Origin of the sequence: Caballeronia sp. INML2 (genome assembly GCF_023631365.1) — a bacterium.
Lineage (GTDB): Bacteria > Pseudomonadota > Gammaproteobacteria > Burkholderiales > Burkholderiaceae > Caballeronia > Caballeronia turbans.
This window is the reverse complement of the sequence record NZ_JALQDH010000111.1, coordinates 1-55,061: the sequence shown is the minus strand read 5'-3', so window position 1 is coordinate 55,061 and position 55,061 is coordinate 1. Positions and strand designations below refer to the sequence as shown.

At 62.5% G+C, this 55,061-nt stretch carries 55 protein-coding genes, 1 tRNA gene and 2 pseudogenes; 20 read left to right on the top strand and 38 right to left on the bottom strand.

Annotated features, from left to right (window positions below; genetic code table 11):
• Nucleotides 1-75 precede the first annotated feature (75 nt).
• The 3 genes from NCT32_RS32755 to NCT32_RS32745 form a co-directional block, all read right to left on the bottom strand.
• Entirely contained in the window at nucleotides 76-1,191 is a 1,116-nt protein-coding gene (locus NCT32_RS32755; protein WP_061118423.1) for a PHB depolymerase family esterase, read from the bottom strand.
• 35 nt (nucleotides 1,192-1,226) lie between these two features.
• Entirely contained in the window at nucleotides 1,227-1,652 is a 426-nt protein-coding gene (locus tag NCT32_RS32750; RefSeq protein ID WP_061118547.1) for a hypothetical protein, read from the bottom strand.
• Between the two features lie 97 nt (nucleotides 1,653-1,749).
• A complete protein-coding gene (locus NCT32_RS32745; RefSeq protein ID WP_061118422.1) occupies nucleotides 1,750-2,658 on the bottom strand; it encodes a LysR family transcriptional regulator in 909 nt (302 codons plus the stop codon).
• A gap of 110 nt (nucleotides 2,659-2,768) precedes the next feature.
• On the opposite strand from NCT32_RS32745, the gene metE reads away from it, so the two are divergent.
• Nucleotides 2,769-5,060 (top strand): 5-methyltetrahydropteroyltriglutamate--homocysteine S-methyltransferase, encoded by a 2,292-nt coding sequence (gene metE, locus NCT32_RS32740; RefSeq protein WP_061118421.1) that lies wholly within the window; start codon nucleotides 2,769-2,771, stop codon nucleotides 5,058-5,060.
• A gap of 37 nt (nucleotides 5,061-5,097) precedes the next feature.
• Here the strand turns inward: metE and cobF are convergent, their stop codons facing one another.
• Nucleotides 5,098-5,868 (bottom strand): precorrin-6A synthase (deacetylating), encoded by a 771-nt coding sequence (gene cobF, locus NCT32_RS32735; protein ID WP_061118420.1) that lies wholly within the window; start codon nucleotides 5,866-5,868, stop codon nucleotides 5,098-5,100.
• Between the two features lie 146 nt (nucleotides 5,869-6,014).
• The gene (gene acnB, locus NCT32_RS32730; protein ID WP_061118419.1) at nucleotides 6,015-8,600 is read right to left on the bottom strand and encodes a bifunctional aconitate hydratase 2/2-methylisocitrate dehydratase; all 2,586 of its coding nucleotides are present in this window, start codon (nucleotides 8,598-8,600) and stop codon (nucleotides 6,015-6,017) included.
• 351 nt (nucleotides 8,601-8,951) lie between these two features.
• On the opposite strand from acnB, the gene NCT32_RS32725 reads away from it, so the two are divergent.
• The 5 genes from NCT32_RS32725 (at nucleotide 8,952) to NCT32_RS32705 (ending at nucleotide 11,030) form a co-directional block, all read left to right on the top strand.
• Nucleotides 8,952-9,395, top strand: a complete 444-nt coding sequence (locus tag NCT32_RS32725; RefSeq protein WP_061118546.1) for an Hsp20/alpha crystallin family protein — start codon at nucleotides 8,952-8,954, stop codon at nucleotides 9,393-9,395.
• Nucleotides 9,396-9,424: 29 nt separating this feature from the next.
• Nucleotides 9,425-9,832, top strand: a complete 408-nt coding sequence (locus NCT32_RS32720; RefSeq protein WP_061118545.1) for an Hsp20/alpha crystallin family protein — start codon at nucleotides 9,425-9,427, stop codon at nucleotides 9,830-9,832.
• Between the two features lie 101 nt (nucleotides 9,833-9,933).
• Nucleotides 9,934-10,497: an Hsp20/alpha crystallin family protein gene (locus NCT32_RS32715; protein WP_061118544.1), complete on the top strand. Its 564-nt coding sequence runs from the start codon at nucleotides 9,934-9,936 to the stop codon at nucleotides 10,495-10,497.
• A gap of 47 nt (nucleotides 10,498-10,544) precedes the next feature.
• A tRNA-Lys gene (locus NCT32_RS32710) sits at nucleotides 10,545-10,617 on the top strand.
• A 194-nt stretch (nucleotides 10,618-10,811) separates the two neighbouring features.
• Nucleotides 10,812-11,030 (top strand): hypothetical protein, encoded by a 219-nt coding sequence (locus NCT32_RS32705; RefSeq protein ID WP_250478312.1) that lies wholly within the window; start codon nucleotides 10,812-10,814, stop codon nucleotides 11,028-11,030.
• Between the two features lie 164 nt (nucleotides 11,031-11,194).
• On the opposite strand, the gene NCT32_RS32700 is transcribed toward NCT32_RS32705, so the two are convergent.
• Together NCT32_RS32700 and NCT32_RS32695 are read right to left on the bottom strand one after the other, a co-directional pair.
• Entirely contained in the window at nucleotides 11,195-11,662 is a 468-nt protein-coding gene (locus NCT32_RS32700) for a hypothetical protein (RefSeq protein WP_061118417.1), read from the bottom strand.
• Nucleotides 11,663-11,731: 69 nt separating this feature from the next.
• A complete protein-coding gene (locus tag NCT32_RS32695; RefSeq protein ID WP_061118416.1) occupies nucleotides 11,732-12,769 on the bottom strand; it encodes an SDR family oxidoreductase in 1,038 nt (345 codons plus the stop codon).
• A gap of 165 nt (nucleotides 12,770-12,934) precedes the next feature.
• On the opposite strand from NCT32_RS32695, the gene NCT32_RS32690 reads away from it, so the two are divergent.
• Nucleotides 12,935-13,189 (top strand): hypothetical protein, encoded by a 255-nt coding sequence (locus tag NCT32_RS32690; RefSeq protein ID WP_061118415.1) that lies wholly within the window; start codon nucleotides 12,935-12,937, stop codon nucleotides 13,187-13,189.
• Between the two features lie 68 nt (nucleotides 13,190-13,257).
• Nucleotides 13,258-13,461, top strand: coding sequence for a hypothetical protein (locus tag NCT32_RS32685; RefSeq protein WP_061118414.1), 204 nt, complete (start codon nucleotides 13,258-13,260; stop codon nucleotides 13,459-13,461).
• Between the two features lie 180 nt (nucleotides 13,462-13,641).
• Here the strand turns inward: NCT32_RS32685 and NCT32_RS32680 are convergent, their stop codons facing one another.
• The 3 genes from NCT32_RS32680 to tauA are packed head-to-tail and all read right to left on the bottom strand — an operon-like array spanning nucleotide 13,642 to nucleotide 16,491.
• On the bottom strand, nucleotides 13,642-14,547 hold the full coding sequence (locus NCT32_RS32680; protein ID WP_409241558.1) for an ABC transporter permease subunit: 906 nt from the start codon (nucleotides 14,545-14,547) through the stop codon (nucleotides 13,642-13,644).
• Nucleotides 14,540-15,358: a taurine ABC transporter ATP-binding protein gene (locus NCT32_RS32675; protein ID WP_061118413.1), complete on the bottom strand. Its 819-nt coding sequence runs from the start codon at nucleotides 15,356-15,358 to the stop codon at nucleotides 14,540-14,542. Before NCT32_RS32675 ends, NCT32_RS32680 begins: the two co-directional genes overlap by 8 nt.
• Nucleotides 15,359-15,414: 56 nt before the next feature.
• Nucleotides 15,415-16,491: a taurine ABC transporter substrate-binding protein gene (gene tauA / locus NCT32_RS32670; RefSeq protein ID WP_250491279.1), complete on the bottom strand. Its 1,077-nt coding sequence runs from the start codon at nucleotides 16,489-16,491 to the stop codon at nucleotides 15,415-15,417.
• 737 nt (nucleotides 16,492-17,228) lie between these two features.
• On the opposite strand from tauA, the gene NCT32_RS32665 reads away from it, so the two are divergent.
• Entirely contained in the window at nucleotides 17,229-18,575 is a 1,347-nt protein-coding gene (locus tag NCT32_RS32665) for a sigma 54-interacting transcriptional regulator (protein ID WP_061118541.1), read from the top strand.
• Here NCT32_RS32665 and NCT32_RS32660 read toward each other — a convergent pair.
• The 11 genes from NCT32_RS32660 to NCT32_RS32610 form a co-directional block, all read right to left on the bottom strand.
• Entirely contained in the window at nucleotides 18,569-19,330 is a 762-nt protein-coding gene (locus NCT32_RS32660; protein WP_061118412.1) for an amidohydrolase family protein, read from the bottom strand. The genes NCT32_RS32665 and NCT32_RS32660 overlap by 7 nt on opposite strands.
• Complete coding sequence (locus NCT32_RS32655) at nucleotides 19,327-20,088, bottom strand: hypothetical protein (protein ID WP_061118411.1); 762 nt, start codon at nucleotides 20,086-20,088, stop codon at nucleotides 19,327-19,329. Before NCT32_RS32655 ends, NCT32_RS32660 begins: the two co-directional genes overlap by 4 nt.
• Nucleotides 20,081-21,217 (bottom strand): hypothetical protein, encoded by a 1,137-nt coding sequence (locus NCT32_RS32650; protein WP_061118410.1) that lies wholly within the window; start codon nucleotides 21,215-21,217, stop codon nucleotides 20,081-20,083. The genes NCT32_RS32655 and NCT32_RS32650 overlap by 8 nt, the downstream gene beginning before the upstream one ends.
• A gap of 18 nt (nucleotides 21,218-21,235) precedes the next feature.
• Nucleotides 21,236-23,380, bottom strand: coding sequence for an 8-amino-7-oxononanoate synthase (locus NCT32_RS32645; protein ID WP_250491278.1), 2,145 nt, complete (start codon nucleotides 23,378-23,380; stop codon nucleotides 21,236-21,238).
• 20 nt (nucleotides 23,381-23,400) lie between these two features.
• Nucleotides 23,401-24,759, bottom strand: coding sequence for a hypothetical protein (locus NCT32_RS32640; RefSeq protein WP_061118409.1), 1,359 nt, complete (start codon nucleotides 24,757-24,759; stop codon nucleotides 23,401-23,403).
• Between the two features lie 19 nt (nucleotides 24,760-24,778).
• Complete coding sequence (locus NCT32_RS32635) at nucleotides 24,779-25,708, bottom strand: hypothetical protein (protein WP_061118408.1); 930 nt, start codon at nucleotides 25,706-25,708, stop codon at nucleotides 24,779-24,781.
• Between the two features lie 273 nt (nucleotides 25,709-25,981).
• A complete protein-coding gene (locus NCT32_RS32630) occupies nucleotides 25,982-26,728 on the bottom strand; it encodes an SDR family NAD(P)-dependent oxidoreductase (protein WP_061118407.1) in 747 nt (248 codons plus the stop codon).
• A 4-nt stretch (nucleotides 26,729-26,732) separates the two neighbouring features.
• The gene (locus NCT32_RS32625; RefSeq protein ID WP_061118406.1) at nucleotides 26,733-27,095 is read right to left on the bottom strand and encodes a hypothetical protein; all 363 of its coding nucleotides are present in this window, start codon (nucleotides 27,093-27,095) and stop codon (nucleotides 26,733-26,735) included.
• Nucleotides 27,096-27,251: 156 nt separating this feature from the next.
• Entirely contained in the window at nucleotides 27,252-28,157 is a 906-nt protein-coding gene (locus tag NCT32_RS32620; RefSeq protein WP_250491277.1) for a PHB depolymerase family esterase, read from the bottom strand.
• Nucleotides 28,158-28,484: 327 nt separating this feature from the next.
• A complete protein-coding gene (locus tag NCT32_RS32615; protein ID WP_143756338.1) occupies nucleotides 28,485-29,039 on the bottom strand; it encodes a phasin family protein in 555 nt (184 codons plus the stop codon).
• A gap of 213 nt (nucleotides 29,040-29,252) precedes the next feature.
• A complete protein-coding gene (locus NCT32_RS32610; protein ID WP_250478299.1) occupies nucleotides 29,253-30,782 on the bottom strand; it encodes an ATPase in 1,530 nt (509 codons plus the stop codon).
• 628 nt (nucleotides 30,783-31,410) lie between these two features.
• On the opposite strand from NCT32_RS32610, the gene NCT32_RS32605 reads away from it, so the two are divergent.
• Nucleotides 31,411-31,614, top strand: a complete 204-nt coding sequence (locus NCT32_RS32605) for a cold-shock protein (protein WP_061118402.1) — start codon at nucleotides 31,411-31,413, stop codon at nucleotides 31,612-31,614.
• Nucleotides 31,615-32,610: 996 nt separating this feature from the next.
• Nucleotides 32,611-33,345 (top strand): serine protease, encoded by a 735-nt coding sequence (locus NCT32_RS32595; RefSeq protein WP_061118539.1) that lies wholly within the window; start codon nucleotides 32,611-32,613, stop codon nucleotides 33,343-33,345.
• 42 nt (nucleotides 33,346-33,387) lie between these two features.
• On the opposite strand, the gene rpoD is transcribed toward NCT32_RS32595, so the two are convergent.
• A complete protein-coding gene (gene rpoD / locus NCT32_RS32590) occupies nucleotides 33,388-35,205 on the bottom strand; it encodes an RNA polymerase sigma factor RpoD (protein WP_061118538.1) in 1,818 nt (605 codons plus the stop codon).
• Between rpoD and NCT32_RS32585 the strand changes: the two genes are divergently transcribed.
• Entirely contained in the window at nucleotides 35,113-35,319 is a 207-nt protein-coding gene (locus NCT32_RS32585) for a hypothetical protein (RefSeq protein ID WP_250478398.1), read from the top strand. The genes rpoD and NCT32_RS32585 overlap by 93 nt on opposite strands.
• A gap of 58 nt (nucleotides 35,320-35,377) precedes the next feature.
• Here NCT32_RS32585 and NCT32_RS32580 read toward each other — a convergent pair whose 3' ends face one another.
• The gene (locus tag NCT32_RS32580) at nucleotides 35,378-35,593 is read right to left on the bottom strand and encodes a hypothetical protein (protein ID WP_061118401.1); all 216 of its coding nucleotides are present in this window, start codon (nucleotides 35,591-35,593) and stop codon (nucleotides 35,378-35,380) included.
• Nucleotides 35,594-35,690: 97 nt separating this feature from the next.
• Nucleotides 35,691-36,035: a hypothetical protein gene (locus tag NCT32_RS32575; RefSeq protein ID WP_250491276.1), complete on the bottom strand. Its 345-nt coding sequence runs from the start codon at nucleotides 36,033-36,035 to the stop codon at nucleotides 35,691-35,693.
• A gap of 397 nt (nucleotides 36,036-36,432) precedes the next feature.
• On the opposite strand from NCT32_RS32575, the gene NCT32_RS32570 reads away from it, so the two are divergent.
• Complete coding sequence (locus NCT32_RS32570) at nucleotides 36,433-36,711, top strand: hypothetical protein (protein ID WP_061118399.1); 279 nt, start codon at nucleotides 36,433-36,435, stop codon at nucleotides 36,709-36,711.
• A 121-nt stretch (nucleotides 36,712-36,832) separates the two neighbouring features.
• On the opposite strand, the gene NCT32_RS32565 is transcribed toward NCT32_RS32570, so the two are convergent.
• On the bottom strand, nucleotides 36,833-37,498 hold the full coding sequence (locus NCT32_RS32565) for a TetR/AcrR family transcriptional regulator (RefSeq protein ID WP_061118398.1): 666 nt from the start codon (nucleotides 37,496-37,498) through the stop codon (nucleotides 36,833-36,835).
• A 179-nt stretch (nucleotides 37,499-37,677) separates the two neighbouring features.
• Here NCT32_RS32565 and NCT32_RS32560 point away from each other — a divergent pair, with 179 nt between their 5' ends.
• The 3 genes and pseudogenes from NCT32_RS32560 to NCT32_RS32550 all read left to right on the top strand — a co-directional run bounded on the left by NCT32_RS32560 (nucleotide 37,678) and on the right by NCT32_RS32550 (nucleotide 41,867).
• Nucleotides 37,678-38,805 carry an HlyD family secretion protein gene (locus NCT32_RS32560; protein WP_061118397.1) on the top strand — a complete coding sequence of 376 codons (1,128 nt, stop codon included), beginning with the start codon at nucleotides 37,678-37,680 and terminating at the stop codon, nucleotides 38,803-38,805.
• Complete coding sequence (locus NCT32_RS32555; protein WP_061118396.1) at nucleotides 38,798-40,363, top strand: DHA2 family efflux MFS transporter permease subunit; 1,566 nt, start codon at nucleotides 38,798-38,800, stop codon at nucleotides 40,361-40,363. Before NCT32_RS32560 ends, NCT32_RS32555 begins: the two co-directional genes overlap by 8 nt.
• 19 nt (nucleotides 40,364-40,382) lie before the next feature.
• Nucleotides 40,383-41,867 (top strand): annotated as a pseudogene (locus tag NCT32_RS32550) (efflux transporter outer membrane subunit).
• Nucleotides 41,868-41,938: 71 nt separating this feature from the next.
• On the opposite strand, the gene NCT32_RS32545 reads toward NCT32_RS32550, so the two are convergent.
• The 7 genes from NCT32_RS32545 to NCT32_RS32515 all read right to left on the bottom strand — a co-directional run bounded on the left by NCT32_RS32545 (nucleotide 41,939) and on the right by NCT32_RS32515 (nucleotide 46,654).
• A complete protein-coding gene (locus tag NCT32_RS32545) occupies nucleotides 41,939-42,274 on the bottom strand; it encodes a hypothetical protein (protein ID WP_143756337.1) in 336 nt (111 codons plus the stop codon).
• A 59-nt stretch (nucleotides 42,275-42,333) separates the two neighbouring features.
• Entirely contained in the window at nucleotides 42,334-43,083 is a 750-nt protein-coding gene (locus NCT32_RS32540) for an IclR family transcriptional regulator (RefSeq protein WP_061118394.1), read from the bottom strand.
• Nucleotides 43,084-43,101: 18 nt separating this feature from the next.
• A complete protein-coding gene (locus tag NCT32_RS32535; protein WP_061118393.1) occupies nucleotides 43,102-43,854 on the bottom strand; it encodes an amino acid ABC transporter ATP-binding protein in 753 nt (250 codons plus the stop codon).
• Complete coding sequence (locus NCT32_RS32530; protein ID WP_061118392.1) at nucleotides 43,851-44,495, bottom strand: amino acid ABC transporter permease; 645 nt, start codon at nucleotides 44,493-44,495, stop codon at nucleotides 43,851-43,853. Before NCT32_RS32530 ends, NCT32_RS32535 begins: the two co-directional genes overlap by 4 nt.
• A 21-nt stretch (nucleotides 44,496-44,516) precedes the next feature.
• Nucleotides 44,517-45,233: an amino acid ABC transporter permease gene (locus NCT32_RS32525; RefSeq protein WP_061118391.1), complete on the bottom strand. Its 717-nt coding sequence runs from the start codon at nucleotides 45,231-45,233 to the stop codon at nucleotides 44,517-44,519.
• A gap of 51 nt (nucleotides 45,234-45,284) precedes the next feature.
• The gene (locus NCT32_RS32520) at nucleotides 45,285-46,127 is read right to left on the bottom strand and encodes a transporter substrate-binding domain-containing protein (protein ID WP_061118390.1); all 843 of its coding nucleotides are present in this window, start codon (nucleotides 46,125-46,127) and stop codon (nucleotides 45,285-45,287) included.
• 263 nt (nucleotides 46,128-46,390) lie between these two features.
• The gene (locus NCT32_RS32515) at nucleotides 46,391-46,654 is read right to left on the bottom strand and encodes a DUF4148 domain-containing protein (protein WP_061118389.1); all 264 of its coding nucleotides are present in this window, start codon (nucleotides 46,652-46,654) and stop codon (nucleotides 46,391-46,393) included.
• Between the two features lie 190 nt (nucleotides 46,655-46,844).
• Between NCT32_RS32515 and NCT32_RS32510 the strand changes: the two genes are divergently transcribed.
• Nucleotides 46,845-47,294, top strand: coding sequence for a YaiI/YqxD family protein (locus NCT32_RS32510; RefSeq protein ID WP_061118388.1), 450 nt, complete (start codon nucleotides 46,845-46,847; stop codon nucleotides 47,292-47,294).
• Nucleotides 47,295-47,463: 169 nt separating this feature from the next.
• Nucleotides 47,464-47,737: pseudogene (locus tag NCT32_RS32505) on the top strand (hypothetical protein); the annotation flags it as partial.
• Nucleotides 47,738-47,885: 148 nt separating this feature from the next.
• Here NCT32_RS32505 and NCT32_RS32500 read toward each other — a convergent pair.
• The 3 genes from NCT32_RS32500 to NCT32_RS32490 all read right to left on the bottom strand — a co-directional run bounded on the left by NCT32_RS32500 (nucleotide 47,886) and on the right by NCT32_RS32490 (nucleotide 50,722).
• The gene (locus NCT32_RS32500; RefSeq protein ID WP_061118387.1) at nucleotides 47,886-48,530 is read right to left on the bottom strand and encodes a DsbA family oxidoreductase; all 645 of its coding nucleotides are present in this window, start codon (nucleotides 48,528-48,530) and stop codon (nucleotides 47,886-47,888) included.
• A 169-nt stretch (nucleotides 48,531-48,699) separates the two neighbouring features.
• A complete protein-coding gene (locus NCT32_RS32495; protein WP_061118386.1) occupies nucleotides 48,700-50,079 on the bottom strand; it encodes a replication initiation protein in 1,380 nt (459 codons plus the stop codon).
• Between the two features lie 406 nt (nucleotides 50,080-50,485).
• Nucleotides 50,486-50,722, bottom strand: coding sequence for a hypothetical protein (locus NCT32_RS32490; RefSeq protein WP_143756336.1), 237 nt, complete (start codon nucleotides 50,720-50,722; stop codon nucleotides 50,486-50,488).
• 128 nt (nucleotides 50,723-50,850) lie between these two features.
• On the opposite strand from NCT32_RS32490, the gene NCT32_RS32485 reads away from it, so the two are divergent.
• Both NCT32_RS32485 and NCT32_RS32480 read left to right on the top strand, forming a co-directional pair.
• Nucleotides 50,851-52,059: a ParA family protein gene (locus NCT32_RS32485; RefSeq protein WP_061118385.1), complete on the top strand. Its 1,209-nt coding sequence runs from the start codon at nucleotides 50,851-50,853 to the stop codon at nucleotides 52,057-52,059.
• Nucleotides 52,056-53,027, top strand: a complete 972-nt coding sequence (locus tag NCT32_RS32480) for a ParB/RepB/Spo0J family partition protein (RefSeq protein ID WP_061118537.1) — start codon at nucleotides 52,056-52,058, stop codon at nucleotides 53,025-53,027. The genes NCT32_RS32485 and NCT32_RS32480 overlap by 4 nt, the downstream gene beginning before the upstream one ends.
• Before the next feature lie 743 nt (nucleotides 53,028-53,770).
• Here NCT32_RS32480 and NCT32_RS32475 read toward each other — a convergent pair.
• The 3 genes from NCT32_RS32475 to NCT32_RS32465 form a co-directional block, all read right to left on the bottom strand.
• Complete coding sequence (locus NCT32_RS32475) at nucleotides 53,771-54,061, bottom strand: hypothetical protein (protein ID WP_143756335.1); 291 nt, start codon at nucleotides 54,059-54,061, stop codon at nucleotides 53,771-53,773.
• A gap of 96 nt (nucleotides 54,062-54,157) precedes the next feature.
• Nucleotides 54,158-54,331, bottom strand: a complete 174-nt coding sequence (locus NCT32_RS32470; RefSeq protein ID WP_250491275.1) for a hypothetical protein — start codon at nucleotides 54,329-54,331, stop codon at nucleotides 54,158-54,160.
• 600 nt (nucleotides 54,332-54,931) lie between these two features.
• A partial coding sequence (locus tag NCT32_RS32465) for a DUF6429 family protein (RefSeq protein ID WP_250490995.1) occupies nucleotides 54,932-55,061 on the bottom strand: 130 nt, incomplete at its 5' end.

The window sequence follows — 55,061 nt, the reverse complement described above, 5'->3', positions numbered from 1 at the left end:
CCAATGCCAACATTCACTACCGTCGCGCCGGGTATCGACATTCGATCCCGGCTGCGGTGTCAGTGGTCCGTGCGCTCAATGACCGCGCGGATGAGCAAGGAAGAAGCGCATCATTTCCGCGCTGGCGTCCGGCCCGGACGGATCGGTATAAGAACCGCGCGGGCTGCCGCCCGACCATGCGTGCGGTGCGCCATGGATGGTCCAAAGCTCCGCAGGCACGCCGTCTGACGACTTCAGATGGGCGACCGTATGCTTGCGCGCGCTCGCCGCCCCGGCTGACGGCTGGCTGGCCGCGGAGGCGTTCACGCTGAATCCGCGAACGAGGTCCCGACCGTTGGCCGGATGCACGGTCGTATCCGCATCGCCGTGAAACACGATGAGCGGGCACTTGGGCGCGTCCGCCGCGCGCGACTGTGCGCGGCCTTTGCCGCCACGCATCGCGGCGAGCGCGGACGGCAAATCGTGCGCGCTCGCGACAGGAAGACCCGAATGCACGCCTGCCGCAGCGTATAGATCGGGATAGCGTTGCGCCATGATTGCCGCCATCGCCCCGCCTGCCGACAAGCCGGCGATATACACGCGCTTCGAATCCACGTTGTGGCTTGCCATCACCTCGCGCGTGATGCCAGCGATCAGCGAAGGCTCGCCGCTCTCGCGGTTTTGATCGGCGGGCTTGAACCAGTTCCAGCATTTCGACGGATTCGCGCCCTGCGGTTGAACCGGATAGACGACGATGCAATCGTGTCGCTCGGCCAGCGCGTTCATCTGCGTGCCGGCGGCGAAGTCGTCTGCATCCTGTGTGCAGCCGTGCAGCATGACGATGAGCGGCAGCGGCTCATTGCGATAACCGCTCGGCACGTAGAGCTTGTAATTGCGCTGGCCTGCGGCGCCGGAGTAGCTGCGCGTGCTGAAATGCCCGCGATCTTCGACTTCGGGCTTGCTTGTGTGCGGCCTGGCACGGCCGAACTTTTGCAGGATGTCGGCGATGTGCGACGCCCTTGATTCTTCCTTCGCGTCCCGCGCTGCGGGTGCTGCCGGTGCTGCGGACGCAGCCGGTGCTTCGGGCGCCGCGCTTGCCGGCGCGCCGCGCAAGGCGCGCTGAATCACCTCCGTCGCTGCGACGGGATCGCTCTCGCGAAAGTGCGCAAACGCTGCCTTCATCGAGTCCAGAAAACCTTCATTGAGTTTCATCTTATTTACCGTGTGTATGTTGTTCGATGCGGGCATTAGCGGATTCGATCCGCCAGCGCGGCCTTGACAGCCGCCGATGCATGCAATGCACCGCGCACCAGAATCGAGTCGATCGTTGCGAGGGCGAGTTCGGGCGATACGTCGTTGGCGATGCTGGCCAATCCGAGAACCTGGATATTGAGCCGCTCGTTCGCCGCGCGCACCGCTTCGAGATCCCGCCGGGAGAAGTACTGGAGGCCCAGCACCAGTTCGCGTCGCGTCACCGTTTCCTTGACGACCAGCGCGTGAACCGATAACTGGTTACGGATCGCCGTTCGGATCAGATCCGTCCGGTTCGAATAAAAGCCTTCTTCCACGAGCAGGTCGATCTGACCCAGGTCGACAGGACCTAGGTTGATCGTAATTTTTTCCGTTTCGCCGCCTCGGGAGCGTCCGGCGTCAAAACCTTCCTGTTTCGCCATATCCGTGATTTCCTTCCTTTTGCCATCCATATGGATGGTTATAGGCTGGTTAACGGGTGCGGTCAACTGTTATTTGCTCGTACCTTCGGGCTCACCGTCACGCGCGGACGCGCGACTGCGCCCAATCCGCCTCGCGCGCCAACGCGATGAATGCCGCCAGATAGTCGATAGACCGATCGGCCTCGCGCACGCCGAGGTAGATCTTTTTCGCGATGCCCTTCTTGCCGAGCTTGACCGGCGTGATCGGCATGCGGTCCGCATATTCTTCGGCGAGCCAGCGCGGCAACGCCGCCACGCCCCGCCCGCTTGCCACCATCTGCATCATGATGTCCGTGGTTTCGATCACCTTGTGACGTCTCGGCACCACATTCGCCGGCGTCAGAAACCGCGTGTAGATGTCCAGCCGATCCGTTTCGACCGGATAGGTGATGAGCACGTCGGACGCAAGCTGCTCAGGCATGACATAGTCCGCACAAGCCAGCGCATGGTTTTCGGCCACGACCAGCACCTGCTCATAATCGAATACGGGTGAGAATTTCAATCCGTCCTTCCTGAGCGGGTCGGGCGTGACGAGCACGTCGATGTCGAAGGCGAAAAGCGCGCCGATGCCGCCGAACTGAAACCGCTGCTTCACGTCCACATCGACATCGGGCCAGCGGGCGAGATAAGGCGACACGACCTTCAGCAGCCACTGATAACACGGATGACATTCCATCCCGATGCGCAACGTGCCGCGCTCGCCCTGCGCATACTGCTTCATGCGCACTTCGGCCTGCTCGAACTGCGGCAACATGCGGTTGGCAAGGCCCAGCAGATAATGCCCCGCCTGCGTGAGCCGCATGCTGCGGCCCTCGCGCGTCCAGACCGGCGTGCCCAGTTGCTGCTCCAGCTTCTTGACCGTGTGACTCAAAGCGGACTGCGTGAGATTCAGCACGTCGGCTGCGGCGGTCAGCGAGCCCTGCTTCTCGACTTCCCGCACGACCATCAGATGGCTGCGTTCCAGCATCGCCGCTCCATGAAGAAAGTTAATCGAAGTATGAAAACAATCCATTTTTATTCATACGTCAAAAATTCTATCATCGGCAACGATCTATTCTTTACGGACGACATCGCACGATGGTCACGACACATAACCTGGGATTCCCGCGCATTGGCGCGAAGCGTGAACTGAAGTTCGCACTCGAAAAATACTGGAAAGGCGAATCGTCGCGGGATGCGCTGAAGGCCGAAGGCGCCGGGCTCCGCGCGCGCCACTGGAAGGACCAGGCGCATCTGAACCATGTGCCCGTCGGCGACTTTGCGTTCTATGACCAGGTGCTCGATATGAGCTTCACGCTCGGCAACCTGCCGGCGCGCGTGCGTGGTTTTCACGGCGATGCGCTGGACAACGCGTTCCGCGTCGCGCGCGGCCGGTCGGCGCAGGACGCGCAAGACCACGCCGCATGTTGCGGCGGCGTCGCGGCTGGCGAGATGACCAAGTGGTTCGACACGAACTATCACTACATCGTGCCGGAGTTCGAAGCGGACACGCAGTTCCGGCTCGACGCGTCGCGCCTCATCGAGCAACTCGGCGAAGCGAGCGCTCAGGGCGTGAATCCGAAGCCCGTCATCATCGGCCCGGTGACGTATCTGTGGCTCGGCAAGGCGAAGGATGAAAGCGACAAGCTCGCGCTGCTGCCGCGTATTCTGCCGGTATATGCCGCGCTGCTCGATCACTTCGCGGCGCAAGGCGTCGACTGGGTGCAGATCGACGAACCGGCGCTCGTCACCGAACTGGATGCGAAATGGCGCGACGCGTTCGTCACCGCCTACGATGCGCTGTCGGCGCGACGTGTGCGTCTGTTGCTCGCAACGTACTTCGGGCAATTGCAGGACAACCTCCCGCTCGCATGCAAGCTGCCGGTCGACGGCGTGCATATCGATGCGATCAACGCGCGCGATGAGATCGATGAAGTCGTGAGGCACCTGCCCGAGACCGCGATCGTGTCCATTGGCGCGATCAACGGCCGCAACATCTGGAAGAGCGACCTCGATGCGACGCTCGATTGGCTGGAGCCTTTGCATCGGCAACTCGGTGAACGCCTCTGGATCGCGCCGTCGTGCTCCCTGCTGCATGTGCCGGTCGATCTGAACAGCGAAGTCACGCTCGACGCCGACATCAGATCATGGCTCGCCTTCGCGCTGCAAAAGCTCGATGAGTTGAACGTGCTGGCCCGCGCGCTGAACCACGGCCGCGACTCGGTCGCCGATGCGCTCGCGGCGAACGCCGCCGCGATCGAGCGCCGTCGAAAGTCGCCGCGCGTGAATAATCCCGCGGTCAAGGCCGCGATCGCGAAGATCGACGCAGCCCTCGGCAAGCGTCAGAGCGCCTACGAGCAGCGCGCGAAGAAGCAGGCAGCCATCCTCGGCCTGCCCGCCTTTCCCACGACGACCATCGGCTCGTTTCCGCAGACGGGCGAGATCCGCCGCGCGCGCAGCCGGTTCAAGGCGGGAGCACTCGATCACGCCGGCTACCAGGCCGCGATGGAGCGTGAGATCACGCGCGCCGTGAAGGAACAGGAAGCGCTCGGTCTCGATGTGCTCGTGCACGGCGAAGCCGAACGCAACGACATGGTCGAATACTTCGGCGAGCAGCTCGATGGCTACGGGTTCAGCCAGTTCGGCTGGGTGCAATCGTATGGCTCGCGCTGCGTGAAGCCGCCGATTCTCGTCGGCGACATCAGCCGACCGAAGGCGATGACCGTCGAGTGGATCGGGTACGCCGCATCGCAGACGAACAAGCCGATGAAGGGCATGCTCACCGGTCCGGTGACGATCCTAAACTGGTCCTTCGTGCGCGACGATCAACCGCGCTCGGTGTCGTGTCAGCAACTCGCGCTCGCGATTCGCGAGGAGGTGCTCGATCTCGAGAAGGCTGGCGTGCGCGTCATCCAGATCGACGAGGCCGCGCTGCGCGAAGGCCTGCCGCTGCGCCGCTCGCAGTGGAACGAGTACTTGCGCTGGGCGGTCGAGTCGTTTCGTATCACGGCCAACGGCGTGCGCGACGAGACGCAGATCCACACGCACATGTGCTATTCGGAGTTCAACGACATCATCGCGTCGATCGCGGAGATGGATGCCGATGTCATCACCATCGAAACATCGCGCTCCGACATGGAACTGCTCGACGCGTTCAATGACTTCGAATATCCGAACCAGATCGGGCCGGGCGTGTACGACATTCATTCGCCGAACATCCCGAGCGAGACGCACATCGTCGATCTGATGAAGAAGGCGGCGGAGCGCATCCCCGCCGAGCGCTTGTGGGTGAATCCCGATTGCGGCCTGAAGACGCGTCAGTGGGATGAAGTCATTCCCGCGCTGAAGAACATGGTCGCGGCCGCACGAAGCCTGCGGCAGGGCGCCTGATCGTCCGACGCGGAGCGAACTTCACTGCCGTTTTCGCTCAGTTTTTCGGCTGCGTTCGTCGCTTGAGGAGATACGTGTCCATGATCCAGCCGTTGCGTGCGCGTGCCTCGGCGCGCACGCGTTCGATGTCGTCCATCACTTCGCGCAGCCGGCCCGCTATGAGAATCTCGTCATCGGTGCCCACGTAGGCGCCCCAGAATATATCGAGATCCTCATCCGCGACCTGTCGAAACGCATTCTGCGCGTCGAGCATCACGACGACGCTATCGACATTCTTAGGAAAACCTTCGGCGATGCCTCTGCCGTTCGTGATCTCGACTGCGCGCCCGATCGTGTTGAGCGCGACACGATGTTTCGCCGCGAGCGCCTGAACGCTGCTGATGCCCGGAATGACCTCATACTCGAACCGATGCCGTCCGCTGCCGGCGATGGCTTCGACGATGCGCATCGTGCTGTCGTAGAGCGACGGGTCGCCCCAGACGAGAAATGCGCCGCATTCGCCGTCACGCAGTTCTTCCTCGATCAGGCACTCGAACACGACCTGCTTCTCGTGATTCAGCGTTTCGACTGCATCGACATAGCTCGCGACGTCCCGCTGACGCTCGGGGCTCGTTGCCTCGACGATGCGATAGTCCCGCTCCTTGACGTATCGCTCGATGATTTCCTTGCGCACCTGGACGAGCTTCGCCTTCGATACGCCCTTGTCCATCACGAAGAACACGTCGGCCCGGTTCATCGCATTGATCGCCTGAACGGTGACGTATTCCGGATCGCCTGCGCCAATTCCGATGATGAGGATTTTCTTCACTGATTGCTCCAGGTTGCCGTGTATCCGCAAGAACTCCAACGGTACTCATGTGATGCGAGGCGCGTCAATCTCCTCGTCCCGAAAAGAAAAACGGCGCCGCAGGCTTCAGCCCGCGGCGCCGTTGCGTGGCGCTATGAAAAGAACACTTACACGTTCACGGTGTCGGCCACTTCCTTGAAGTCCTCGATCTGATCGAAGTTCATGTACTTGTAGATTTTGTCGCCGTCCGCGCTGAGCACGCCCATGTCGGCCATGTACTCGTCCCTGGTCGGGATCTTGCCCAGGCGCGAGCAGATCGCCGCAAGTTCCGCCGAGCCGAGGTACACGTTCGTGTTCTTGCCCAGACGATTCGGGAAGTTACGGGTGGAGGTCGACATGACCGTCGCGCCTTCGCGCACCTGTGCCTGGTTGCCCATGCACAGCGAGCAGCCCGGCATTTCGGTACGCGCACCGGCGGTGCCGAAAACACCGTAGTGGCCTTCCTCGGTCAATTGCTTCTGGTCCATCTTGGTCGGCGGAGCCACCCACAGCTTGACCGGGATGTCGCGCTTGCCTTCCAGCAGCTTCGACGCGGCGCGGAAGTGACCGATGTTCGTCATGCACGAACCGATGAACACTTCGTCGATCTTGGCGCCGGCGACTTCCGACAGCGTCTTCACGTCGTCCGGATCGTTCGGGCAGGCCACGATCGGCTCATGGATATCGGCCAGATCGATCTCGATGACGGCTGCGTACTCGGCGTCGGCATCCGGCGAAAGCAGTTGCGGATCGGCCAGCCACTGCTCCATCGCGGTGATGCGGCGCTGCAGGCTGCGCGGGTCCTGGTAGCCCTGGGCGATCATCCACTTCAGCAGCGTGACGTTGCTGTTGAGATATTCGATGATCGGTTCCTTGTTCAGGTGCACCGTGCAACCGGCGGCCGAACGCTCGGCGGACGCATCCGACAATTCGAACGCTTGTTCGACCTTCAGCTCGGGCAGACCTTCGATTTCGAGGATGCGGCCCGAGAAGATGTTCTTCTTGCCCTGCTTCGCAACCGTCAACATGCCTTGCTTGATGGCGTACAGCGGAATGGCGTTGACGAGGTCGCGCAGGGTCACGCCCGGCTGCATCTTGCCCTTGAAGCGGACGAGCACCGATTCAGGCATGTCGAGCGGCATCGTGCCGGTGGCGGCCGCAAAGGCGACCAGGCCCGAACCGGCGGGGAAGCTGATGCCGATCGGAAAGCGGGTGTGGGAGTCGCCGCCCGTGCCCACGGTGTCGGGCAGCAGCATGCGGTTCAGCCACGAGTGGATCACGCCGTCGCCCGGACGCAGCGCGATGCCGCCACGGGTGCTGATGAAGTTCGGCAGCGTCTGGTGCGTCTTCACGTCCACCGGCTTCGGATAGGCGGCGGTGTGGCAGAAGGACTGCATGACGAGGTCGGCCGAAAAGCCCAGGCACGCCAGATCCTTGAGTTCGTCGCGCGTCATGGGGCCCGTGGTGTCCTGCGAGCCGACCGAGGTCATCTTCGGTTCGCAGTACGTGCCCGGCCGGACGCCCTGGCCTTCCGGCAGGCCGCAGGCGCGGCCGACCATCTTCTGGGCGAGCGAGAAGCCCCGGCCGCTGTCGGCGGGCTGCTGCGGCAGGCGGAACAGGGTCGATGCGGGCAGACCAAGCGCTTCTCGTGCCTTGGCCGTCAGTCCGCGACCGATGATCAGAGGAATGCGGCCGCCGGCGCGCACTTCGTCGAACAGGACTTCGGACTTGACCTGAAACTCCGCGATCACTTCGCCGTTCTTGAGCGCCTTGCCTTCGTACGGGCGCAGTTCGACCACGTCGCCCATTTCCATCTTCGACACGTCGAGCTCGATCGGCAGGGCGCCGGCGTCTTCCATCGTGTTGTAGAAGATCGGGGCGATCTTGCCGCCCAGACACACGCCGCCAAAGCGCTTGTTGGGAACGAAGGGAATGTCTTCACCGGTGAACCACAGCACCGAGTTGGTGGCCGACTTGCGCGAGGAGCCGGTACCCACCACGTCGCCCACGTATGCGACCAGATGGCCCTTTTCCTTCAGTGACTCGATGAACTTGACCGGGCCACGCTTGCCGTCTTCTTCCGGGGTGATGCCGGGACGGGCGTTCTTCAGCATGGCCAGCGCGTGCATCGGAATGTCCGGGCGGGTGGTCGCATCCGGGGCCGGCGACAGGTCGTCGGTGTTGGTTTCGCCCGTCACCTTGAAGACGGTGATGGTCAGGCTTTGCGGCACTTCCGGGCGGCTGGTGAACCACTCGGCGTCGGCCCAGCTTCGAATCACGGCGCGGGCGTTGGCGTTGCCCTTGTCGGCCAGTTCCTTGACGTCATGGAACTGATCGAACATCAGCAGGGTGTTCTTCAGCGCATCGGCGGCCACGACGCCCACTTCGGCATCGGACAGCAATTCGATCAGCGGCTGGATGTTGTAGCCGCCCAGCATCGTGCCGAGCAGCTCGGTGGCGCGGGCGCGCGAGATCAGCGCGCAGGCCGTTTGACCCTTGGCCACGGCGGCCAGGAAGCCCGCCTTCACACGGGCGGCTTCGTCCACGCCGGCGGGCACGCGGTGGGTAATCAGATCGACCAGGATCTGCTCTTCGCCGGCGGGCGGGTTCGTCAGCAATTCGACCAGTTCGGCGGTTTGCTGGGCGGTCAGCGGCAGAGGAGGAATGCCGAGCGCTGCGCGTGCGGCTACGTGAGCACGAAAATTTTCAAGCATGGGGGACCGTTGTATTGCGTTTCAGGGAAAGGCTTTCCAGACACACCGAGGCTGTTCCGGGCACCGCGTTCATCGCCATTCTAATTTAAGGTCGCGGACAACGTCAAACGTCTTATGTCTTATGTCTTATATAAGAGTTCGCAAGCGGCTTTGGACGGCAGTTGATTCCGTGCAAAAAATCGCCTTGCCCCCTTGAAATTTCCGCTCCCGAAACTATCTTGAATTTCGCTCGGACAGTCGCGCCGGCAGTCCGGCGCGCTGCGTGTTTCGATTTGTTTGCCTGCAGCACGGCAGACGGACTGGAGCGCGTAAGCCAGTTCGTTTCCTGCTGCTTAAAAGGAGGAAATGACCATGAGCGATCTCTTCTTCGGGACCGACCTTTTCAGTGAGTTCGACCGTCTGCAACGCCAGATGGCGAACGCCTTCGGCGGTTTCCCTTCCAGCATCCGTTCGGGGCGCTCCGGCGCCTTTCCGCAGGTCAACATCGGTTCGACCGACGATTCCATCGAGATCGTCGCGTTCGCGCCGGGTGTCGATCCGAAAAGCTTCGATGTATCCATCGACAAAGGGCTGCTGAGCATCAGCGGCGAGCGCGGGACTGCGCGACCGGAAGCAGCCGGCGACGACACGCGAACGTATGCGCAGGAACGGTTCGCCGGTGCCTTTCGGCGCGTCATTGAACTGCCGGACCATGCGGACCCCGACAAGGTCACGGCACAGTACATCAATGGCTGTCTGATTGTGAGCATCGGCAAGCGAGAGATGTCGAAGCCGCGGGCCATCACTGTTCAATGAAACTTGTCGCAGGATTGAGGACTGACATCATGAACGACACGACCGAACTTACCCGGAAAGACGAAACGGCGATGACCCGGCGCGAAGACGACTCGTCGCAACGCCGGATCACGCTGACGCCGCCCGTGGACATCTTCGAGGATAGCCAGGGCGTAACCCTGTGGGCCGATCTGCCCGGCGTTACAAAAGACCGGCTCGACGTGAAGGTCCACGATGGCAACCTGTTCATCGAGGCCGAGGCGGCGGTATCCACGCCCGCGGGTCTGCGCCTGCAACACGCCGAGGTTCGCCAGCCTCACTTTGCGCGGGCGTTCTCTCTTGGCGGCGACCTGGATGCATCGAAAATCGATGCAAGCCTGAAGGACGGCGTGCTGAAGCTGACGATCCCGCGACGGGATGAAGCTCGTCCGCGCCGGATCGAGGTACGGACGGACTGAAGGCGAAAGCAGGGGTAGCGGCAAGGGGATCATCGGTGGCGGCGCGTCAGCCGCCACCCTCCGATTCGGCTCGCTTGCCGTGCATCCTGAAGGAGGAAACGATGAACACCGATCCAAAAAAGTGGAATCCATTCAAGTTTCTTCGCGGGGCGGTGCACAAGTCCGAGGCGCAGAGCCCGGAAAGCCCGCCGGAAAACGAACAGTGGCGTGCCTCGTGGCCTGACTTTCCGCGGCTGTTCTCCCGCGAGCCGTGGCGCGCAGTGGAGGAGTTCCTTCATGACCCGTTCGCAGGTCGTGGCGCGTTCGAGCGATGGTTTGGCGACTTCAGTTCGTCGCGCTTCCAGCCGCGCATCGACGTGGTCGACGAAGGGAAAGTGCTGCGCGTCACCGCTGAAATGCCAGGGATGGAACGCGATGACGTCACTGTGAGCGTCGAGGACGGAGCGATCGTACTGCGCGGTGAGAAACGGCAGGACGTTCGCAGCGAGGAGGACGGCTGCTATCGGCTCGAACGAGCCTATGGACGCTTTATGCGCACGATCCCGATGCCGGAAGACGCCGACCCTGACCACGCTCTGGCCAAATTCGATAACGGTGTGCTGACGCTGACCGTGCCGAAAACGGAGCCGGCACGATCCGCGAGTCGGACTATTGATATTGGATGAGCGGAACGCGCGAAGTGGCGGGATGACGACCGATGTCGAGTGCGTCCGGGCCGTTAGCTCAGATGGTAGAGCAGCGGACTTTTAATCCGTTGGTCACTGGTTCGAATCCAGTACGGCCCACTCGGATCGGGTTTCGCTGTTTGCGTCGTCCTTCCGCGGCGATGCACCCGTGATCCCGCTCGATGCCGACCACGACCATGCGTGAAACCTGCCGTCGATTCCTTCGCATGAGCCGCGCCGGGTACGCATGATGCTTCTCTGCCTTCAAATGAGGGCTCATCGCTTCTCACCCGCCGTCTGACCAGGAGCGCACCATGAAGGCTTCCAACCGCATCAAAATATCGCTGATCATCGCATTGACGGCGTGCAGTTGTCTCACGGCGGGCTGCAACCGCAACCGCACGACCGTCACCACGGGCAACGCGGCCAGCGACACCGCGGCGGCTGCGCCAGCGTCGGGTGCATCCGGCCCGGCTGCGGCGAGCTTCCCTGCTACGGCCGCCAGCGACACGCCCTCGGGCGCCAGCCAGTAGCGCCTAGACACTGGGCCACGTCTAGCGATTGCTGATCAACGGACAGATCTCCAGCGCGCCAAGAGGCATCAACGAAAACCCGCCACAAGCGACGCACAAACGACCATGCGGCATGGACGCCCAACGCGCCACCGGAACAGCGGTCTCATCCGTCGAGGGGGAGGCTATGCCCGCTGCCGCAGCAACGCCGCGAGCGCGAAGCCCGCACCGAGCGCGACATAAGTCAGCCCCAGCGAGCCCTTCGACAGGTGGCTCTCGAAACCTGGCGTGAGACGCTTGGGCACGACGTGATAATCGACGACGTAGGCCACGACCGCAGTCGTTGCGGCTGCGTTCGCGATGCTCGTCCCCCCGGATCGCCGGTATCCGCGCTCGCACAGCGCTTCAAACAGCACGCCCCAGAAGACCGCGCTGCCCATATGAATCGCCGCGCCGAGGCCCGTGTACTTCGCGCTCGGCCTCCTTCGCCATGATGCGTCGCGCCACAAACAATGCGTGACGGCGTTCATCGCCGCGTACGGCCCGTGCCCCTTGTGCATCGCGCCGGCGGACGCGACCGCTGCCGACGCCAGCCCGGCAGCGGAGCCGGAACCTATCGCGCGGATGAGCAATTCCCGGATGTGCGTTTGCATGCCATGCCTCCCTATCTCTCGACCGGCTTTGCGCCGTGACGCTGCCGAATCAGCCTTCCCGACGCCGCTTCAGAACGCCGATATGCGATGCCCTTTGGCCTCGCGCACGTAGCGCCCCGCTGCCGCGACCAACATGACGCCCGCGATCCCGATGAGCGCCGCGCGCGGACCTGCGGCGAGCGTGTAGGCATCGGTGTAGAAGCTGCGTTCGCGCACCCTGCCATGACGTCCCGAACGTTCGCGCAGATCCGCGCCGCCGCGATCGAGCGCGTCGCCGTCGCGACGTGGCTCGTCGGTAAGTTGTGCCTTCACGCCGAGCTTGCTCAGTATGGCGTCGTAGACGCGCGGCGCCGAGCGCCCGAACCACGCCATGCCGCGCGATGCGCCGCCTGCATATATGTCGCGTGTCGGATGCACGGCCGCATGCAGAATCGCTCGCGCGACGACATCGGGCGCATAGACGGGCTGAGGCAGTTTGGGCTGCCGGTCGAGATGATTCCTGGCGTGCTCGACGAACAGCGTGTCGACGCCAGCGGGCTTGACGAGCGTCACCGATACGGGCGCGCCTTCATTGGCGAGTTCGATGCGCAGCGCATCGGTATAGCCTTTCACCGCATGCTTCGAGGCCACATATGCGCCCTGCAGCGGAACGGCGACATCCGACAATTCACTGCCCAGATTGATGAGCGCCCCGCCTTTCTCACGCAGATGTTGCACGGCGATCAGCGATCCGTTCACGACACCCCAGAAGTTGGTGTCGAAGAGCTTGCGTTGCTCGTCAAGCGGCACGTCGGCGCAACGTCCGTAAATCGACACGCCCGCATTGTTGATCCAGGTGTCGAATCCGCCGAAGCGCTGGATCGCGGCATCCGCGGCCGCCTGCAGTTGCGTCCGGTCGCCGACGTCCGCCACGGCATGCGCGACGCGGTCGTGAGCGTCCCGCGACAACTCTCGAACGAGTTCCGTGAGCGCTGTCTCATCACGCGAGACGAGCATCAGGCGAGCGCCGCGTGCAGCGGCAAGGCGCGCGGTGACGAGCCCTATCCCGCTTGTCGCGCCTGTAATGACGATGACCTGCTCGTCGAGCGATTTCAGTTTGATTCGCATGGCATACCCGCGTTTCGTTGAGGATTGCCTTGATTCAGCATGACGTGTGCCCCCTGACTGCCTGCGCCTGACAAACCCGCTTCCGCGCTGCAACACGCCGGGGACGTGGGCATATCCGTTGCTCGGAAGTACGACGCAATCCCATCCGACGCAAAGGAGCAGACGATGCAAAACGAACCATCCGATCCCGTCGAGCGCGCGGACGAACGCCGCAAAACGCTCGGCGAAGGCGATGTAAAAGAGAAACGCGACGGCACTATCGAGCAGCGAGAGCACGGCAACATCGACCCGAGCCTCGTGCCGAAGGGCAAGGAACATCCCGACGAGGGTCCGTACGCACCCGAACACGATCACGTCGATCCGGATCTCGAACCCGCGAGCCGCAGCGGCAGACCAGGCAAGTCCGACAATGAAGCCTAGGCTCACGACGAGCGCTTCGGACATCGCAGGACACACCGCCGATTCACATACGAACCACGGAGCACACGATGAACCGCGATCAAAAGGAAGGTATCAAGGAACAGATCAAAGGGTGGACAGACACGGTAATCGGAACCGTCACCGGCAATGAAGACCGCAAGGTAAAGGGCGATGTCGAGATCACCAATGGCGCGAATCGAAAGGATTATGGTGATCAGAAAGACAACATCGAGAAAGGCGTCGAGGACCCGGGAGAGCCGACCAATCAGTAACCTTCGTCGGGCCTCGACGACACGACGAGGTCGATGAGCCGGCGGCACAATCAATGCTTAAGCTGTCGCAGCGCACCGCGACGGCCATTAGCCACTGTACGAAACGGCCAGGCGCAATGCGCGAACCTGCAGGCGCTTGCGGGCGTAGCAAAGCAGCGCCCGCATTCGCCGGTACAGCACTCACACCCGCCCTTTCCACGGCACCATCGCCTTCTCCAGATACCGCATCAGCAGATCGAAGCACAGCGCGAAGAAGCCGATGACGATGATCCCCATGATCACGACATCGCTCGCCAGAAACTCCGCCGCGTTCAGCACCATGAAGCCGAGGCCGCGCGTCGATGCGACCATTTCCGCGGCGACGAGCGTCGTCCAGCCCACGCCGATGCCAATGCGCATTCCCGTAAAGATCTCCGGCAGCGCCGATTTGAGAATCACGTGGATGACGACCTGCGTGCGCGTCGCGCCCATCGAATAGGCCGCGTGAATCTGCTCGATCGAGACCGAGCGCACGCCCGCGCGCGCGGCAATGGCGAGCGGCGCGAAGATCGCGAGATAGATCAGAAAGACCTTCGAGAACTCGCCGATGCCGAACCAGATGATGATGAGCGGCAGATATGCGAGCGGCGGCAGCGGCCGATAGAACTCGATCGGCGGATCGAACACGCCGCGCGCATGCCGCGAGACGCCCATCATCACGCCGACCGGAATCGCCGTGGCGCAGGCGAGCGCGAACGCACTGAATACGCGCAACAGGCTCGCCGCGATATGTTCGGTGAGCGTCGAGTTGGCGAAACCTTCGCTCGCCACCGAGACGAACTTCGCAAACACCGCTTGCGGCGACGGCAGGAACAGCGGCTTGACCCAATGCATGCCGGTGATCAGAAACCAGCCGGCCACCAGCACGGCGACCGTGACGATGCTCATCGCAAGGCTGCTGCCGTAGCCCGGCACGCCGAAGGTGTCGCCCGGTTTCACCGGCTTCTTCTTCGACTGTCGCGCGGGTCTGCCGGGCGGTCGCCGCGATGCGCCGATCTCCCGTTCGATCGCGGCAGCGGGCACGGTCATCGATACGCGCTTATCCATGATGAATCTCCTCGGCAGCCTGATGCGCTGCGCGTTCGTCGCCGTAGATGATGCCGAGCACGCGCTCACGCATCTCGATGAAATCGGGACTCGACTTGATCGCGCGCGCATCGCGCGTGGCGAGGAAGCGGCGGTTGAAATCGAGATCGTAGCTATGCGTGATGCGGCCCGGACGCGGCGACATCACGATCAGGCGGCTCGCCAGAAAAAGCGCCTCCTCCACGCTGTGCGTGATGAAGAACAGCATCTTCTGCGTGCGCTGCCAGACATCGAGCAGCAGTTCCTGAATGGTCTCGCGCGTGAGGGCGTCGAGCGCGGCCATCGGCTCGTCCATCAGCAGCATCGCGGGATCGCAGGTCAGCGCACGGGCGATGCCCACACGCTGCTGCATTCCGCCCGACAACTGATAGATCATGTGCTTGTGGAAGTCCTGAAGGCCGACCAGCGCGAGGTTGCGCTTCGCGATCTCCTCACGCCGCGCCTTCGGCACGCCCTGCAACTTCAGTCCGAAAGTCGCGTTGTCGAGCACGTTGAGCCACGGCAGCAACGCATGTTTCTGAAACACGACGCCGCGATCGGCGCCCGGCCCTTCGACCGGCCTGCCGCCGAGCAACATCTCGCCGGACGACGGCGCGATGAAGCCCGCCATCAGCGAGAGCAGCGTCGTCTTGCCGCAACCCGACGCACCGAGCGCGACGACGAATTCGCCATCGCCGATCGTGAGATCGATGCCATCGAGCGCATGCACGCGCTCGCCCGGGCGTCGTCCGGGAAACACCACACTGACGTTCTTCACCTGCATGCAGCTCATATGTCCTCCCGGACGCGGATATGGCAAGGGCGCGCGGCGCGTGCCCGCAGTCGGACTCACTTCAGCTTTTCAGCCGCCTCGACGTATTCGGCCGTCACGTACTTCGAATAGTCCGGCAGCACCGCGTTGACGCGCTTCTGCTGCTTGAGGAAGTCCGCCGTGTCCTTCAGCGCGAAGGCCGCGCGGCTCGATGCACCGCCGCCCAGCCACTGCTTCGACGCCTGCTCCTGCGCCGACGGATAGCCGTACAGCGCGAGCGATCCCGGCACGTCGGCCGGCGTCCCGCCGATCGTCTTCGCGATCGCCGCGGCCTGCTGCGACTGCACGCTCCACCTGGACGGATCGCTGCGATATTGCTGATCGAGATCGGAAATAGCCTTGACGAACTTCGCCATGAAGTCCTTGTGCGCCTCGCCCCATGCGCGATCGACGGCGATGCCATCGAAGGTCGGCTTGCCGAGCCTCGACAGGTCGCCCGATGTGATGAGCACCTTGCCGTTCTTCTTCAGTTGCGAGAGCGCCGGGTCCCACACATAAGCGGCATCGATGTCGCCGCGCTCCCATGCCGCCGCGATCTGATTCGGCTGCATGTTGAGAATCTTCACGGAGGACGGATCGATGCCCCAGTGCTGCAGCGCAAACATCGTGTGATAGTGCGTCGTCGAGACGAACGGCACGCCGATGGTCTTGCCCTTCAGATCGGCCGGCTTCTCGACGCCCGAGCCGTTGCGCACGACCATCGCCTCGGCCTCGTTGATGTTGTCGAGAATCCAGAAGAGCTGCGCATCCACGCCCTGACTCACGGCGGCGGCGAGCGGACTGGAGCCGATCACGCCGATCTTGACGTCGCCTGACGCCATCGCGGTCGCGACCTTCGCGCCCGATTCGAACTGACGCCAGTTGATCTTGTAGCCCGTCGCTTTGGCGATCGAGCCATCGGCGATGCCGACGACCCACGGATCGACGATCTGCTGGTACGCGATCGTCACTTCCTTGTCTTCGGCATGGGCTGCCTGTGCGACGCCCCATGCACACGCGGCGATCGCAAGCGAGGCCAGCGCGCGCGCCGGCGCGAACGTTCGAAGCAGCTTGCGGGGCAACCATTTCAAGCCGGAGACGCGGATCGTTTTCATGAGCTTTCCTGGAGAAGTGGAGGATGGGAAACGCCTTGCGCGCGGCATTCCCCTTTTCCGGTGCAGGCTCGTTGCGCGTGCAGCGAACCGGTGACCGAGTATCCACAGCGAAAAATCCGGAAAGTTAGTGCCAGACGGGACCAATCGTTGGGTCCACATTGGAGTCGGCCGCCGACGCGGGCACGAAAGACCGGGCCGCGCCGTTTCACGAAGCAAGTACTGAAAACCCGCGCAGCCCGCGTTTGAAGACGTTATCCGCCAGGATCACGCACTTAGCGGTCATTGATACGGATAACGAATTCATTCGGTTTCGCGTCCCTCGGCGTATTAGCGGACGATTGTGCGCTAACCCTCACGTAAAGCGCTTTCGTTCAACAGGACAGCGCAAACGTTTCCTACGATACGCATACACGAAAGCTGCTCGACCGGCTCCGATACACCACGCGTCGGCATCACAACGCGACCGCACACTCAAAGCGGGAACCATCCTTCGGGCATTGATCAATGTGGGCAGAGGCACGCGCGCCGTGTTCAGGCACGGCGCGTCCTTGCCTTGCTGCCCGATCGCGGGCGCATGCATGGCGCATGACAGCCGGCCGAATGCGAGGTTCACATGCGAAACACGCGGACATTTCCCGACAAGCGCATCGCGCGGGGCACGCACACGGCACGCGTTCGCGCGTTGACAGAACCCGAGCCTCGCTGAGCCCGCAAGACCACTTGCCGATGTGAACGCGATGCGCATCGTTCTGCATCACGACGATCCGCGCGCGCTCGATGCAGCGTTGCGCGAGCGCGGCGTCCCTCACGAAGTCGAAATGGGTTCGACGGGCGAGGGCCCATACGTGGTCGTCGTGATCGCGCAGGGCAACCGGGTCGCCGATGCGGCCGCGCGCTGGCTGCGGCGTCATCCGTTGCCGGAGGGCTTCATCGTCGGATGCACGCCGGCCACGCGCGCCGACTGCCAGCCCGAGGCATGGTGGCCCGCGTCGCTGTGCGACATGGTGCTTGCCCGCGATGACGACCTGCTGCTCGATGAAATCGCGCGACGTGTCGCGCGTCTCGCGGAGATGGAGTCGATCCTCGATTCGGAATGGCTGCGCGAGCGCGCAGTCGGCACGTCGACGATCTGGCGCAACACGCTGCGCACGGTGGCGGAAATCGGCCGCTTCGGCGACGGCGCTTGCCTGTTGCTCGGCGAAAGCGGCTGCGGCAAGGAGCTGCTCGCCCGCCTCGTGCACGATCTCGATCCGGTGCGAAGGCGCGGGCCGTTCGTCGTCGTCGATTGCACGACGCTCAGCCCGGAACTGTCGGGCAGCGAGCTTTTCGGTCACGCGAAAGGCGCATTCACGCACGCCGTCTGCGCGCGCGATGGCGCCGTCGCAATGGCCGACGGCGGCACGCTCTTTCTCGACGAAATCGGCGAACTGGAGCCGCGTTTGCAAGCGCGTCTGCTGCGCGTGATTCAGGAACGCACGTACAAGCGCATCGGTGAAGACGTGTGGCGCAAGTCGGACTTCCGTCTCACCTGTGCGACCAATCGGGACCTCGAAGGCGAAGTGCTCGCCGGGCGCTTTCGCAACGACCTGTACTTCCGCATCGCGCGATGGACCGTGCGCGCGCCGAGTCTCGCCGAGCGGCGCGACGATATCCCGCTGCTCGTCGCACACTTTCTCGCCGAACATGGCGATGCCGCGCCGCAGGTCATGCCCGAAGTAATGCAGCGTCTCGTTGCGGCGGACTATCAGGGCAACGTGCGCGAGCTGCGCAACGTCGTGCTGCGCCTCGCGGACAGGCAGCGCGGCTTTCGGGTGCTGAGCACCGGCTGTCTGGGCGACGCCTTCACGCCCGGCGCGCCCTCCGTCAGCGTGAGCGGATGGGAGCAGGCGCTCGCGCTCGCAATCGAAGGCGCGCTCGACGCCGGACTCGGGCTGAAGAACATCGGGCAGATTGCGGAGACGCTTGCCGTGGAACTGGCCGAGCGTCGCGCCGGATCGACGAGCCGCGCGGCGGAACTCTTGCGCGTCACGCCGCGCGCGCTGCAGTTGCGTCGTCAGATGCGGCCGTCCGAAGCAGGTCAGTGAGCGGCCGCGCGCGGCGCCGCCATGACGCGCGAGCGCGCGAGGAGGCGCATCGCATTGCCGCCCGCGATGGCGTCGAACGCTTCGCGCGACGGCTCGAGTGCGCGGATCTTCGCGAGTTCGAGCCCCGGATGCAGCCACGGGCCGTCGGTGCCGAAGAGCAGCTTGCGCGGCCCCGCGCGATGAAACGCTTCTTCGAGCAGATCGAAGCGCCGCACGCCGGACGTATCGGCATACAGATTCGGATATCGAACGATGAGATCGATGACGCGCCGCTGCGCGGCCCAGTCATCGGCGAAGCTGCCGAGATGCGCGAACACGAACGCGACATTCGGATGCGTTTGCGCAAGCAGCTCCAGCCCGCCCGTTTCGCCGCCGGGATCGTAGAGAACGGGCAGATTCCAGCGTTGCGCGGCATCGCAGACCTGCCGATGAATGCGCGCGTCGTGCCGATGCACCTTGATCCCGCGCAGGCCCAGCATCAGCACGGCTTCCTCGATCATGCGATGAATGCGCTCGCGGTCGCGCTCGGCATGCACCATCGCAAAGCCGATCCAGCGCTGCGGGTCCGCGCGCACGATCGCCGCGACATCGCGGTTGCCGCGCGCGTAGTCGGACTGAAACACCGGCAGCAGCACCGAACGCGCGATGCCCGCGCGTGTCGCGCGGCGCGCGTAAGCGGCGAGCGGCGCGGTCGTGTCCCACGGACCGGTCATGCCGTCGCCCTGGCCCGCGTGTACATGGAAGTCGATGATCATGGCGCGAGCTCGAAAATTCCACCCGGCTTGCGGAATGCCCGGTTTCCCGGGGCCTTTTCGTAGGTTCCGAACACTGTCGGCAGCAGACCGTTGATATCGAGCCCGCGCTTGCCGATTCGCATGTCGCCATGCAGCTTCGAGTTCGTCAGGCCGCGGCCCAGCGTCCTCACGAGCGCGTGCTCGACCGCCGCCGCCTGTTCCGGCGAGCGCGTATTGGCCACCCACACGCCGAGGCCGGCGCCGTGCTGCGTCGCATACAGGCGATGCGTGCGCATGCGCCCGGCGAGATCGAGCGACTTGCCCACATAGCGAGGCTTGCCGCCGCGCGTCAGGATATAGACGCCTTTCCCGCGCACGTTCTTCGCGGCGCTTTCGAGACTGTCGTAAGGCGTCCATGCGAGCGTGATGTTCGCCGACTTCGGCATCGATTCGAAGTCGATCCCGAAACCTCCGGCTTCCTGCTCGTGCACATGCGCGCCCGGCGCGACCGCAAGCGCGACGATCTCCATCGCATCGCGCTTCTGCCGCGCGAGAAAGCACGCGCGACAGCACGCGCCCGAGCTTTCGAAACGCACGATCCCGCGATGAGGGTCGGCGCTCACGCGCCGTGCGCGCCGCAGCAGGATCTGCATGTCCTGCCCGAGCGTGCGCGAGCTCATGCCTGGCGGCGTGCGCCGCGCCTGCGCGACGAGCCGCATGAGCCGGCGCATGCGCCACGGCGCGAGCTCCAGTGTGTGTCCGTCCGCGGTCTTAAACATGCTCGATCTCCGTAGATGCTGTAATGCGCCGCGCGACACCCCTCGCAGCGGGAAGGCGCGGCGCGAGCGACGCGATCGCGTCGAGCAGCGCGTCGATGTCCGCGACGCGATGATCGGCCCGCGCGATCACGATCAGCGCGTAGCCGCCGCCGCGCTGACGCAGCAGCGCGGTGCGCATGCCGCGCGCGATCAAGCCCGCATGCAGCGCGAGCGCTCGTTCGTCGCTCGCGAGTTCGAGCCGTTGCAGCGGGTGCCATCGGCCCGACACATGCAGATCGGGCACGGCGAACCGCGCGAGCGCGCGCAGCCCGTCATGCAGACGATGCAACCGATGCAACAGCCGCAGCCGCAACCGTGCGCCCGCGCGGCGGTTGATCGCGAGCGCGGCGAGCGCGGCGAGCAGCGCCACGGCGCTCGCGGGACTGCAATGCGATTGCGCGGGGCCATCGCGGGCAATATCGTTGATCAGCGCCGCCGGCCCGCACAGCGTCGCGAGCGGCGCGCCGAAGGCCTTCGCCCACGACGCGAGCAGCAGCACCGGCTGCGTCGACGGCGCTGTCAACGCGGCATGCCGCAAGGCGCCGCCGCCGCCCTGCCCCCACGGACTGCGCGACGATGCGCGCTCACCCGTCAGCCCGAGCACCTGACTGTGATCGACGAGCACGAGCCCCGCTTCGCGCCGTACCGCGTTCACATATCGTTCGATGGGCGCGGGCACGCCATCGCCGACGGTCGCATCGGTGACGACGGCGGGCGGGCGAGCCGCCGCGCGCCGCCCGAGCTTATGCGCGAGATCGGCGGCGTCGCCGTGCCTGAACCACGTTACCGGCACGCCCCGGCCCATCATCCGCTCGAGCGCCCAGCGCATCACCGGATACAGCGCGTCATCGGCGATCAGCGCATGCGTGCGGCCGAGCCGGTCGAACGCATCGATCGCCAGATGCAGCGTCGATGCGCCGACCATGCCCGCTTCCGTGCCCTGCAGCGACGCGGCATCGGCGGCGACGCGGCGGGCGAGCGGCGCGGCCGCCAGCGCGGCGGGCAGCCCGGTCGTGAGCGCGTCCCACGTGCCGAGCGCGCCCGCCGGATGCCGCATGCCGAGATACAGCGCGGAAGCGAAGTCGATCATCGCGCGCCCCTCTTCTCTTTACGCCGCGAGACTGCCGCGCCGCTCGCGCAGACGCCTGAGCAGATGAATGCCCGGCACCTGCACATCGACCGGTTCCGCACTCACGTCCACACCCGTCACCGCGCGGTAAGAGTGGATGTACGCCTGGATCTCCGGCCGGAAGAACGTGGCCCAGTTCGCGGCATTGGCTGGATCGTTGATCGAGTTCCAGTCGCCCCAGCGGATCGACGAGACGATCTGCTCGCCCATCGTCGCGAGCTGCCAGAACTGGAACGAGTTGGTGTCGCCCCAGCCTTGCAGCTTGCGCATGCTTTCGACGGAATGCATCCACGGCTCCGGATACGCGACCATCGCGCGGCGCGGCAGATACTCGCGGAATTCGGGCCGCGCGAGCAGCCACTGCTGCATCATCATTTCGATGCGCGAGGTCGTCGGCAGATCGAGGAACTGGTTGTGCGCGCCTTCCGACAGGATCAGATGCACTTCGCGCAGCGCGTTCAGGATCGGGAATCCGTCGGGCACGACCGTGGTGTCGTCGGCCTGACGGAAGAACGGCACGCACAAGTTCAGCAGCGTGTGGAACGCTTCGAGGAACTTGCTGCGGTTATCGGCGGTACGCATCTTCGGAACGGCGCGCCCGAACAGTTGCAGGCCGTATTGATGCGCGTATTCCGCCGCGCGCCGCTCGATCGGCAGACGATGCTGCTCGTCCTGCACCCAGCCCCAGATGAGATTGTTCAGGGGCCGAAGCGAATCGAGCTCGAGCTGGCCGAGCGGATCGCGCGGGCCGCTCGAGATGTTCTGGAAGCGCCGCGACACCGCGTTCATCGTCTGCACGAGCTGGAGCTCTTCCATCCAGTAGCTCCAGATCAGTTCGACGAGCGGCGGGTGCAACAGCTTCGCGGAGTAGTTGTTGTTCCATTGCGTGAGCCAGAGGCATTTGCCGCCGCACTGATCGCTCCGCTCGCCGCGAATCTCCTTCGTCATTTCGACGGCGATCTCGCCCGCCCCCGTGCCCTGCAACTGACTGACGATGCGCTCCAGATAAGGCACGGACGGCGAATCGTCGAGCTGGCCTTTCTCCTTGAAGTACATGTCCGCGAGAATCGACACGTCCGTCGTGTTGAGATTGAGCCCGAGGCGCTCGTTGGCGAGCGCCACCGCGCGCTGGTCGCCCATCAGCAGATCCTTGAGCATCACGATGTCGTCGCCGTTCTGCACGACCGCGCCCCACGTCACGACGAACGCCTCGGTCGCCACCTTGAGCGCGCGATACGCCTCCGTATCGGTGAACGGCAGAAAGCGGCGGCGGCTCAGCCGCGTGGCTTCGTTGTAGAGCGGAATGCCGTCCACACTCTTTCCCGTGAAGAACAGCAGATCGAGATTGCGCGTGTAGTTGTCCCACGACAGCATGTCGGCGTTGCGCTTGATGAGGATCCACAGCGCGACGTCGGCGGTCAGCGGAAGCGTCGCGCGGCGCATCGTGACCGGCGTGAGTTTGCTGAACATCCTGTTGTCGTTGACCACGCCCGAGCGTTCGCCGATGAGATCGCCGCCGTTGTCCTGGTCGTCGACCTCGATGGATGCGGGCGGGTCCGGCAGCGCCACTGCGTGCTCGGCGAGCGGCGCGAGGGCGTGGTGCTCGTTGGCGAGCGGGTCGATGGACGCGGGATTCGCAAGGGGCCGCGCGCCCACCTTGATGCGTTCGATGCGCTTCGGATCGACCGCCGCGTTCATCGGCGCATTCACCGGCGCCGCCGCGGGCCCGGCATCGAGCGGCGCCGTGAATTTGCCCGTGAGCTTCACGTTCTCGCCCTGCAGCAGGAACGCCGCCATCTTCGTGATGACGTTCGGGTCGGTGTCGGCCGTGACGAACGCGCCGAGCGCATCGACCAGTTGCAGCATCAGGTCGCCCGCGTCCAGCTCGCTCGCCTTGTCCGGATTCGTGTAGAGCGTGAGCGCGCCGTCGATCGAACCGCCCGCGCTCACGGCGGCCGGCTTCGCGGGTGTGAAGCCGGCGCGTCGCAGCAGCAGGCCTTTCGCGTTGCGCTCGGTGGCGGCGAGCGTTTCGACGGATATCTGCACGGTGTAGTTGCCGGGATCGGTGGGATCGTCCCCATCGATCTTCAGTTGCAGCACGCCCGGAAATAAGATGGTGCTCATCGTTGTGCTCCTTCATGAAATCATGCGTATGCGGCGAATGGGTTTGCGTGCAGCGAACTTGCGTGAGGCGAGGTTGCGGGCGGCCGTCGCTGATTGAGCGCGACGCTCAGTTGCGTGCTGCCCGCGCTCCAGGGCAGATAACCCGCGAGCGCCCAGCGTTGCAGCAGCTCGGCGATCACTTTCAACTCCGTCTGCGCCGGCAGCAGACCGCTGTAGCGCGCCTGCCCAAGCACGGCGAACGACAGCGCCGGCGTATCCGCGAGCAATTGCTGCGGCCGCGCCTTCACGCGTTGCCAGAGCGCGAGCAGCGCTTCGGGATGACGGTCCGGCAGACTGAGCGCGGCGCCGATCGTCCGGCCGCGCAACGCATGCGGCCGCAGCGACAGCAGCACGGCGACGAAGCGTGGAATCGCACGCGACAGCGCATCGAACGAACTGCGCTGCGTGGCGCTCATCTGCATCCGCGGATAAAGCCGCTCCCACACCGCTTCGAGCGCGGACCACTGCGGATGCGGATAGAGCGCGCGGCCCATCGCGACGGAGAGCTTCACGCGTATCCACGGCGCGGGATGCGGGTCGTCGAGATTGATGCGCATGACGAACGCGCGCGGCAGGCTCACGACGCTCATCAGCCCGACGCTCGCCGCGATGCCCACACGCGACACCGCCCACAGATCGGCGACGATCTCCCCGATCCATCGATCCCAGGCGCGCCAGATCGAAGGCCCGCGCACGAAACGCGACGGCGAGGCGCGCTTGTACGCGTTGGCGAGATCGAGCAGCGCCGACGCTTGATGCCCCACTTCGTGATAGAGCGACGCCGCGATGCCCGTGCCGACCATCCGCTCGCGCGGCATGCGAATCACCGCGACCGGATTGTTGCCGCCGCCCGGCAGCCGCGTGCGCGCGCGCCGTATCGCGCCGCCGTGCCCGCGCTCGACGTAGCAGATGACAGGCGGCGGCGCGACCGGCACGCCCGGCTGTCGCAGGCCGTCCTGCGCGGCGACATCGAGGCCCGCGAGCCAGATGCCGGTGCCGTGCTGGCTGCGCTGCGTGAGCACCTCCGCGAAAATCTCGAAATGCGTGAGCGCGGCCTGGAAATACAGCTTCAGGAGCGCATGGCGGCGCTGCGCCCGGGCCACGTTCGCCGGCGTGGCCGCGAGCGTGCGCAACTGCCGCAGAAATTGCGCGATGCGCTTGCGCAGTTGCTGGCGGGCCGCCTGCATGTGCCGTTCGATGGCGCCCATCGCTTCGTCGCTGACGTTCGCGGCGGGCACCATCGGCATCTGCAGGGCATACGGGAGTTGCGCGTCGAGCCGTGCCCGGATGCCGAGCACCTCTTGTTCGAGCAGACGCAGCGCTTCTTCACACGAGTTCATCGCACTCGAGCCTCGCGGTTCAGTACGCCGTACGGCGCGGGCCCAGATAGAGGATGATGGCCCGCCCGTTGCGCGAACGACGCCATTGCCCGCTGTGAGGCATCGCGACCTGCGTATGCGTGCCGCAGTTCGGGCAAGGCGCGCTCGCGGCGGGCGCGGAGCCCTCGTAGGCCGATGCGGTTGCGGCGCCGTCGTAGTACGCGCCCGGCGCATAGCGCTGGCCGGGATAGCGGCGCGCGGGGGCACCGAAGATCGCCACAGGCGCCTGGCGCGCGGCCGCGATGCCGTTGCGCGAGATCGCGCGCATTGCCGGCACGAGTCCCGGCGCAACCTGACGCGCGGCGCGCAGGAACGCGATGCGCGCCGCGCGGGCGGGCGGCACGTGCGCGGGCATCGACGCGAGATGCTGGGTCGCATGCTGGCCGATGCGCACGAGACGGCGCGCGACTTCGAACTCACGATCCTCGTTGCTGAGCCCTTCCAGTTCGAGACCCAGCGCGCTGCCGGCCATGCTCGCGAGCTTGCCGCCGATCAGCCCGCCGGCTCCGGGCACCACGAAGTTGCCGAGCGCACTGCCGACGATCGGCAACGCGGACTTCGCCGCGGAGCGCAGGATGCCGCCGAGCGCCTTGCCCGCGGACGACTTCGCGAAGTTCGTCGCCGCGCGTCCGACGGACTTGATCAACCCGCCGAGGAACTGTTCCATCTCCTGTTCGTTGCTGACGGCGAGCAGTTCGGCGGCGAGTTCCATCTCCTGCATTTCGCCCGAGACTTCGCCTTCGAATTCGTTCTCGAACTCGCTTTCGCCGACTTCGAACTCGGTTTCGAACTCGCCTTCGCCCTCGAATTCCTGAGCCGTCTCGCCCGCCGCTTCAGCCGACAATTCCTGCTCAAACTCGTTATAGCCGGGGCCCCATCCGGTGGGCCGGGAACTTCCGATATCGTGCATTTTGTCGCTCCTTTTGCGCTGTTTGGCGAGACTCGAAGCTCGCACGCACTTCTGTTTGCGAAGGTCGTGCCAGTTTGAAGAAACGCGCCAAAGCCTTGTCGCGCAAGGGGTTAGACGATGAGCGCTGGCAATGCCGGCGAATGCCGCTTCGCTTGATGCGGGGATAACGGGGGCGAGCCGCGAAGCGTGCTTCGCATGGCGGCAGAGGGGTTTTCGCGGGGTGCGGGAAAAAGGCGCGCGCTTCTGGTTAGCGCGGCGTCTTGACAGCATCCATCAAAATGGACTGATGCCTGACATGCCGCCGTCGACTGCGAGGTCGGCGCCTGTCATGTAGCGCGATGCATCGGAAGCAAGAAAGAGAATGGCTGCGGCGATTTCGGCGGGGTCGGCGGGCCGCTTCATCGGAATTACGCGAGACCATTCCAGCAGTTGCGCTTCCGACATGCCGAGGCTATCGAATATAGGCGTATTGGCCACGCCCGGAGAAATGCTGTTGACGCGTATGCCGGACTCGACGAACTCCGCCGCGAAACTCTTTGCAAGCGAAACGACCGCCGCCTTCGACGCACAGTACGCAGAAAAATTCTTCGTGCCCTGATGGGCCGCAAGCGACGCAACGAGAATGATCGACGCCGGTCTCGCGAGAAACGGCAGTGCCTCGCGCACGGTGGCGTAGACCCCGCCGACGTTGGTATCGAACACTTCGGAGAACTGCGCCAGCGACGTGTCGCGCACCGGCGTTTGACGGGATACACCCGCATTGGCGACGACGATATCGACATTCGATTGGAAGTGGCCGACTGCCGTCTCGTATAACCGACGCATGTCGTCGGGAACCGCGGCGTCGGCGACAACAGGCAGCGCGTTCCTGCCGAGCTTGTGCGCAGCACGTTCGAGTTTTTCCGCGTTACGTCCGCTGATGACCACGCGCGCGCCTTCGGCAAGGAATCGTTCGGCGGCGGCGAGGCCTATGCCACTGCCGCCGCCCGTCACGACTGCCAGCGCATCCTTCGATAACATGGTGTCATCCCCGCAGGTTGACGACCAATGCGCGGCCTGATCGGATGGCGCGCGTCGTATGGCCTGTGCCGTTCATGTCACCGGCAATGAATATCGCGCCTGCTGCAAAACGTTGCGCGGCGTCACTGCCTTGCACGGTGATTTCGAGTTCCCCCTCGAGGACGACGACGTACTGTCTGCATGGCGGGTTGTGCCAGCCGAGCACATAGTCTGCGTCGAACTCATGCACGAGCACGCTTTCGCACGGCTGCGGCGCCGATAACGACACGGCGACGCCATTGAATATCACGGGGCTTGCTTCGAATGTGTGGACGGTTCTGAACGACGAGTGGCCGTCGTGGCCGGTGTATAACTCGATGCATTTCATCGTCTCTCCTCTCGGCACGCCCACGGACAGGCAGAAGCACTTGTGGAAATGCGCAGACGAATTCGCGCTTTCGTCGACTGCTTATGGTGTGGAATCGAAGTCTAGGCGGCGAGAAGGAAAAATCAATGCGGACGTCATTGAACCGGACGCCGGCGGCTAGAGGCTACCGTTTCCTGCGAGTCGATCGAAGAATCGAGCGATTTCCCTGCTCGCCCGCGGTCCGCGGATGTCCGTGTGGGTTCCATCGGGATGGCCTCCCGACCATGCATGACCTAGCCCGTGCACGATCCACTGCTCGCCGATCAATACACCGTCACGATCATGAAACTCGTGTCGGGTATAAGCGTGGCCGCCCTCCTCCTGGGCGAAGTGGACTACGGATGACGTCACCGTGTCGTCAGACATGCCATGCAATAGCTGACTCATCGACACGATCTGTTCGCTGTTACGCGGATGCACGGTGTCGTCGGCATCGCCGTGAAAGACGATCAGCGGCACGGCGCGCGGCGTGGCTCGCCCGGACGACGCTTGCGGAAGGCGCACCTTTCCCTTGCCGTCATTCATCGCGCAGAGTGCCGCCAGTTGCTCGTCGGCGACGCCGAATGCCAGCCCTGAATGAATCGCCGCGGCAGCGTACAGCTCAGGATGAGTCACGGCGAGATTGACGGCCAGCGCGCCACCGGCCGACATGCCTGCAACATAAATGCGCGCGCGATCGACGTTATACATGTCCGCGACCTCGCGCGTGAGCGCCGCGATCGCCGCCGCTTCGCCCGATTCGCGTGTCTGATTCGCCGGCAGGAACCAATTCCAGCATTTCAGTGGATTCGAACTCTCCGGCTGCTCCGGATAAACGACGATGAAGCCATTCTCTTCGGCAACGATGTTCATTCCGGTCCCTGACGCGAAGTCGTCCGAGTCCTGTTGCGCACCGTGGAGCATGACGATCATCGGTAACGGACGACCATCGTGTGCACCGGGAATGTAGACCTTGAATCGATACGTCTCGTTGCCATGCTCGAAATGTTTGCTCAACCAACGATGAGCGGTCGCTTCGGGCACGAGCGTTTCGGCGTGGGAGGCGGTCGCGCTCACTCGCGCGACCGGCGTGTCGCTGCGCGGCGGGTCATCTTTGGCATGCGCTGTGTGCGCTTCGCTCTCCGACTGCAATGGAGTTGCGGGTGCCGCGATCGCGGTCTCGGCGTTGTCGAATAACTGTGCCGTGAGACCGACGATTTCGCGAGGGAAGAACGACCAGAACGAGTCGTGCGCCCACGCAAGGGGATGGAAGGGATTCATCGATTTTCCCCGTGGGGTCGGGCGGAATAAAAAACCCGCTTGGTGCGGGCTTTGAACATCATTGGCGGCACGTCAGGTTGATGACATGCATTAGCGCTTCGAGTCGGCTTTCGAAGGCCGGAGTGCCTTTTCGGATTCGCTGATCGCCTCGGCGCCGGCATCCGCAACATCGGTCGACGTCCTGGCGATATCCGAAAGGAGTGCGAGCGGCTTCTGCGAAACAGAATCAGTCACCCCTTTCAACTCAAAGCCGAACTGCTTGAGCGGGCCACTCGCTTCATTGAGGATATCCGTCTGAGTCGCACGAACGATCTGCAAAAAGTGCCTTGAATATGCGGCCGCTTTTTCGGGCATCTCGGCAAGCAGCGTAGTTTGCCAGTTCAGAAAGTCGCCCGGTTTCGCCTTCGGGCCCGCACCGGCGACCGCTGCGCTTTCTTCGAAAACGGTCTTCACGGTCTGAACGTTCAGTTCGGCAAGCTGCTGAAGCCCGCTCACATAGCGCTTGGTGATATTCACGAGAACTTGCACGTTGGCTGCCGGGAATGCGAATGTCTGATTAGGGAAAGAAGGAAACATTGATGCTCCTGAAATGAGATTCGACGGGACGCCGTATTTATGACCGAAATGGTTTTTGCTGCACTGCAATATACAGGACCATCATACGGCACTTTCGGCTATCGTCAAGCGCGTATTCTCAATTTCGTCTTTCCGCTCATCAGTGGGTCGAAGCTCGCCGCATTACATCTGACGAATATCATCGTTCGGATCGCTTAATATTTTTCTTCATGCGATTTCGAAGGCCGCGAGACGGCGAGGGCGCGCATGGACCGTCGCCCACGGCGCCCGCCATGGCGTTGTTCAGCGCGCCACCAATACGAACGGTGCGAGACCGTTGTACGTTGCGCCGCTGGTGAATGACCGCAGTCCGAGGTCCGTGCTCCGGTACTTGCCGTCCGCCCGCTGCTTCAACTGATTGACCGACCAAACGCCGCTTCGCTCGAGGAGAATGGACCTGTTGATCGGATCGTATTGCATGTATGCCACCATGCTCGGTGAATTCAGCAAGGTCGTGCGGGTTCTGCTCGTCACGTCATAGAGGATGATCGGACTCGGGCTCGTGTCGTTGTCGTCGGCAAAGAGAATCTGCTGGTTATTGATGGCCGTGAGGAATCTCGGTTTCTTTTCCGGCAGATCGGTCAGCACGCGCGTAATGCCGCTCCCGAGATCCATTTCGGTCAGGCTGCCCGCGGCCTGAACGGATGCAAAGCTCACGAAATAAGCCTTTTTCGCATCGTCGGTCACGGTAAATTCGCCGCTCATCGTGCTTGACGCCGAACCCGCCGGATAGCCGCCCACGATGTACCCGCTGGCCGTCTCGATGCGCAGAACTTCCAGCCTCGCTCCCGGCGCGCTCGCCAGCGCGTAGAGGTGTTCGTCGTCATTCTTCGCCGTCACTACCTTGATGAGGCTGAAGTCCTTAGGCAGCACCAGCTTCCTGAGTAGCGCGCCTGACTCGGTGTCGATGACGTTGATGATGTTCTTGCTCGACAGATAGACCTGTTTCCCATCCGGCGCAGGCTCGAGGCTATATCCGGTGGAGGTCGTCAGCAATGGACCGATGGGCGTGACGTGCAGAACCCTGTTGGTTGCGGTGTCGATCGTGGCGAGATCGATCGACGTCGGATTTCTCTCCAGAAGCACGTGCAGCCGTGTCCCGTCCAGGCTGGCGAACATCTGATCGACCTGTTTATAGTCGCCCGTCAGCGAAAGATCGATCGAAGCCTTGGCGACGCGCGAAGCGAGATCGTACGCGGTCACCCGAGCCGGGGCCTGGGCGCGCGTCAACGTGTACACGGTTTCGGTGCGCCGCGGGGGTCCGTAGTATTTCTGCGCCATTTCGATGTCGGTGGCGCTAAGCTCGCCGTCGCCATTCCAGTTCGGATTGCAGTAGTTCATGATCGATGCGAGATCCCATGCGCCGATCATCGTGTCGCCCGATGTGCCTTGCGCGGGCTCGTTGCACGTCGAAGGGGTGTCAGGGCGGTTCTGCTCGTGCGCAAAGCCCAGCGCATGACCGAACTCGTGCGCAGCAACCCGTCGAATGCAGTACTCTTCACGCCCCTGGCAACTCTGGCTCCAGTTCCTGAAGGTGAAGTCGAGCGCCATTCCGCCCGCCGCGTTGTCCAGCATCGCACCCAGGCCAAGGGTGTGCGGTGCGCTCCCCGGCTCGTCCTCGACAGTAATCCGTATGCCGTAGTAGTTCGGATCGTTCGTGCACTGCTGCCATCCCGTGAAACGGGCGCCCGAATGCTCCTCCCAGGTTGCCTGAACCGCGAGACGGCTCCAGCCGCGTTCTGCGGAGTACCGTGCGAAATCGGCGTTGCTCATGTCCCAGCAGACGCCAATGGGAACGCGGTCCCAGATGACGGTCGACAGCGCATAACCCTTGGTCGTGGCACCTTGCTGCGCCGCCGGCTGCCCAGTTGCACTCTTTCCGTTCGAACCCGGAGCATCGGACCCGGCGTCGCCGCCGCATCCGGAAATCAATACTCCTGATGAAATAGCGAGAACCAGCCCTCGTATCCTTCGCATTCTCTTCTCCGTTTATCGAGACCATGCAATGTCGCGCATGGCGGAAGGAAATATGTTCAGCGCGTAATCAGTCCAGGGGCTCCATGACGAAGTATTGCCGAAAGCATCGGCCTCGCGGCGTGAGGCAGTCAATCATTAATTCTCCGTATTGTCGGACGAAGCGCGACGGTCCCATGAAGGTTGCGACGCAGATCGTCGAGCGGCGCGTTGTCGCCGATGACTGCCGATGAGGCCGTCCCGCCGCGCTCGCCGCAATTAATTCGACTAATAGTTGACCAATTCATTGGGGTTTGGTACTATTCAAATTGAAGTTCAAGAAGTCGACTGCTGCTCATCAATCGTCCGTTGCACCGGAATTCGTTGTCCACTCTCTCCTTGATGCTTCACCTCTTCAACACCCCAATTTTTATTTCAAGGATTTTTCATGGATAACGGCACCGTCAAGTGGTTCAATGACACCAAGGGTTTTGGTTTCATTACCCCTGATAACGGCGGCGATGATCTGTTCGCGCACTTCTCCGAGATTCGCGCTGACGGTTTCAAAACCTTGGCTGAAGGTCAGAAGGTAAGCTTCGAAACGAAGCGCGGCCCGAAGGGCATGCAAGCTTCGAACATCAAGCCGCTGTAATTGCAGCATCACGGGATCCGCTCTCCGGGTCCCGTTCCCTCAGGTCTCTCCGCTTTTCTCCTCACCCCCTCCCTGCCGCGTGTCCCGACATTGGTCGGTGACTGATTGCGCGCACTCTTTTCCCACTCATCGCGTTTGAACGTAAGTATCAGCGCCAAAAAATATAAAACCTAATGGCATCTATTCAGAGTTATCAAGGCTATGCGGTACAAGCGACCGCCCACCGCCTGCCAGATCGTACATTTTCGGCAAATGTGTCTGTCGACCGTACGAGCAAGCGTTCTTCAGAATCTCAATACACTTTTTATTCCCTCGGTTATTTCTCGAAAGAAGTCGAGGCCGTCGCTTACGCCTATCGCTGGGCGAAGGACTGGATCGACACACGCGGATAGTGCGTGGCCCGCGGGCCTCGCTTCATTCACGCGTGCACTTGTTCGTCCGCGTATCGCGTTTCGCCCGCTGCCTGGTCCGAGAAAACACCTTGACCGGGTCGAGCGAGATGCGTATCGTCGATTCAAGCTTGAGCATTCGATAGCTGTCCACCAATCAACTGCCTTACGCGGCGATAAACCCCGCGCCGCTCGAGTCCCTCAATCGTGAGCGGGAGCATCCATGCTCCGGTTCACGTCCTCTCCAATCTGCATATTCCCGGCGACCGCTGCACCCGAAGCGACCCATTTGGATAGACGGTCGCGTGGACGACGGCGACGCTGCAAATGCGCGTCACCAGGACACTACGGCATGCACCCAACCGAGTTTTATCGCAGTTCAAACGGCGACAGCTGGCTCTTGTTCGATGGAGCGCGTGCCGTTGTCAGGCACGTGCCAAACGCAGCGTCCGGCGGCTCTGTTTCGGACAAGCCTGTCGCGGAGTTTCTGTCGGAAAACGACCGGCAGAATCAGGGCCCGCAGCACGAAGCGCTGCGAGACTTCCTCGCAAGAAGCACGGCCAGTTCGAATGTCCCCAGCGAATCTGACGCGGCACGCGGGCCCACGGTGGAAACGCTTCTGCTCACGGCGGTGCGAGTGCGCACCTTCGCGCAGACGCACCATCTGACCAACGCGAGCGGCTTTTTCTTCACGCGCGGCGATCGCCTCTTTCTCGTCACGAGCCGTCACGTGCTCACGGACACCCCGAGCAGGCATTATCCGGACCGTATCGAGATCGAATTGCACGTGGATGGCGGCAATCTGGGCGCGTCAGCGTGGGCATCACTGCCGCTATACGACAAAGGCATGAGCTTGTGGCGCCAGGCATCGGATACCGGCGGCGAAATCGACGTCGCCGTGCTCGAAGTCCCCCGCAATCAGTTGCCGGCCACGGCCGTGTTCGCCGCGTTTGGTCCCGAACATCTCCCCACATCCGGCGAAGCGATGCCGATTGGCGCATCCGTGCTGATCGTCGGCTTTCCGCTGGGCTTTCATGACTCGCTGCATCATCTGCCCGTGGTCAGACAAGGCATCATCGCGTCCGCATTCGGGCTGCGGTTTCAGGGCAAAGGCTGCTTCATCACGGATGCGCGCACGCACCGGGGCACGAGCGGCGCGCCGGTAGTGATCAGCCACCTGCCGACCGATGAGAACGGGGCGGCGGGCGCACTTCCCTGGCGGCTGCTGGGCATTCACTCGTCGACAATCGACATGAACACGCGCGATTTGCAGGTCGACGAGTCGCTCGGCCTCAACAGCGCCTGGTACGCAGACGTACTGATGAGCCTCACGAACGACTGACGCATTGCACTGCGCGTCCGTTGCGTCCATGCCTGCGGGCGTTCAATGATCGAGAAACGAACGCAGCTTGTCCGCGCGACGAGGATGCATGAGCTTGCGGATTGCCTGGCTTTCGATCTGCCGGACGCGTTCGCGCGACACGCCCAGATGCGTGCCCAGTTCGCCAAGCGTAAATTCGTTGAGCATATCGATGCCGAAGCGCATGCGCAGCACTCTGGCCTCGCGTGGTGAAAGCGCGTTCAAAGCATCGTCGATGGCAGCGCGCAAACTTGCGCGCACGACGGCATCGAGCGGCGACTCCGCGTTCGAATCTTCGATCAGATCGCCAAGCGTCGCGTCAGCGTCATCGTTCGCCGGCGTTTCAAGCGAAATCAGGCGCATGGCCATCTTCTGAATGCTGCCGATCCGCGCCTCCGGCAATTCCATGCGCTCGGCCAGCACCGCGGGCAGCGCAGGCTTGCCGGTTTGCTGCAGGATCTCGCTCGAAATGCGGTTGAGCTTGTTGATCGTCTCGACCATATGCACTGGCACGCGAATCGTGCGCGCCTGGTCCGCAACCGCGCGTGTCACGGCCTGACGAACCCACCACGTCGCATATGTCGAGAATTTCCAGCCGCGCCTGTATTCGAATTTATCGACGGCCTTCATCAATCCGATGTTGCCCTCCTGAACCAGGTCCAGGAAGTGCACGCCGCGATTCATATATTTCTTGGCGATCGAAATCACGAGCCGCAGATTGGCCTCGATCATCTCGTTCTTCGCATGCCGCATGCGGGATTCCGCCGCGAGCAGCTTGCGGCCGATGTGCTTCAGGCGCTGAATCGGCATGGCGGCCTGCCGTTCGAGATCGAGCAGGCGCATCTGCTCGGCCTGAATGGCGGGCAGACTGCGTTCCAGCGATGGACCGTAATCGCGCGATTTCGCGGCGGTATTCGCGGTCCAGTCGAGGTCGGTCTCGTTGCCCGGAAACGATGCAATGAACTGCTCACGCGGCATGCCGCACCGGTCGATGACGATGCCGGAAATCCGCCGCTCGATCTGACGCACGTGCGCGAGCCGCTGCTGGATGTCGTTGCACGCGCGTTCGACCGTGCGCGCGGTAAAGCGCACGCGCGCAAGTTCATGTCGAATCGTCTCGTGAGCGGCCGGAACATCGTCCGCGCCCGCTTCGCGCAGCTGATCGACGCACTGGCCCACCCGCGCAAAAAGATCGAGTGCGTCGTGCCTGAGTTGCATCAGCCGCAACCGGTTCGCCTCGTCCTCGGCCTCCGGATCGCTTTCGCCATCGGCGCGCCCGGGTTTGTCGAGATCCGCCGGCATGGATGCATCGTCGATGCCGTCGATGAGTTCGTCGATGCCGAGCTTGTCCTCCGCGACCTGCCCGGCGCTCGCGAGAATCATCGAGATGGTGGGAGGACAAGCCGCGATGGCCTGAATCATCTCATTGATACTTTCTTCGATTCGCCGCGCAATTTGAACCTCGGCCGCGCGCGTCAGCAATTGCTTCGCACCCATCTCGCGCATGTACATGCGCACGGGATCGGTCGTGCGGCCGTATTCGGCATCGACGGTCGAAAGCGCGACTTCGGCGTCTTCTTCCGTCTGATCGTCGAGCGTGACAGCAGGAAGCGCGTCATCGAGCAACAGCGTTTCGGTATCGGGAACCTGTTCGTAGACCGTCACGCCCATTTCGAGGAACGTGCGCGATATATCTTCGAGCACTGTCGGCTGCGCAACATCATCGGGCAGGTGATCATTGATCTGCGCATGCGTGACAAAGCCTTGATCCCTCGCTACACGGATCAAAGCGCGTACCGCCCGTTGCTGTTCGTCTGCGCGTCGCTGCCGGTCGGACTGCACCGCATCGGCTACGACGCCTTGCGCGTCCGGATGATGAACTTCGCTTACTTGATTTCGACGGGAACCGGCCATCCTCTCTCCACATTCAGCTTCTTTGCCAACGTGAGACGTTAGCCAGAGGCGCGGCGGCCTGCGCATACGAAATCACGGCATTTGTTATACCGATGTCAATTCAGCCAAACCGGACTTCGAGCCACGCGCGCGCCCAGTTCGCCGCAAAAGCGACGGCCTCGTCGCGCCGGTCGAATCCGGCAAGGTCGCCGCTCACGAAGACATCCGTTTCGCGGCCGTCCGCACCGCTGGTACTGATGCGGGCATGCGCCATGTACTCCCCATCGGCCCGGCGCGGCGTTGGATCGATGCGAATGTTGCTGATGTCGGGTTGCATCACAGTTACTCTCCGATCGCCGCGAGAAGCGGTCAATCCCGGCCTCGCCGGTTGCGACAGCAGGCCGTCGAGGGCGCTGCCCGAACTGCTCACCACGCTAGTCGAGGAACGATCTCGCCTGCGGGCACTTGTCGATCATCTGCTCGGCATAGGCGATCGATGCGCGACGCGCGTCGCCGGCGCTCTGAAACGGCTCGCTTGCGCTAAGCTTGAATACACGGCTGCGCGACAGGCCCATTGACTCCGACGGTTCCTGAATGCGCACGGCGGCATCGAACCCATCGTCCTGGTTGTATGCGTGAACGGCTCCGGCGGCCCGATGTGAAAAGACGAGCGGGCATATTTCCAGGCCACGGTAAAGGCGGTTTTCGACTGTCATGAAATGATCTCTCGCCGCAAGCAGGCGGCAATGTATTAGGGGGGCGTAGAGCAGTATCGGCAAGCTGACACGAATGACCGCGTTGCACGGTCTCCGATGTGAGGCTGTCCCGTTCGGGGCCGGCGCTTGAGCGCTATCGGATGCTGCGAATTATTTCAACTCGCTTGAGTTGTTCCATCCTACGCGGTTTATGGATTTTGTATAGCGAAATTTTCGTCGATGCCGCCGATGCATGACGACAATGAAAACGCGTCGAGAGTCCTTTTCACCGGACCCGACCCGCTACGGAGAAGGATGACGCTTATTTGCCGGATTGCTTGTATGCGGAATGAACTTCGCTATCCGATCGCCTGCCAAATTCGAGGAAATCAGGTACACGCGTTGCGCGTGTTTTGTCCATTGACACGCTTGCTGGGCGCTTCTCACACTTCAACGCTTCGCTATCGTTATCGAGGCACGCATGAAAGTCGGCATCATCACACACGTGAATTGCCCCTGCGGGCATCGCGGCTCGATCGTGGAAAGCATCTACGATGACGGGCACTCGCACTGGTATCGGGCGACGTTGCAAGGCCTCTCCGATAACGGCCACTACGACGGCACCGACCGCCTCTTCGCGGACAACACGCCGGCGTGTTCAGCGTGTGGCCGTTCGCTGACTCCGGACGATGTCGATTCCAGCGAGTTCATGACGCGCCAGCTTCGAAGGCAGGCCGAGGTCGTCGGCGGCGGAGAATAAGCGTGGATGCAAACACTGCGTAGCGCTTTGCGTTCGGCGCGGCCGCGAAGAACTCCTATGCGCTTCGATATATTTCGCACGACGAAGCTCTAATCAGTTCGCATGCTGTTTCCCAACCGCATCACTTGAGGACCGCCGCTTCCACAGCGGCCAGATAGGCTGCCAGCGCTCGCTTGACTTCGCGCAGATAGCGGCGCGCCAACTGCACATCGCCCATCGACGGACGCAATTTGACGGCTAACGCGCCGCCCGCGAGTGCATGAAGCATCTCCACGTAAAGTTCGCGCTCGGACGCTTTCACGCCGGGCATGCGCGCGTCGATCACCTTTCTCATCATGCTGGACTTGCGTTTCTTTTTCGCTTCGTCGTGCGGCCTCGCCGACATCAGAATCAGGAAATCGGTCTTTCGCTCGAAGTATTCGATGTGCGGCGTCATGATGCGATCGATCACCGCCTCCGCCGACAGCCCGCGCCACGTCTCGCTGTCGATCCGGCCAAGCTCGTCTTCCAGTTCGTCGAGCGCCGCCGCGTGCCGATCCCACAACGCGGCAAGCAGGCTGTCGCGATCCGGGAAGAAGTGATACATCGAGCCGATCGGCGTCTCTGCGCGCCGGGCGACGCCGTGCATCGTGACGCCCTCGAGACCTTTTTCGACAATCAACTCGGCGGTCGCGTCGAGCACAGCCTCGATGCGCGCACGCCCGCGCGCCTGCAGCGGCGAACGCGCGGTGCTGCCGCGCTCCTGACCCTGCAATTCGCTTTCATTATCCGCACGAGGCTTCTTCATCGTCGCTCCTGGGACGGGCAAAACTAGACGCAATCGTCTAGACTCGGGCATACTAGACGACACCGTCTAGTTTGGCGAGCGCACCGCGTGTATCGCACACGCCGCAAGCGCGCTCGCCGTCTCGTATTCACCGAAGACTACCGTACGCACGCGGTAGTGCAAAAGATCCCGGAGAAATCATGTCAGTCACAGTGCCCACGCACGGCGACCAACCCGTTGACGCCGCCCAAGGCAAACCGTCACGCAAGCGCGTGCTGATCGCGATCGGAATCGTCGCGGTCGTCGTCGGCGTTGCGTGGGGTTTGCGCTGGTGGACTGTCGGCCGCTTCGTCGAAACCACCGACGACGCCTATCTCAAGGCCGACAGCGTGACCATCGCGCCGAAGGTGAGCGGCTACATCACGGAAGTCCTGGTCGACGACAATCAGGCCGTCGCGGCGGGTGCGCCGCTCGCGCGCCTCGACGCGCGGCAGTATCAGGCATCGCTCGATCAGGCAAAGGCGACGCTCGATGCGCGCGCCGCCGATATCCAGCGCGCGCAAGCCGAATTGAAGCAGCAGCACGCGAACGCCGAGCAGGCGAAGGCGCAGGCCGATGTGTCGCGCGTGAGCCTCACGCACGCGGAGGACGACGTCACTCGCTATCGTCCGCTCGTCGCGACCGGCGCCGAAACCGCCGAGCGCCTCGCCAGTCTCGTTTCGACGCGCGATCAGGCGCGCGCCACGCTCGCCGCGAATCTCGCCGCCGCGCGCTCCGCCACGATGCAGATCGGCGCGACCGAAGCGCAGATCGCGCAGGCGCGCGCGCAGATGGAAGCGGCGCAGGCGCAACTCAACCAGTCGAAGCTCGACCTCGACGACACGACGCTCGTGAGTCCGGTCGCGGGTCGCGTGGGCGACCGCACGGTGCGCGTCGGCCAGTACGTGCAACCCGGCACGCGCCTGATGACGGTCGTGCCGGTCCAGTCGCTGTATCTCGAGGCGAACTTCAAGGAAACGCAAGTGGGCCGGATGCGTGTCGGTCAGCCAGCGACGTTGCACGTCGATGCGCTCAAGGGCACCGAGCTGCACGGTGTCGTCGAAAGCTTCGCGCCCGGCACCGGCGCGCAGTTCGCGCTGCTGCCGCCCGAGAACGCGACCGGGAACTTCACGAAGATCGTGCAGCGCGTGCCCGTGCGTATTCGCGTCGATACGGGTCCTGAAACGCGCAAGGTGCTGCTGCCGGGATTGTCGGTGACGGTCGATGTCGACACGAAAGCGGCCACCGACGACAGCAAGCGCGTCGCCGCCGAGAATCGCCATGACTGAATCGCACGCACGCGCGAGCGCCGTCGACTGGATCGCGGTCACGGCCGGTGCGCTCGGCGCGCTGATGGCCACGCTCGATATCTCCATCACCAACTCCGCGCTGCCGCAGATTCAGGGTGAGATCGGCGCGACCGGTACCGAAGGCACATGGATATCGACCGGCTACCTGATGTCGGAAATCGTGATGATTCCGCTCGCCGCGTGGCTCACGCGCGTATTCGGCCTGCGCAGCTTCCTGCTCGGCAACGCGGTGCTGTTCACGCTCTTTTCCGTAATGTGCGGCCTTTCGAACTCGCTGCCGATGATGGTCGTGGGCCGCATCGGTCAGGGCTTCACCGGCGGCGCGATGATCCCGACCGCGCAGACCATCATCCGCACGCGGCTGCCGCGCGAGCAGATGCCTGTCGGCATGACGATCTTCGGTCTGATCGTGCTGCTCGGACCGCTGCTCGGCCCCGTGCTCGGCGGCTGGCTCGCGGAGAACATCTCATGGTCGTGGTGCTTCTTCGTGAACGTGCCGGTGGGCTTTGCGCTCGTCGCGCTGCTCATCACCGGCTTGCCGCCCGAGAAGTCGCACTGGGAGGCATTTCTCAAGGCCGACTGGCTCGGCATTGCGGGTCTGGCGATCGGTCTGAGTTCGCTCACCGTCGTGCTGGAGGAAGGCCAGCGCAATCAATGGTTCGAATCGAGCGAGATCGTGATGCTCACCTGCGTCACGGCGTTCGGCTTCCTCTTCATCGCGCTCTCGCAGTTCTTTGCGAAAAAGCCGATCGTGCGGCTCTCGCTGCTGCGCAATCCGCGCTATGCGAGCGTGATCCTGATCGTGTTCGCCGTGGGCGCGGGACTCTACTGCGTGTCGTTCCTGCTGCCGCAGTTCCTGAGCGTGGTCGCGGGTTATAACGCATTGCAGTCCGGCTCGATCATGCTGGTGTCCGGCGTGCCCGCGTTTCTCATCATGCCGGTGCTGCCGCGTCTGCTCGGCAAGGTGGATTTTCGCGTGCTGGTCACCACGGGGCTGCTGTTCTTCGCGGCGAGTTGCCTGCTCGACATTTCGCTTACCGCGCAAAGCGTCGGGCACGACTTCTTCTGGTCGCAGATCCTGCGCGGCTTCGGCCAGATGCTCGCGATGATGCCGCTCAATCAGGCGTCGATGGCCGCGGTTTCGCGCGAGGAATCCGGCGATGCGGCCGGCCTCTACAACATGGCGCGCAATCTCGGCGGGTCGGTCGGCCTCGCGATCATCGGCACCGTGATCGACCGTCGCAACGACTTCCATACGGCGGCGATCCGCGAATCGCTGACGGCGAACTCGGTGATCGGTCAGGAGCGCATGGCGGCGAGCGCGGCGAGCTTCGCGGCGCAAGGTGGCGACATCGCACACGCGAAAATGCAGGCGCTCGGTCAGCTGTCGATGCAAATCGGCCAGCAGGCAATCGTGATGACCTACTCCGAAACTTTTTACGTGCTGGCGATCGCACTGCTCGCGTGCCTGCCGCTCGCGCTCCTTCTCAAGACGCCGCGCGCTCAAGCCGGCGAGATGCCGTCCGCCGGCCACTGATGTCATGAATCATTCGACGATGTTTCCTTCACGCTTCACCTGTTTGCTTCCGCTCGCCGCGCTGGCGCTCGCCGCGTGCACGGTCGGCCCCGACTATCACGGCGCGCCGGATGTCGCGTCCGATGCCGCGAAAAGCGGCGCATTCGTGCGCGCACCGGCACGAGGCGTCGTCGCGACGCATGCGCCCGCGGCGTGATGGCAGGCACTCGACGATGCGCAACTGAATACCTTGATCGATGCCGCGTTCGCGCACAATCCCGACCTCAAGATGGCACGGGCGCGTCTGCGCCAGTCGCGCTCGCAACTGAGCGGGCAGCGCGCCAACGAGTTGCCCAAGGTGTCGGCTTCGGCGGCGGCGCTGCGCATGCGTTCGCCGGATACGTCGATCTTCGGCTCGTCGTCGGGTGATCAGGGCGCGGCGGCATCGAACGGGCGCGGTCCGGTCGATTTCTACACCGTGGGTTTCGACGCCTCCTGGGAAATCGACCTCTTCGGCGGCACGCGCCGCGCGATCGAAGCCGCATCGGACGAAGCCGACGCCGTGGATGCAGATCTTTCCGACGCGCAAGTTTCGCTCGCCGCGGAAGTGGCTTCGGTGTACGTCGACCTGCGCGACCAGCAGCAGCGGCTCGCCCTCGCCGAACACACGGCCGAGTATCAACAGCAGATGCTCACGCTCACCGAGCAGCGCCGCGCGCGCGGCACGGCGGCGGAAGTCGATGTCGAACGCCTCACCACGCAGGTCGATACGACGCGCGCGACGCTCGTGCCGCTGCAAGTGCAGATCACCGACTCGCTGGATCAGCTCGCCGTGCTGACGGGCCGCACGCCCGGCGCCCTCGATGCCGAACTCGGCGCGCGTGCGCCGCTGCCCGCGTTGCCGTCGTCGGTGCCGATCGGCGATCCGGCGACGATGCTGCAGCAGCGTCCCGATATTCGCGCAGCCGAGCGGCGTCTTGCGTCGAGCAATGCGCAGATCGGCGAGCATATCGCGGACTATTTCCCGAAGGTGTCCCTCCTCGGCGATATCGGCTTTTCCGCGTCGGACCCCGGCCATCTGCTGCGCAAGCAGAATTTTTCCTGGGTCGGCGTGCCGTATCTGCAATGGAATCTGTTCGACTTCGGACGGACGGCGGCGAATGTCGATGCCGCCGAAGCCGCGCGCGACGAAGCCGAAGCGCGCTACGAGAAGACCGTGCTCGGCGCGCTGAAGGACGCCAATTCGTCGCTGTCGCGTTATGGCAATCAGCGTGAGCACGTGGTGCGGCTTCAGCAGGTTCAGGCATCGGCGGAACGCTCGGCCACGCTCGTGCGTCAGCGTTACACGGCGGGCGTATCGACGCTCATCGATCTGCTCGATGCGCAACGCACGCAGTTCGTCGCGCAACAGGACGTGGTGGCGGCGCAAGCCGAATTGCTGAAGGACTTCGTGTCGCTTCAGAAAAGCCTCGGGCTGGGGTGGGCGTTGTCGGATGCGGCGGTGCCGGTGGCGCGGGTTCGCTGAAGCGTCGCATCAAAAAAAGAGCCCCGTCAGCATTCGCGACGGGGCTCTGTGCTTTCAGCAGCGTAATGCGCTTACTTGCAGTGGCGCTCCCAATGATGATGCACGCGCACCTTGTGGCACACCGGATGATGGTGATGCGAGTCAGCAAAAGCCGGAGCGACGGAAAAAAATGCCATGCCAGCGGCCAATACGGCGAGAACAGCCTTTTTCATGAGTTCGTTGTCTTCGAGAGGAAAGAGGCGAAATCGTAACAGCGTGAGTTTACGAGTACCTTGGCAAAGCTGAACCGCGCTTTCTCGTGCCCTTCGCGCGATGCGATCGAGGAGCGCAAACCAGAGCGAAGGCGTGCGGTAAGTGAGTTCGCGGACGAAGCGTGCTCCGTGCGCGCCTGCGGTGTGAGCGTGCAAGTAACCGTCCCGGCCGCGCGGCGCTCTTCCACGCGAACTTGCGACGAGCCATACGAACACTATCTGCGCGACAGCGCCTTCGCGGACTGAAGCAGGTCGTCGAGCATCGCCTGCCGGCGTTCGGGATCGGTATCGCGACCCGTCATGAAGCACAGCGCGGCGATCGGCATGCCGGCGCGATCGCGCACGGGCGCCGCCATGCACAGGCGAAACGCGTTCGACAATCCTTCCGTGCAGCAGTAGCCCAGTTCCTTCGCGCGCTGGACATCGCGCATGAATTCATCGAAGTCGATCGTCACGCCGTTGTCGAGCGTGAAGTCCTCGCGCGGAATCAACGCGCGGATGTCGTCGGCGTTCAGATGACCCAGCAGGAGGCGTCCGGTCGCAGTCCACGGAATCGGCACTCTCACGCCGATATCCGAACTGATGTTGAACGGGCGCGCGCTGTTCTCGGACAGCACCACGGTGTACTTGTTGCCCTCGAGCATGCACAACTGCGTGGTTTCGTCATACTTGCGCACCAGCGCGAGAATCGACTGATGCGCGCGGCTGATCAGGTCGTTGTGCGTGGCATAGTCGGAGCCGTAGTAGTGCATCTCCCGACCGAAGAAGACGCTTCCATCGGCCGATGTTTCGAGCCAGCCGACTTCCGCGAGAATCGCGACCAGCTCATAGATGCTCGAACGCGGCGCACCGGTCGCTTCGATCAACTCGCGCATCGTCATCGGGCGCTGGGCGAGATGCAATTGCCGAAACATGGCAATGACCCGGTCCACGCCTCTCGCTCGCGACGATTCTGTAACTGCCATGCATTCACTCCGTATGCGTCAATGGTCGAGCACGCGATGCAGAAACTGCCGGGTGCGCTCGTTCGATGGGTTGACGAAGATCTCCTCCGGCTCGCCCTGCTCCGCGATCACGCCCTTGTCCATGAAGACGACGCGATCGGCGGTCTTGCGCGCGAAACCCATTTCATGCGTGACGACGACCATCGTCATGCCGTCGCGTGCGAGTCCGCGCATTACTTCGGTGACTTCGCCGACGAGTTCCGGATCGAGCGCCGACGTCGCTTCATCGAAGAACATGATGCCCGGCTCGACCGCGAGCGCCCGCGCGATCGCGACGCGCTGCTGTTGCCCGCCCGACAACTGGCTCGGGTAATGGTCGGCCCGATCCGCGAGCCCGACGCGATCGAGGACCTCCATTGCGCGCTTGCGCGCATCGGCCGGATTCATCTTGCGCGCCTTGATCAACGCAAGCGTCACGTTGCCGAGCGCGGTCTTGTGCGGAAACAGATTGAACTGCTGGAAGACCATGCCGACGTGACCGCGAATGTCGCGTGCGCGCTTCGGGTCGTGCATCGGCACGTCGTTGACCCAGACTTCGCCGGAATCCGTCGTTTCGAGTCCTGCCATGATGCGCAGCACCGTGCTCTTGCCCGAACCCGACGCGCCGATGAGCACGAGCACCTCGCCCGCCCGCACGTCGAGATTGATCTCGTTGAGCACGCGCGTCGCGCCGAATGCTTTACTGACGCCCGAGAGCGAAATGACGGGCCTGGTCTGGCTTTGATTGCTCACGACAGTCTCCTGCGGTCATGGTGGCGCACCCATTGCGAAAGCGGGAAGCACACGACGAAATAGATGAGTGCGACGAGCCCGTATATCTCGACCGGCTTGCCGATCCGATCGACGATCGCCTGCCCGCCGTGCATCAGCTCGGACATGCCGATCATGCTGACGATCGACGTGTCCTTGATCAGCGAGAGGTATTGTCCGATGAGCGGCGGCAGCACGATCCTGCCGGTCTGCGGCAACACGACGAACGCGAACGCCTGCATGCGCGACAGACCGAGAATCTGCGAGACTTCCCATTGGCCCTTCGCCACCGATTCGATCCCCGAACGGAACACTTCGGCGATATACGCGCCCTGATAGACGCTCAGGCCGATCACGCCGGCCGCGAAGACGTCGATTGCATAACCGAAGTAAGAGACGCCGAAATAGATGAACATCAGCGTGATCAGGACAGGCGTGCCGCGAAAGAGCTCGGTATAAAGGCGCGCGATGCGATCCGTGCCCCACGGTCCGAACGATCGCAACACGGCGGCAAGAAGGCCGATCAACGTGCCGCCGACGATCGAGGCGACCGACAGCAGCAGCGTCGTCACGAGACCTTGCAGCAGGATCGACAGACTGGTTCTCAGCAATTCGATTGACATGATGCGGCTCCGGTTCGGGCATCAGGCGCGATTGGCGCGGCGCAACGCGAAGCCGCCGAACCGTGCGCGCGGCCGCACGATCAGCGGCGGATGAAACATCCGGGCGCCGAGTTGGCTAGCGATCCACGACAGCACGTTGCTCAGCACCAGATACGCGACGAGAACGACCGCGAAGGTCTGGACGTACAGCAGCGTGCGCGAGTTGATCACCGTCGCGGTGCCCGTAAGTTCGGGCAACGCAATCGCGGACAGCAGCGAGGTGCCGAGCAAGAGCTGAATCAGATAGTTGACGATCGCCGGATAAACCGCACGCGCGGCCTGCGGCAATACGATCTCGGTGAAGATCTGACCGCGCTCGAGACCGAGAATGCCCGCGGCTTCGAGCTGTCCGCGCGGCACGGACTGAATGCCCGCGCGAAACACTTCCGACAGGTAAGCGCCGACATTGAGCCCCAGTGCGATTACGCCCGCCCAGTAGGCATCGAGCGAAATGCCCGCCGACGGCAAGCCGAAGAACACGATGAAGATCTGCAGGAGAACCGGCGTATTGCGGATGACTTCGACATAAGCCCGGGCGATGTACCGGAACACGGCGACCGGCGATATGCTGGCCAGCGCCGTCAGCAGTCCGAGCAGCACCGCCAGCACGAACGCGAGCAGCGTCACTTGCAGAGTCAGCCAGCCGGCTTTCAGGAACTCGGGGACATAGCCCCACAAGGTGAGCCACTCGTAACTCATTTCAGCCTCCGCGTCGTTCCGGTTTCATGCGATATCGACATCACGCCTTTCTCAGAACTGCGGGTTGAGCGGATAGCGCGGATCGGTGCCGAACCACTTTTTGTAGAGCTGCGCGTTGAGCTTCGACGCGTTGATGTTGAAGAGGAACAGGTTCAGGTAATTAAGCCACGCCTGATCGCCCGCCTTCACGCCGAAGCCGTTGTATTCGAGCGGCACGAGCGCTTCGTTCGTCACGGTCAGTTCGGGGTCGAGCGTCGCCTGATATGCGAGGAAGTTGTTGTCCTCGATCATCGCGTCGGCCTGACCTTGCTTCACGGCGAGAATCGCGGCCTGCGAGCTGTCGTATTCCTGGATCTTGATGGGAATGTTCAGCGAGCGGACTTCATCGCCGTTGGTCGAGCCTTTCACGGTCGCGATCGTACGGTTGCCCATGTCCTTGACGGACTGAATGCCGCTGCTCTTCTTGACCAGCAACGCCTCGCTCGCGACGACGTAAGGCGTCGTGAATTCGATGACCTTCGCGCGCTCCAGGTTGCGCGTGAAGTTGCAGAACACGACATCGACCTTGCTCGTCTGCAGGTTCGGAATCCGGTTCGCGCTCGTCGTGTTCACGACTTCGAGCTTGACGCCCATTTGTTTGGCGAGCTCCTTGGCGAGATCGACGTCGTACCCGTCCGGTTGACCGTCCTTGTTGTAGAAGCCGAAGGGCGCGAAGGTCAGGCAGTCGCCGACACGCAAGGTACCGCGTTGAAGTACGGCCTGAAGCGTGGGAGCAGAGCCTGCCGTGGGGCCCCCTTCCGCCGGCGTCGAAACTTTCGTACATGCGGACAACGCCAGCGCTGCGGCGATGACGAACAGCGAGACACTTCTTGCGCCTAAGTTCGAGAGTTTCATGTGCGGGTCCTGATGGAAAAATTGGGAAGCGGAACCGGTTCCAAAGCCCGTCTGCATCGTAGAGCTAGTCACGGCGCACTGTCCAGTATATCGGACAGATATCTGGCTAATCGGAATGCAATGAAGTGTTGGACAAGAGAATTCGGCGTGCAAGCGGCCCGAACCCCAATTGCACGGATTTTTTTGTTCAGCTATCGCAGCCGTCCTATCACGAGATCGACCGATGCCTTCAGCGGCAACGGCAACCCGCGACGGGCAAAGACCTACTGACTCGCGCCCGCCCCGATCCCCGCTTTTTTCTGAGCGTTCTGCAAATCCTGGGGATAGTTGGGATCGTTGGCGCGGCCGGGGTTGTAGCCCGCGTCCTCGAGTTTCTTCAACTCAGCGTTCTTCTTCGCGCGCGCCTGTTTTCGCGCGGCCTTTTTTTCCGCTTTCGTCATGGGTGCGGCTTGCGTCGCGTCCGTTGCGGCCGAACCAGTATCTTGAGCATAGGAAAGCGGGGCCGCGGACACGCCCACAACGCCCATGATGAGTGACACAGCAATGCTTGCCAGCTTCGTTCTCACGGTGATTCTCCGTTCTGGAGGAGATGCGTTTCAGAAAGTATAGGCGCTCGGGTCCGCGCCGCGTCGCCGGAAGACATCGTGCGATACTCGTCGCGACGCTATGCTCGCTTCCCCTTCGCGACGGCGACATAACATTCCGGGATACCAACCGATGCAAATCATCGTCGATGCCGACGCCTGCCCCGCCGTCGTGAAAGACATCCTCTTTCGCGCAGGCCCGCGCATGAAGGTGAACGTGACGCTGGTCGCAAATCAATTTCTTCGCACGCCACCCTCGCCCTGGATACGCGCCATCCAGGTGCCGGCGGGGTTCGACGTGGCCGATGCCCGCATCGTCGAGATTGCCGAGGGCGGCGATCTCATCATCACGTCGGACATCCCGCTTGCCGCCTCGGTGATTGCAAAGGGCGCCTTCGCGCTCGATCCGCGCGGCGAATGGATGAACGCGGACAACATCGAGGAACGCCTGTCGATCCGCGCGATGATGGATCAGTTGCGCGGCTCCGGCGTCCAGACGGGCGGACCGTCACCGTATGCACCGCGCGACGGCAAGAATTTCGCCGCGCAACTCGACCGCTTTCTTGCGAAGAACGTTCGATAGATACGCGGGCGAGGAGCGCCCAGCCCAGCGGCGACGAAGCGACAGGCAGCCGCGCGCCCGCGTGCAGTTCGAGATCGATCGTCGCGGGCTTGCTCGCGCACGTTTGGAGGACGATCACATCGAGACGATCGCGCGCCGCGAGCACAACGTAGGGTCCGCTCGCATCGATCAGTGTCCCGGCGGCGGCGATTCGCTTCGCGCGCTGATCGGCTTGCGCATGGGCACAGGCTGCGTCTGTCTTCGTGCGACATGTGCACGCATCTGAAGGAATGCTCTGCGCGCTTGCGAGCGCCGCGTTCCAGACGAGGGTTGGACTGCGCCCATCGGCATTGAACGAGCGCGACAAGGACGGCAGGCCCGTCAAGATCGACAGTCGTCATGCATACGGCGCGACGCGGAATCTCGTGAAGCGCTTTTGGAGCGACCATCGCACGGCCACATGAATCTTCGCGCTGATGCGCGCGCTCGTCGCTCTACGGCATCGGATAGTGCGCGTGGGGCGTTCGACGGCGGGGGCATACGAGTGAACTACATGTGGTCGGCTAGCGCAGAGAAGTGTCGGGCCAGCATCGCCGAAAATCGACAACTGCTTCAACCGTTCTCATCGATGATCTTCCGAATCGCGTCCTCGAATGCTTCGGAAGGCTGGCCGCCACTCACCAGATACTTCTGGTCGAAGATAATCGCGGGCACCGACTGGATGCCGAGTTCCTGGAACTCCCGCTCCTCCGCCCGCACCTCGTCGGCATATTTCCCATTTTCCAGCACCGCGCGCGCTGCTTCGCCATCGAGGCCGACGCTTCGGGCCGCTTCGATGAGAACGTCCGGATCGCTCGTATCCTTGCCGTCACCGTGATAGGCACGCAACAGCGCGAGCTTGAGCGGGAGCTGCTTGCCCTCGATGCGCGCCCAATGCAGCAGCCGATGCGCATCGAACGTGTTGTACACCCAGTTGCGTTCACCGAAAGCGAAGCCTTCTTGCGCGCCGCGCTCGCGGATCATCGTCTGCGTCTCGCGAATCTGCTCCGGCGTGCGGCCATACTTGCGACCGAGATAATCGACGATGCGCTCGCCCTGCGGCCCCATGTCCGGATTCAGTTCGAAGGGATGCAACCTGATGCGCGCATCGACGGTGTTACCAAGGCGCTCCAGCGCGCGTAGCAGAGAAGACAGGCCGACGGCGCACCACGGGCAGGCAATGTCGGAGACGAAGTCGATTTGGAGAGCGCGGGACATAAGCGTGGTGAAAGTTGGAGATGGAACGGACAGGCTAGCCGAAATCGTTCTGGCTTGCGTTGTTCGCATCTGCGACGAAAGTCGGGAAGCGCGCAAGGCGGGTTGCGCGTCCGCTCGGGGCGTAGGCGATCGAGCAGCCGTAATGCTGACGGGCATCGTCCCGATGCCGCTAGCCCCTGCCCTTCACGGATCGCACCTTGTTGAACACATACCCCGAGAATCCGTCCCGCAGGTCGGGGTACTTCTGAATGATGGCTTCGGCCAGGTCACTCGATGGATCGATGCCGAGCCTGCGCAGCGTGAGTTTCCCGCCGGGGCTTGTCTTGTAAGTGCGGCGCCAGTCCTCGCGTTGTCGCGGCGTCGCGGCTTCGTACACTTCCCAGCCCCGACGAACTTCGTCGACGATCCGGTTCTGGGCATTGACGTCTTGCGCTGCGACCTGCAATGCCCGACGCGCCTCTGCTTGCTCCTTGGCCTCGGCCTCGCGTTGGTCTGTCAGCGACAAGCCTTCCTGGATCTGTACCATCTGACGCTCCGCATCGGAGACGATCCAGCCTTCTTTCAAGGCCTTCATGAAGAAGCCAGCCGGACTCTTCGAGACTTTGCCCAGCTTCAGACTGAAACGCGTGCGCTCGATTGCCTGTTCGAGGCGTGCATCGGTGTAGGTGTCACGGTCGGAAGCGATCTGGCCGAATTGCGTGCTCGAAAGACCAATCTCCTGCTTCAGCGTCTGATACAGCGCCTGCGCATGTTCGTGCGTGTGAAGCAAACGCTCGGCCATCTCCTTTCGTTCGACGCGAAAACGCATGCGCCCGATCTTGCGAGAGCCCGGTTCGTTGCGCGTCTCGTACGACAAGGAAAGATCGGACACCTCATTGATCTGGTCCACCGCAGGCGCGAGCCAGTCCCGTTTGAAGTACTTGAACTCCTGTGCCTTCGCGCCCATCGTTCCTTGCCACGCGCGCAGTTCATCGAGCGTGAACCATTCGGTTACACCCTCGCCCGCGTACGGAAGAAGATGGTCGTACATGACGCGCGCGTAGCTGAGCGTGAAAAGAGATGTGATGCGCAGGCTCAGCCAGTGCGATTTCCCGGGACCGCGGATGATCCCGATGAGATCCGGAGGCACACGGAACTGGAAGCGCCCGCCCACGTACGAAATACGTCCGATCAGTTGAACCGATCCGAAGGGCTTCGAGCCGTCGGCATCGGGTTCGGCGGTCGCCTGAATGAGGGCCCGCTGCGCCTCCGTGATCACCTGTTCGAGATGCGCGTTGTTGCGGCTCGAGTAACGCATGAGCCACTTGAAATAGTCCAGCTCGACGTCGTAAAGATCGTGAACCTTGTGTTCCTGAGCGACGATGAAATAGGCTGCGTCGATAAGACGACGAGCCGACACACCGAGATCGACGATCCGAATCAGAACGTTCTTGCGCGCGAAGCCGATGTCCGATCGTGCAGCATCAACGGGCAGGCCTTCGGCGTTCGCGTCGTCGAATAACGCCAGTGCCAGTTGTCTGGACGTGGCCACCTGCCCTCCTGTCGTCATCCCGCCTCCACGTCACGCGCTGTAGTTTTGCTATCGAGCGGTACGTTAACGGCTGCAAGGTGAGATGTCAACACAAGCTACCTCACCTTGGGCCGCCGTCGACACATAAAAGCTCACCTTAACCGGCCTTCATCACAAATCTCCTCACCATTACCGCCCAGACGCCTCACCTTGGGCGGCATTTCGCTTCACCTTGGTGGGGTAAACGCAGCACCTTGACGCTCAATCTACATCACTTTGATCACAGTAAACCTCACCATCTGAGCGTATGTAACTGATTTATAGGGGACTTGGTATGTCTGTTGGTGGTGGTACGTTTTGTTTTTTAAAAAAACAAACTAACCAGCGATTAGGACAAAGGGGTTGCGGGGTACTCAAAAAGGGATTGCATATGCGGCGTTTTCATTCACATAAAAACGGGGTGTTTGGGTGAGGCGAATTGTGATCGGTGCGATCGCTTGCGGCTCATAGCGTGCGCGGCCTCTCGCTGAGGTGAGGTGTTTTGTGTCAGGTTGCTGCCTGATGGATGTACCGACGCGCCGGTCCGCTGCCGTTCAGCCAGAACAGCGGCACCGCGCGAGTGCATAAGCGTCGGATAAATAAGGGTTTTCTTCAGCGCGGCGAACGATTTTGCAACTTTCATTCGATTCCAATAGCCATTCATCAACCCGGCGAGTATTCTACGGTTCGACGTCTAGTTACAGCAAAACCGTGGAAACACCACCGAGCGTGGATAAAACACCTCACCGTGGACTTAAAAGGAAGCGCCGAATGAATTTGAGTGAACTGCCAGGGATCAATCGAAGGGTAAAGCTCTCCAATCTTGGAGAGTTCGCGGAGCGTTTGTCGGTCATGACGAACGAACTGCGAGATCAGATTCTGGCGCCCAGGCCGCGAAAGACGGCTCCCGTCTTCACGATCGGCGAGCTCTCCGACATGTGCGGAATCGATCGCCAAAAGATCAACTATCTGGCAACCAAGGAGGGAAGCGAACTGCCTCCGGGCGAGACGCACGGAACCGGCCGTGCGCGCATCTTCTCATTGCAGGATGCGCGGACTTGGGTGCAACAGGTCTCGGACATCTACCAGACGCCGCTCGTCACTGGCACGCGCGAGCATCGGGGTCGCGTCCTGATCACCGCGAACTTCAAAGGCGGCTCGTGCAAGACAACGACGTCGATGTGCATTGGTCAAGGGCTGAGTCTGCGTGGTCGCAAGGTTCTCATGATCGACCTCGACCCGCAAGCATCGCTTTCGGAACTGTGCGGCTTGTACGCGGAGAAGGATTTGACTTGGGAGGATACAGTCCTGCCCTTTATTTACGATCCGGATATCGAGGGTGGCCTTTCGTCAAAAGTACAGACTACGTATTGGGACGGGCTCGACGTCATTCCGGCACATAACTATTTGCACGACGCCGAATTCCACCTGCCGACGGCGCAGAAGACGAATGCCAACTTCGAGTTCTGGTCAGTGCTAAGGAAAGGGATCGAACCGCTGCGTGCGCAATATGACTACATCATTCTGGACACGGCGCCGTCGCTCTCGTATATGACGCTCAACGGGCTGATGGCCGCCGATTCGATGGTGATGCCGCTCGTGCCCGAAAGTCTCGACTTCATTTCGTCCGTGTCGTTCTGGTCATTGTTTGCCGAGGTTGCGAATGGCTTCGTCGAACACGAGGTCGACAAAACCTACGATTTCGTATCGGTGCTGCTCTCGCGTGTGGACTATGGGAGCACGTCGTCTGCGCCGGTCGTACGCTCGTGGTCCCAGCGAGCCTATGGAGACTGGTTGCATACCACCGAAATCCCGGCCAGTTCCGTCATGAGTAATGGCGCGTTGGCGTTCTCGACGGTGTTCGATTTGTCGCGTGCCGAGACCGTCGCGAAAACCTTGGCGCGTGTAAAACAGCCGATGGTGGATTACTGCAAATGGATCGATGACCAATATGTTGCCCAATGGAGGGCAGGACAATGAGCAGCCTTCGCGACCGCATGATGAGCAAGACCGCTGAAGTTCGTGCGGCCAAAGACATTCAGCTCGATCCGCAGCAGGAAAAGGCCGCGAGCCCGCGTACCGCGCCGGGAATGGCGGCCGCATTGGCGGCCGCGCAACAGCGCATCGCTCAACTCGAGCACGCCGGTCCCGCGTCAGAGGCACCGGTATCGGAAATCGTTCCGAATCCTTGGCAGCCGCGTCAGGTGTTCAACGATGCGAAGCTTGTGCAACTGGCCGAGTCGATTCGCGAGGCGGGTCTCGTCCAGCCTATCGTCGTTCGCCGCGTCGGCGCGGGTTTTCAGATTGTCGCAGGCGAGCGCCGGTGGCGCGCGCACAAGATGATCGGAAAAGAGTTTATCAAGGTCTTGGTCGTCGATCTCTCGGATGAAGAGATGGCGATGCTTGCCCTAGTGGAAAACGTCGCACGCGAGGATCTCTGCGACTACGAGATTTCGCGATCGATTCGACGGACCGAGAAAGAGTTTCCGAACCGCAAACGAATGGCTGAAGCCTTGGGGATTTCTCGATCCGAGCTCTATCGCTATTTGTCGTTCGGTGAGTTGCCCGATTTTGTCGTTCAGGATCTGGATGTGCAGCCTCGCTTACTGGGTGCGACAGCTGCAGAGAGCGTCGTCTCTGTACTCCGCGGACGGAATGGCGCTGCGTTCGAGATTGCGAAGGATCTGTGGGCGCGGGTGGTAGCGGGCGATTTGGACCAGTTGAAGTTTGGGAAGGCGATTAAGCAGGCGTTGGAGGACGAGGGGAAGCCGGCGCAGGGCGTGAGCGATCGAAGCATCGACAAGATTTTCGCGGGCGGATCTCAGGCGGGGTCGATCACCAAGGATTCGATGGGACTGACTGTCAAAATCAAAGCGGGCATGCTCACGGCCGATAAAGAAAAGCAGGTCCGTGATTTGGTCGCGCAGTTGTTCGGGGATAACGGTTAGGAACGTTCGATATCCGGGGACGGTTTTCTTCAGCCGACGCCTCCGTGACTCGCACGTCGATCGTCCTTTAGTCAGAGTGTCTCAACTTGGGACACTCTTTGTCCGGTTTTTCACTCGATGAATTTCTGAGCCCCATCCCGCGAGTGTCCCGACTTGGGACACTCTCACGCCCTCTGGCAGATTTCTAGTTCCGCAATTGCCATGCCGATGTCGCTGCTTATTAGGCAGAGACAGCGGCTTCACAAACTGCGGGGCCGCCCTTCGGGCCGACGCTCGATTGAACTCGCAACGAGTTGAGGAATTCCGATTGTCGGGTATTCGGTAGCCCGGTAAGCCCAACGCGGCGTCGTGGGAACGAGAGGGCAAGGCACCTCTGCCCTTGCCGCAAGCACTCCGCCTACACCATCGCAGTTTTTCCGATTTACTCCAGCCTCCCGTCCAGATCCGTTCGTCGAAATCAAGGTGGCTTGGACGTATCCGTAAGTTTAGAGAGTAGCCCACCAATTGATTGCGGGCCGATTGTTTATGCCTCGCGCTCTTGATAAGTCGCGAATGTGTATGGCCTCCTGCCATCCCTGCGCGACGATAATCTGCTCGGGCCGTCAGCGGGGGCGAATAATCTCGACCGCAGCTTGAGCGCCGCGCGCATATCGCGATGACGAAGATATCGTGAAACAATCCCCTCAGCAGCGATAAAACCCTTAGAGCCTTGCTGCATAAGACTCCAGAAGTAGTCTGCGCCCCTACTTGGGGGATTGTTCCACGGAACGGCCTTGCGTTAGGCGGGACGTCTCAAGCATCGCTGCGTCGAATGCGCGATCGAACGAGGCATATGAGCGTTTGTAGTGATCAAAACGACCGGCGTAGTATTCAATACGGTCGATCGTCGAGACGTCATCGCCGCCCGAGGGCGTCACCGTAGGCATCGGACCGGACTGACCGGCCGTCCATGCAAGCTCACGTCCGATAAAACGTCGGTATGCGATTTGTCGCGTTGCCGGCGCCACCGGCCCACCTAAAGTGAAGTGGTTCATGTAGTCACGGGTCAAGCATTCAGCACTTGCTCCGGCCTTAAGTCGGTTCCGTCGGCACAGTCGAGAATTAGCGGAGACGCGGAGCCTGGTGCGTGATTAGCGTGCACGCGAGTTTTCACTTGCAATTTTGCTTGCGCGCGAGTGGTCAAATGGACGGCCAACGATCGAGGCGGGAATCGAGCGCGGTATCAGGATGTCCATCATCGCCAGTAACGAAAAAAACACGACGGCGACAAACAACGTCGTGCCGAGCAATTCGAGCAAAGCCATGGCTACCTCCTCGGTTCCAGAATCCCACTGTGTCGTAGCATCTACTTGCGTTTAGTTTGCGTCCGGAAGCGCCACATCAATGTCGTGATAAGGCGTCACGATATGGCTTTGATCACTGATTCAACTCTGGCTGATGCCGCTCACAATCCGCTGAAGAAGACCACTTAATACGGGCGCGCGGCGGCGGATCGCGTCGAGCTGAATATGTGACGTTCCGCTGCTCCGGGCTTGATGGCACTCGGCTTGCTATCGGCCTCATCGGTCGATCCTGAGCCGCAAACGCCGCACTCGAACGGGTGCCGCTCGAACCGCACGTCAACGCGCGCATTGCGAAGGCAGTCAATAACGGTCGCGTGAGCCAGCGCAGAACTCAGACGAGTCATCGTAGGTCTCTCCGCCAGGATTGAATGATGCGCGCGGCTAAACGGACAGTGCTCGCCGTCGGCCAGCATGATGCTAGCGCGGCATTACGGCCAAACGAGACGAAGCTCGTGCCTGCAGCGCGCGCCAGGTGCGCGCGCGGAGCATCGCAGATATCGGCGCAAGGGCACAGATGGCCTCTTGCGATGCGCTAGTGTGCTGAGTTAGAAGTTCGTTGAATCAAGTTTTTGGTCGCTCAGGAATGACGAAGTGTTGGTTAAAGAGCCGCTCGGACTCGCGCAGTCCTTCTTCGGTAAATGTCACAGATTTCGTCTTGTTGACCGGGTCTTCGATGAGCCCCCGTTCGTAG

What these genes read in the sequence shown, in the direction of transcription:
- NCT32_RS32750 (WP_061118547.1), bottom strand. Translation starts at nt 1,652, where the DNA reads ATGGCGAAACAGGAAGGTTTTGACGCCGGACGCTCCCGAGGCGGCGAA.
- NCT32_RS32755 (WP_061118423.1), bottom strand. Translation starts at nt 1,191, where the DNA reads ATGAAACTCAATGAAGGTTTTCTGGACTCGATGAAGGCAGCGTTTGCG.
- tauA (WP_250491279.1), bottom strand. Translation starts at nt 16,491, where the DNA reads ATGAAAACGATCCGCGTCTCCGGCTTGAAATGGTTGCCCCGCAAGCTG.
- NCT32_RS32475 (WP_143756335.1), bottom strand. Translation starts at nt 54,061, where the DNA reads ATGAACCACTTCACTTTAGGTGGGCCGGTGGCGCCGGCAACGCGACAA.
- NCT32_RS32585 (WP_250478398.1), top strand. Translation starts at nt 35,113, where the DNA reads ATGCGTGACAAAGCCTTGATCCCTCGCTACACGGATCAAAGCGCGTAC.
- NCT32_RS32510 (WP_061118388.1), top strand. Translation starts at nt 46,845, where the DNA reads ATGCAAATCATCGTCGATGCCGACGCCTGCCCCGCCGTCGTGAAAGAC.
- NCT32_RS32645 (WP_250491278.1), bottom strand. Translation starts at nt 23,380, where the DNA reads ATGAGCACCATCTTATTTCCGGGCGTGCTGCAACTGAAGATCGATGGG.
- NCT32_RS32480 (WP_061118537.1), top strand. Translation starts at nt 52,056, where the DNA reads ATGAGCAGCCTTCGCGACCGCATGATGAGCAAGACCGCTGAAGTTCGT.
- NCT32_RS32680 (WP_409241558.1), bottom strand. Translation starts at nt 14,547, where the DNA reads ATGGATAAGCGCGTATCGATGACCGTGCCCGCTGCCGCGATCGAACGG.
- NCT32_RS32715 (WP_061118544.1), top strand. Translation starts at nt 9,934, where the DNA reads ATGAACACCGATCCAAAAAAGTGGAATCCATTCAAGTTTCTTCGCGGG.
- NCT32_RS32625 (WP_061118406.1), bottom strand. Translation starts at nt 27,095, where the DNA reads ATGAAATGCATCGAGTTATACACCGGCCACGACGGCCACTCGTCGTTC.
- NCT32_RS32515 (WP_061118389.1), bottom strand. Translation starts at nt 46,654, where the DNA reads ATGGGCGTTGTGGGCGTGTCCGCGGCCCCGCTTTCCTATGCTCAAGAT.
- NCT32_RS32500 (WP_061118387.1), bottom strand. Translation starts at nt 48,530, where the DNA reads ATGTCCCGCGCTCTCCAAATCGACTTCGTCTCCGACATTGCCTGCCCG.
- NCT32_RS32540 (WP_061118394.1), bottom strand. Translation starts at nt 43,083, where the DNA reads ATGGCAGTTACAGAATCGTCGCGAGCGAGAGGCGTGGACCGGGTCATT.
- NCT32_RS32570 (WP_061118399.1), top strand. Translation starts at nt 36,433, where the DNA reads ATGAAAGTCGGCATCATCACACACGTGAATTGCCCCTGCGGGCATCGC.
- metE (WP_061118421.1), top strand. Translation starts at nt 2,769, where the DNA reads ATGGTCACGACACATAACCTGGGATTCCCGCGCATTGGCGCGAAGCGT.
- NCT32_RS32705 (WP_250478312.1), top strand. Translation starts at nt 10,812, where the DNA reads ATGAAGGCTTCCAACCGCATCAAAATATCGCTGATCATCGCATTGACG.
- NCT32_RS32640 (WP_061118409.1), bottom strand. Translation starts at nt 24,759, where the DNA reads ATGAACTCGTGTGAAGAAGCGCTGCGTCTGCTCGAACAAGAGGTGCTC.
- NCT32_RS32520 (WP_061118390.1), bottom strand. Translation starts at nt 46,127, where the DNA reads ATGAAACTCTCGAACTTAGGCGCAAGAAGTGTCTCGCTGTTCGTCATC.
- NCT32_RS32665 (WP_061118541.1), top strand. Translation starts at nt 17,229, where the DNA reads ATGCGCATCGTTCTGCATCACGACGATCCGCGCGCGCTCGATGCAGCG.
- NCT32_RS32695 (WP_061118416.1), bottom strand. Translation starts at nt 12,769, where the DNA reads ATGCGAATCAAACTGAAATCGCTCGACGAGCAGGTCATCGTCATTACA.
- NCT32_RS32530 (WP_061118392.1), bottom strand. Translation starts at nt 44,495, where the DNA reads ATGTCAATCGAATTGCTGAGAACCAGTCTGTCGATCCTGCTGCAAGGT.
- NCT32_RS32675 (WP_061118413.1), bottom strand. Translation starts at nt 15,358, where the DNA reads ATGAGCTGCATGCAGGTGAAGAACGTCAGTGTGGTGTTTCCCGGACGA.
- NCT32_RS32660 (WP_061118412.1), bottom strand. Translation starts at nt 19,330, where the DNA reads ATGATCATCGACTTCCATGTACACGCGGGCCAGGGCGACGGCATGACC.
- acnB (WP_061118419.1), bottom strand. Translation starts at nt 8,600, where the DNA reads ATGCTTGAAAATTTTCGTGCTCACGTAGCCGCACGCGCAGCGCTCGGC.
- NCT32_RS32525 (WP_061118391.1), bottom strand. Translation starts at nt 45,233, where the DNA reads ATGAGTTACGAGTGGCTCACCTTGTGGGGCTATGTCCCCGAGTTCCTG.
- NCT32_RS32745 (WP_061118422.1), bottom strand. Translation starts at nt 2,658, where the DNA reads ATGCTGGAACGCAGCCATCTGATGGTCGTGCGGGAAGTCGAGAAGCAG.
- NCT32_RS32635 (WP_061118408.1), bottom strand. Translation starts at nt 25,708, where the DNA reads ATGCACGATATCGGAAGTTCCCGGCCCACCGGATGGGGCCCCGGCTAT.
- NCT32_RS32720 (WP_061118545.1), top strand. Translation starts at nt 9,425, where the DNA reads ATGAACGACACGACCGAACTTACCCGGAAAGACGAAACGGCGATGACC.
- NCT32_RS32605 (WP_061118402.1), top strand. Translation starts at nt 31,411, where the DNA reads ATGGATAACGGCACCGTCAAGTGGTTCAATGACACCAAGGGTTTTGGT.
- NCT32_RS32610 (WP_250478299.1), bottom strand. Translation starts at nt 30,782, where the DNA reads ATGAGCAACGCCGATTTCGCACGGTACTCCGCAGAACGCGGCTGGAGC.
- NCT32_RS32490 (WP_143756336.1), bottom strand. Translation starts at nt 50,722, where the DNA reads ATGAAAGTTGCAAAATCGTTCGCCGCGCTGAAGAAAACCCTTATTTAT.
- NCT32_RS32700 (WP_061118417.1), bottom strand. Translation starts at nt 11,662, where the DNA reads ATGCAAACGCACATCCGGGAATTGCTCATCCGCGCGATAGGTTCCGGC.
- NCT32_RS32555 (WP_061118396.1), top strand. Translation starts at nt 38,798, where the DNA reads ATGACTGAATCGCACGCACGCGCGAGCGCCGTCGACTGGATCGCGGTC.
- NCT32_RS32630 (WP_061118407.1), bottom strand. Translation starts at nt 26,728, where the DNA reads ATGTTATCGAAGGATGCGCTGGCAGTCGTGACGGGCGGCGGCAGTGGC.
- NCT32_RS32495 (WP_061118386.1), bottom strand. Translation starts at nt 50,079, where the DNA reads ATGACGACAGGAGGGCAGGTGGCCACGTCCAGACAACTGGCACTGGCG.
- NCT32_RS32485 (WP_061118385.1), top strand. Translation starts at nt 50,851, where the DNA reads ATGAATTTGAGTGAACTGCCAGGGATCAATCGAAGGGTAAAGCTCTCC.
- NCT32_RS32690 (WP_061118415.1), top strand. Translation starts at nt 12,935, where the DNA reads ATGCAAAACGAACCATCCGATCCCGTCGAGCGCGCGGACGAACGCCGC.
- NCT32_RS32565 (WP_061118398.1), bottom strand. Translation starts at nt 37,498, where the DNA reads ATGAAGAAGCCTCGTGCGGATAATGAAAGCGAATTGCAGGGTCAGGAG.
- NCT32_RS32470 (WP_250491275.1), bottom strand. Translation starts at nt 54,331, where the DNA reads ATGGCTTTGCTCGAATTGCTCGGCACGACGTTGTTTGTCGCCGTCGTG.
- NCT32_RS32725 (WP_061118546.1), top strand. Translation starts at nt 8,952, where the DNA reads ATGAGCGATCTCTTCTTCGGGACCGACCTTTTCAGTGAGTTCGACCGT.
- NCT32_RS32560 (WP_061118397.1), top strand. Translation starts at nt 37,678, where the DNA reads ATGTCAGTCACAGTGCCCACGCACGGCGACCAACCCGTTGACGCCGCC.
- NCT32_RS32650 (WP_061118410.1), bottom strand. Translation starts at nt 21,217, where the DNA reads ATGATCGACTTCGCTTCCGCGCTGTATCTCGGCATGCGGCATCCGGCG.
- NCT32_RS32685 (WP_061118414.1), top strand. Translation starts at nt 13,258, where the DNA reads ATGAACCGCGATCAAAAGGAAGGTATCAAGGAACAGATCAAAGGGTGG.
- NCT32_RS32655 (WP_061118411.1), bottom strand. Translation starts at nt 20,088, where the DNA reads ATGTTTAAGACCGCGGACGGACACACACTGGAGCTCGCGCCGTGGCGC.
- NCT32_RS32580 (WP_061118401.1), bottom strand. Translation starts at nt 35,593, where the DNA reads ATGCAACCCGACATCAGCAACATTCGCATCGATCCAACGCCGCGCCGG.